The sequence below is a fragment of the Salinicoccus sp. Marseille-QA3875 genome (genome assembly GCF_054950095.1).
The window spans coordinates 458605-516275 of sequence record NZ_CM143103.1; the positions used below are offsets into that span (position 1 = coordinate 458605).

At 44.5% G+C, this 57671-nt stretch carries 60 protein-coding genes and 1 riboswitch (2 of these 61 only partly in view); of the genes, 13 read left to right on the top strand and 47 right to left on the bottom strand.

The window, feature by feature from the left end; translation table 11 throughout:
• The 4 genes from ACY8DT_RS02455 to ACY8DT_RS02470 all read right to left on the bottom strand — a co-directional run.
• Positions 1 to 928, bottom strand: the 5' portion of a protein-coding gene (locus tag ACY8DT_RS02455; RefSeq protein ID WP_462421361.1) for an MFS transporter. It extends 287 nt beyond the left edge of the window; only the first 928 of its 1215 coding nucleotides appear in the window; the start codon lies at positions 926 to 928; the stop codon falls past the left edge of the window.
• A 110-nt stretch (positions 929 to 1038) separates the two neighbouring features.
• The gene (locus tag ACY8DT_RS02460) at positions 1039 to 2424 is read right to left on the bottom strand and encodes an MFS transporter (protein ID WP_462421362.1); all 1386 of its coding nucleotides are present in this window, start codon (positions 2422 to 2424) and stop codon (positions 1039 to 1041) included.
• A gap of 141 nt (positions 2425 to 2565) precedes the next feature.
• On the bottom strand, positions 2566 to 3342 hold the full coding sequence (locus ACY8DT_RS02465) for a DUF429 domain-containing protein (protein WP_462421363.1): 777 nt from the start codon (positions 3340 to 3342) through the stop codon (positions 2566 to 2568).
• A gap of 13 nt (positions 3343 to 3355) precedes the next feature.
• The gene (locus ACY8DT_RS02470) at positions 3356 to 3592 is read right to left on the bottom strand and encodes a single-stranded DNA-binding protein (protein ID WP_462421364.1); all 237 of its coding nucleotides are present in this window, start codon (positions 3590 to 3592) and stop codon (positions 3356 to 3358) included.
• Positions 3593 to 4137: 545 nt separating this feature from the next.
• Between ACY8DT_RS02470 and ACY8DT_RS02475 the strand changes: the two genes are divergently transcribed.
• Entirely contained in the window at positions 4138 to 4557 is a 420-nt protein-coding gene (locus ACY8DT_RS02475; protein WP_462421365.1) for a hypothetical protein, read from the top strand.
• 60 nt (positions 4558 to 4617) lie between these two features.
• On the opposite strand, the gene ACY8DT_RS02480 is transcribed toward ACY8DT_RS02475, so the two are convergent.
• The 9 genes from ACY8DT_RS02480 to ACY8DT_RS02520 form a co-directional block, all read right to left on the bottom strand.
• Positions 4618 to 5409, bottom strand: a complete 792-nt coding sequence (locus ACY8DT_RS02480) for a VLRF1 family aeRF1-type release factor (RefSeq protein WP_462421366.1) — start codon at positions 5407 to 5409, stop codon at positions 4618 to 4620.
• A gap of 99 nt (positions 5410 to 5508) precedes the next feature.
• On the bottom strand, positions 5509 to 6399 hold the full coding sequence (locus ACY8DT_RS02485) for an AraC family transcriptional regulator (protein ID WP_462421367.1): 891 nt from the start codon (positions 6397 to 6399) through the stop codon (positions 5509 to 5511).
• Between the two features lie 88 nt (positions 6400 to 6487).
• Positions 6488 to 7159: a thiaminase II gene (gene tenA / locus ACY8DT_RS02490; protein WP_462421368.1), complete on the bottom strand. Its 672-nt coding sequence runs from the start codon at positions 7157 to 7159 to the stop codon at positions 6488 to 6490.
• A 79-nt stretch (positions 7160 to 7238) separates the two neighbouring features.
• A riboswitch (TPP riboswitch) is annotated at positions 7239 to 7330 on the bottom strand.
• A gap of 43 nt (positions 7331 to 7373) precedes the next feature.
• On the bottom strand, positions 7374 to 7520 hold the full coding sequence (locus ACY8DT_RS02495; RefSeq protein ID WP_462421369.1) for a hypothetical protein: 147 nt from the start codon (positions 7518 to 7520) through the stop codon (positions 7374 to 7376).
• A 102-nt stretch (positions 7521 to 7622) separates the two neighbouring features.
• Entirely contained in the window at positions 7623 to 8666 is a 1044-nt protein-coding gene (locus ACY8DT_RS02500) for a Fic family protein (RefSeq protein WP_462421370.1), read from the bottom strand.
• Positions 8667 to 8910: 244 nt separating this feature from the next.
• Complete coding sequence (rlmD, locus tag ACY8DT_RS02505) at positions 8911 to 10278, bottom strand: 23S rRNA (uracil(1939)-C(5))-methyltransferase RlmD (RefSeq protein WP_462421371.1); 1368 nt, start codon at positions 10276 to 10278, stop codon at positions 8911 to 8913.
• A gap of 11 nt (positions 10279 to 10289) precedes the next feature.
• Positions 10290 to 12056, bottom strand: coding sequence for a 5'-nucleotidase C-terminal domain-containing protein (locus tag ACY8DT_RS02510; protein ID WP_462421372.1), 1767 nt, complete (start codon positions 12054 to 12056; stop codon positions 10290 to 10292).
• A 63-nt stretch (positions 12057 to 12119) separates the two neighbouring features.
• Positions 12120 to 13031, bottom strand: coding sequence for a diacylglycerol kinase (locus tag ACY8DT_RS02515; protein ID WP_462421373.1), 912 nt, complete (start codon positions 13029 to 13031; stop codon positions 12120 to 12122).
• 153 nt (positions 13032 to 13184) lie between these two features.
• Entirely contained in the window at positions 13185 to 13682 is a 498-nt protein-coding gene (locus ACY8DT_RS02520) for a GrpB family protein (protein ID WP_462421374.1), read from the bottom strand.
• Positions 13683 to 13808: 126 nt separating this feature from the next.
• On the opposite strand from ACY8DT_RS02520, the gene ACY8DT_RS02525 reads away from it, so the two are divergent.
• Complete coding sequence (locus tag ACY8DT_RS02525) at positions 13809 to 14618, top strand: hypothetical protein (RefSeq protein WP_462421375.1); 810 nt, start codon at positions 13809 to 13811, stop codon at positions 14616 to 14618.
• 221 nt (positions 14619 to 14839) lie between these two features.
• Here ACY8DT_RS02525 and fdhA read toward each other — a convergent pair whose 3' ends face one another.
• From fdhA to gatC, 5 genes are all read right to left on the bottom strand, one after another.
• Complete coding sequence (gene fdhA, locus ACY8DT_RS02530) at positions 14840 to 16054, bottom strand: formaldehyde dehydrogenase, glutathione-independent (protein ID WP_462421376.1); 1215 nt, start codon at positions 16052 to 16054, stop codon at positions 14840 to 14842.
• Between the two features lie 131 nt (positions 16055 to 16185).
• A complete protein-coding gene (locus ACY8DT_RS02535; RefSeq protein WP_462421377.1) occupies positions 16186 to 16791 on the bottom strand; it encodes a class I SAM-dependent methyltransferase in 606 nt (201 codons plus the stop codon).
• Positions 16792 to 16861: 70 nt separating this feature from the next.
• The gene (gatB, locus tag ACY8DT_RS02540) at positions 16862 to 18292 is read right to left on the bottom strand and encodes an Asp-tRNA(Asn)/Glu-tRNA(Gln) amidotransferase subunit GatB (protein ID WP_462421378.1); all 1431 of its coding nucleotides are present in this window, start codon (positions 18290 to 18292) and stop codon (positions 16862 to 16864) included.
• Positions 18292 to 19767, bottom strand: a complete 1476-nt coding sequence (gene gatA / locus ACY8DT_RS02545) for an Asp-tRNA(Asn)/Glu-tRNA(Gln) amidotransferase subunit GatA (protein WP_462421379.1) — start codon at positions 19765 to 19767, stop codon at positions 18292 to 18294. The genes gatB and gatA overlap by 1 nt, the downstream gene beginning before the upstream one ends.
• A gap of 11 nt (positions 19768 to 19778) precedes the next feature.
• A complete protein-coding gene (gene gatC / locus ACY8DT_RS02550; protein ID WP_462421380.1) occupies positions 19779 to 20069 on the bottom strand; it encodes an Asp-tRNA(Asn)/Glu-tRNA(Gln) amidotransferase subunit GatC in 291 nt (96 codons plus the stop codon).
• Positions 20070 to 20359: 290 nt separating this feature from the next.
• Between gatC and putP the strand changes: the two genes are divergently transcribed.
• Positions 20360 to 21922 (top strand): sodium/proline symporter PutP, encoded by a 1563-nt coding sequence (gene putP / locus ACY8DT_RS02555; RefSeq protein WP_462421381.1) that lies wholly within the window; start codon positions 20360 to 20362, stop codon positions 21920 to 21922.
• A 238-nt stretch (positions 21923 to 22160) separates the two neighbouring features.
• Here the strand turns inward: putP and ACY8DT_RS02560 are convergent, their stop codons facing one another.
• The 10 genes from ACY8DT_RS02560 to ACY8DT_RS02605 form a co-directional block, all read right to left on the bottom strand.
• The gene (locus ACY8DT_RS02560) at positions 22161 to 23360 is read right to left on the bottom strand and encodes a CamS family sex pheromone protein (RefSeq protein ID WP_462421382.1); all 1200 of its coding nucleotides are present in this window, start codon (positions 23358 to 23360) and stop codon (positions 22161 to 22163) included.
• A gap of 5 nt (positions 23361 to 23365) precedes the next feature.
• The gene (gene ligA, locus ACY8DT_RS02565; protein WP_462421383.1) at positions 23366 to 25333 is read right to left on the bottom strand and encodes an NAD-dependent DNA ligase LigA; all 1968 of its coding nucleotides are present in this window, start codon (positions 25331 to 25333) and stop codon (positions 23366 to 23368) included.
• Positions 25334 to 25340: 7 nt separating this feature from the next.
• Positions 25341 to 27536 (bottom strand): DNA helicase PcrA, encoded by a 2196-nt coding sequence (pcrA, locus tag ACY8DT_RS02570; protein ID WP_462422210.1) that lies wholly within the window; start codon positions 27534 to 27536, stop codon positions 25341 to 25343.
• A gap of 1 nt (position 27537) precedes the next feature.
• Positions 27538 to 28206: a heptaprenylglyceryl phosphate synthase gene (pcrB, locus tag ACY8DT_RS02575; protein ID WP_462421384.1), complete on the bottom strand. Its 669-nt coding sequence runs from the start codon at positions 28204 to 28206 to the stop codon at positions 27538 to 27540.
• 130 nt (positions 28207 to 28336) lie between these two features.
• Positions 28337 to 29023 (bottom strand): M15 family metallopeptidase, encoded by a 687-nt coding sequence (locus ACY8DT_RS02580; RefSeq protein ID WP_462421385.1) that lies wholly within the window; start codon positions 29021 to 29023, stop codon positions 28337 to 28339.
• A gap of 19 nt (positions 29024 to 29042) precedes the next feature.
• Positions 29043 to 30338 carry an adenylosuccinate lyase gene (purB, locus tag ACY8DT_RS02585; RefSeq protein ID WP_462421386.1) on the bottom strand — a complete coding sequence of 432 codons (1296 nt, stop codon included), beginning with the start codon at positions 30336 to 30338 and terminating at the stop codon, positions 29043 to 29045.
• 121 nt (positions 30339 to 30459) lie between these two features.
• A complete protein-coding gene (locus ACY8DT_RS02590; RefSeq protein ID WP_462421387.1) occupies positions 30460 to 30654 on the bottom strand; it encodes an NETI motif-containing protein in 195 nt (64 codons plus the stop codon).
• Complete coding sequence (locus tag ACY8DT_RS02595; protein WP_462421388.1) at positions 30623 to 31270, bottom strand: DUF2179 domain-containing protein; 648 nt, start codon at positions 31268 to 31270, stop codon at positions 30623 to 30625. The genes ACY8DT_RS02590 and ACY8DT_RS02595 overlap by 32 nt, the downstream gene beginning before the upstream one ends.
• 25 nt (positions 31271 to 31295) lie before the next feature.
• Positions 31296 to 32123, bottom strand: a complete 828-nt coding sequence (gene nadE / locus ACY8DT_RS02600) for an NAD(+) synthase (protein WP_462421389.1) — start codon at positions 32121 to 32123, stop codon at positions 31296 to 31298.
• A 7-nt stretch (positions 32124 to 32130) separates the two neighbouring features.
• A complete protein-coding gene (locus tag ACY8DT_RS02605) occupies positions 32131 to 33582 on the bottom strand; it encodes a nicotinate phosphoribosyltransferase (protein WP_462421390.1) in 1452 nt (483 codons plus the stop codon).
• A 105-nt stretch (positions 33583 to 33687) separates the two neighbouring features.
• On the opposite strand from ACY8DT_RS02605, the gene ACY8DT_RS02610 reads away from it, so the two are divergent.
• The 3 genes from ACY8DT_RS02610 to ACY8DT_RS02620 are packed head-to-tail and all read left to right on the top strand — an operon-like array spanning position 33688 to position 36407.
• Entirely contained in the window at positions 33688 to 34872 is a 1185-nt protein-coding gene (locus ACY8DT_RS02610; protein ID WP_462421391.1) for an MFS transporter, read from the top strand.
• Positions 34873 to 34876: 4 nt separating this feature from the next.
• A complete protein-coding gene (locus ACY8DT_RS02615) occupies positions 34877 to 35428 on the top strand; it encodes a cysteine hydrolase family protein (RefSeq protein WP_462421392.1) in 552 nt (183 codons plus the stop codon).
• A 55-nt stretch (positions 35429 to 35483) separates the two neighbouring features.
• On the top strand, positions 35484 to 36407 hold the full coding sequence (locus tag ACY8DT_RS02620) for a manganese-dependent inorganic pyrophosphatase (protein WP_462422211.1): 924 nt from the start codon (positions 35484 to 35486) through the stop codon (positions 36405 to 36407).
• Positions 36408 to 37144: 737 nt separating this feature from the next.
• Here the strand turns inward: ACY8DT_RS02620 and ACY8DT_RS02625 are convergent.
• On the bottom strand, positions 37145 to 37429 hold the full coding sequence (locus ACY8DT_RS02625) for an alpha-amylase (protein ID WP_462421393.1): 285 nt from the start codon (positions 37427 to 37429) through the stop codon (positions 37145 to 37147).
• Between the two features lie 137 nt (positions 37430 to 37566).
• Between ACY8DT_RS02625 and ACY8DT_RS02630 the strand changes: the two genes are divergently transcribed.
• Positions 37567 to 37944: a YolD-like family protein gene (locus ACY8DT_RS02630; protein WP_462421394.1), complete on the top strand. Its 378-nt coding sequence runs from the start codon at positions 37567 to 37569 to the stop codon at positions 37942 to 37944.
• Here ACY8DT_RS02630 and ACY8DT_RS02635 read toward each other — a convergent pair.
• Both ACY8DT_RS02635 and rpmG read right to left on the bottom strand, forming a co-directional pair.
• On the bottom strand, positions 37939 to 38820 hold the full coding sequence (locus tag ACY8DT_RS02635) for a bifunctional 5,10-methylenetetrahydrofolate dehydrogenase/5,10-methenyltetrahydrofolate cyclohydrolase (protein ID WP_462421395.1): 882 nt from the start codon (positions 38818 to 38820) through the stop codon (positions 37939 to 37941). The two genes, ACY8DT_RS02630 and ACY8DT_RS02635, sit on opposite strands and share 6 nt — an antisense overlap.
• 166 nt (positions 38821 to 38986) lie before the next feature.
• The gene (gene rpmG / locus ACY8DT_RS02640) at positions 38987 to 39136 is read right to left on the bottom strand and encodes a 50S ribosomal protein L33 (RefSeq protein ID WP_072710665.1); all 150 of its coding nucleotides are present in this window, start codon (positions 39134 to 39136) and stop codon (positions 38987 to 38989) included.
• Between the two features lie 251 nt (positions 39137 to 39387).
• Between rpmG and ACY8DT_RS02645 the strand changes: the two genes are divergently transcribed.
• Positions 39388 to 40329, top strand: a complete 942-nt coding sequence (locus ACY8DT_RS02645; RefSeq protein ID WP_462421396.1) for a metal ABC transporter solute-binding protein, Zn/Mn family — start codon at positions 39388 to 39390, stop codon at positions 40327 to 40329.
• A gap of 47 nt (positions 40330 to 40376) precedes the next feature.
• Here the strand turns inward: ACY8DT_RS02645 and ACY8DT_RS02650 are convergent, their stop codons facing one another.
• Entirely contained in the window at positions 40377 to 40550 is a 174-nt protein-coding gene (locus ACY8DT_RS02650) for a hypothetical protein (protein WP_462421397.1), read from the bottom strand.
• Positions 40551 to 40714: 164 nt separating this feature from the next.
• Entirely contained in the window at positions 40715 to 41113 is a 399-nt protein-coding gene (locus ACY8DT_RS02655) for a secondary thiamine-phosphate synthase enzyme YjbQ (RefSeq protein WP_462421398.1), read from the bottom strand.
• A gap of 72 nt (positions 41114 to 41185) precedes the next feature.
• Between ACY8DT_RS02655 and ACY8DT_RS02660 the strand changes: the two genes are divergently transcribed.
• Positions 41186 to 41602, top strand: a complete 417-nt coding sequence (locus ACY8DT_RS02660; protein WP_462421399.1) for a DUF2188 domain-containing protein — start codon at positions 41186 to 41188, stop codon at positions 41600 to 41602.
• Between the two features lie 48 nt (positions 41603 to 41650).
• On the opposite strand, the gene ACY8DT_RS02665 is transcribed toward ACY8DT_RS02660, so the two are convergent.
• From ACY8DT_RS02665 to nagE, 4 genes are all read right to left on the bottom strand, one after another.
• The gene (locus ACY8DT_RS02665) at positions 41651 to 42715 is read right to left on the bottom strand and encodes an NAD/NADP octopine/nopaline dehydrogenase family protein (RefSeq protein ID WP_462421400.1); all 1065 of its coding nucleotides are present in this window, start codon (positions 42713 to 42715) and stop codon (positions 41651 to 41653) included.
• Complete coding sequence (locus ACY8DT_RS02670) at positions 42712 to 43128, bottom strand: (deoxy)nucleoside triphosphate pyrophosphohydrolase (RefSeq protein ID WP_462421401.1); 417 nt, start codon at positions 43126 to 43128, stop codon at positions 42712 to 42714. Before ACY8DT_RS02670 ends, ACY8DT_RS02665 begins: the two co-directional genes overlap by 4 nt.
• 40 nt (positions 43129 to 43168) lie before the next feature.
• On the bottom strand, positions 43169 to 44275 hold the full coding sequence (locus ACY8DT_RS02675) for an iron-containing alcohol dehydrogenase family protein (protein ID WP_462421402.1): 1107 nt from the start codon (positions 44273 to 44275) through the stop codon (positions 43169 to 43171).
• A 94-nt stretch (positions 44276 to 44369) separates the two neighbouring features.
• Entirely contained in the window at positions 44370 to 45848 is a 1479-nt protein-coding gene (nagE, locus tag ACY8DT_RS02680) for an N-acetylglucosamine-specific PTS transporter subunit IIBC (RefSeq protein WP_462421403.1), read from the bottom strand.
• A 147-nt stretch (positions 45849 to 45995) separates the two neighbouring features.
• On the opposite strand from nagE, the gene nagA reads away from it, so the two are divergent.
• On the top strand, positions 45996 to 47144 hold the full coding sequence (gene nagA, locus ACY8DT_RS02685; protein ID WP_462421404.1) for an N-acetylglucosamine-6-phosphate deacetylase: 1149 nt from the start codon (positions 45996 to 45998) through the stop codon (positions 47142 to 47144).
• A 15-nt stretch (positions 47145 to 47159) separates the two neighbouring features.
• On the opposite strand, the gene ACY8DT_RS02690 is transcribed toward nagA, so the two are convergent.
• Together ACY8DT_RS02690 and ACY8DT_RS02695 are read right to left on the bottom strand one after the other, a co-directional pair.
• The gene (locus ACY8DT_RS02690) at positions 47160 to 47477 is read right to left on the bottom strand and encodes a TIGR04104 family putative zinc finger protein (RefSeq protein WP_462421405.1); all 318 of its coding nucleotides are present in this window, start codon (positions 47475 to 47477) and stop codon (positions 47160 to 47162) included.
• A 31-nt stretch (positions 47478 to 47508) separates the two neighbouring features.
• Positions 47509 to 47814, bottom strand: a complete 306-nt coding sequence (locus ACY8DT_RS02695; protein WP_462421406.1) for a thiamine-binding protein — start codon at positions 47812 to 47814, stop codon at positions 47509 to 47511.
• Between the two features lie 105 nt (positions 47815 to 47919).
• Here ACY8DT_RS02695 and ACY8DT_RS02700 point away from each other — a divergent pair, with 105 nt between their 5' ends.
• The gene (locus ACY8DT_RS02700; RefSeq protein WP_462421407.1) at positions 47920 to 48141 is read left to right on the top strand and encodes a hypothetical protein; all 222 of its coding nucleotides are present in this window, start codon (positions 47920 to 47922) and stop codon (positions 48139 to 48141) included.
• A gap of 306 nt (positions 48142 to 48447) precedes the next feature.
• Here ACY8DT_RS02700 and ACY8DT_RS02705 read toward each other — a convergent pair whose 3' ends face one another.
• The 6 genes from ACY8DT_RS02705 to ACY8DT_RS02730 all read right to left on the bottom strand — a co-directional run bounded on the left by ACY8DT_RS02705 (position 48448) and on the right by ACY8DT_RS02730 (position 53968).
• Entirely contained in the window at positions 48448 to 49320 is an 873-nt protein-coding gene (locus ACY8DT_RS02705; RefSeq protein ID WP_462421408.1) for a DNA-3-methyladenine glycosylase family protein, read from the bottom strand.
• Positions 49317 to 50183: a M23 family metallopeptidase gene (locus tag ACY8DT_RS02710; protein ID WP_462421409.1), complete on the bottom strand. Its 867-nt coding sequence runs from the start codon at positions 50181 to 50183 to the stop codon at positions 49317 to 49319. The genes ACY8DT_RS02705 and ACY8DT_RS02710 overlap by 4 nt, the downstream gene beginning before the upstream one ends.
• Before the next feature lie 66 nt (positions 50184 to 50249).
• The gene (locus tag ACY8DT_RS02715) at positions 50250 to 51170 is read right to left on the bottom strand and encodes a TroA family protein (protein ID WP_462421410.1); all 921 of its coding nucleotides are present in this window, start codon (positions 51168 to 51170) and stop codon (positions 50250 to 50252) included.
• A gap of 66 nt (positions 51171 to 51236) precedes the next feature.
• Complete coding sequence (locus ACY8DT_RS02720) at positions 51237 to 51626, bottom strand: hypothetical protein (protein WP_462421411.1); 390 nt, start codon at positions 51624 to 51626, stop codon at positions 51237 to 51239.
• 21 nt (positions 51627 to 51647) lie between these two features.
• Entirely contained in the window at positions 51648 to 52211 is a 564-nt protein-coding gene (locus ACY8DT_RS02725) for a VanZ family protein (protein ID WP_462421412.1), read from the bottom strand.
• Positions 52212 to 52222: 11 nt separating this feature from the next.
• Positions 52223 to 53968, bottom strand: coding sequence for an ABC transporter ATP-binding protein (locus ACY8DT_RS02730; protein WP_462421413.1), 1746 nt, complete (start codon positions 53966 to 53968; stop codon positions 52223 to 52225).
• Between the two features lie 90 nt (positions 53969 to 54058).
• On the opposite strand from ACY8DT_RS02730, the gene ACY8DT_RS02735 reads away from it, so the two are divergent.
• Positions 54059 to 54958 (top strand): ABC transporter ATP-binding protein, encoded by a 900-nt coding sequence (locus ACY8DT_RS02735; protein ID WP_462421414.1) that lies wholly within the window; start codon positions 54059 to 54061, stop codon positions 54956 to 54958.
• Positions 54951 to 56162, top strand: a complete 1212-nt coding sequence (locus tag ACY8DT_RS02740; protein ID WP_462421415.1) for an ABC transporter permease — start codon at positions 54951 to 54953, stop codon at positions 56160 to 56162. The genes ACY8DT_RS02735 and ACY8DT_RS02740 overlap by 8 nt, the downstream gene beginning before the upstream one ends.
• Before the next feature lie 227 nt (positions 56163 to 56389).
• Here ACY8DT_RS02740 and nagB read toward each other — a convergent pair whose 3' ends face one another.
• The gene (gene nagB, locus ACY8DT_RS02745) at positions 56390 to 57112 is read right to left on the bottom strand and encodes a glucosamine-6-phosphate deaminase (RefSeq protein ID WP_462421416.1); all 723 of its coding nucleotides are present in this window, start codon (positions 57110 to 57112) and stop codon (positions 56390 to 56392) included.
• Positions 57113 to 57201: 89 nt separating this feature from the next.
• A protein-coding gene (locus ACY8DT_RS02750) for a glutathione ABC transporter substrate-binding protein (protein WP_462421417.1) crosses the window boundary here: on the bottom strand, positions 57202 to 57671 show its 3' end. Its footprint extends 1108 nt past the window's final position; only the last 470 of its 1578 coding nucleotides appear in the window; its start codon lies beyond the right edge, outside the window; it ends in the stop codon at positions 57202 to 57204.

Sequence of the window (57671 nt, forward strand, 5' to 3'; positions counted from 1 at the left end):
TCGTCAGACTTTCGACAAAGCTGAAAACAATGTAGATAAGCACTGTAATCAACAGGCCGTAAATCGCCGTCCGCCCTTTACGCTTAATGTAATAGCTGCCAAGGACGACCGTCCCGATCAGCATACCGAGGCTGAGACTCATTTCCATAATACTTAAGTTGATCGGCGTGCCGCCGTATAGATCCGTTAAAAATGGTACAGCAATATGCAGTGTTCCGAACACGAAGAAGTTCAATGTCACGAGCACGATGATACCGATAATCAGGAAGTTGGATTTTCTGACGTAGTTGAAACCTTCCGCAAAGTTCTGAAGCGGTGTCTGCTTCACCGTATTTTCAACCGGTCCTTCTTTAATGAGCGGTGGAAATACGAATACTGCCGACAGTGTCACCAATATGCATCCGACAAGAAAACTTATTGTGACCGAGCCGAATTCCATGATTACCCCGGCAAGCATGGGACCGAAAAGGAAGGAAATCTGATCCACTCCCTGGAAGTATGCGTTCGCTTTCTGCAGCTGCTGACGTTCCACAACTTTCGGGATGAGTGACGTACTCGCCGGTCCGAAAAAGGCGTCGAGCATACCGAACAGCCCGGCAAGTACCAGGAACCATCCGAGCGTCATGTTGTCGGTGAAAATGAAAGTTGTGATCAGTGCAAGAAGCAGTGCCTGGAAAATATTAGTTCCGAACATGATGGTCGACTTCTTATAGTTGTCGGCGAGGACTCCGCCGTAAATCATCATCAAAAGTCTTGGCACGGTAACCACAATCAATACCAGGCCGAGCATTTCAGGCATGTTAAGCGTTCTGATGATATACCAGGATGTTGTCGTTAAGAACATACTGAACCCTGTCACAGCAAAGATACCGGCTAAAAGCAGCAGCATGAATGTTTTATTTTTAAATATGGATGTCTGTTTTGTCATAATTTTTCCTCTTTCACTTTAGCTACCTACCGATAGGAAGTATACCATGGAGTGTTTATTTCCGGCAATAAAAAAATCCTCCGATCAAAGGAGGATTTTAATCTATATGGTTATTCCATTGCGCGGTCCGGTATGACAAACTTCGCACACAGGAAAGCAACGATTATGGCGATGACGTTCAGGCCGAACGCAATCATTGCCGCACCCCCGATTGACATCGGACCGTCAAGTGCTGTGTAAAGTGAGATAATGATCGCAAGGCCGAACGCTGCACCCAGTGTGGATGCCATTTTGAATATTGCAGATGCCACGCCGACTTTTTCAGGCGGTGTTGTGGAAACTGCGGTATCCAGTGCCGGTGTTGCGAATAAACCGATGCCGATGCCGAATAATGCGAAACCAATCAGACAGCTGATGATGTATGCTGTATCTCCGAGAAATGTCAGTGACAGCAGTACAACACCCACGGCAAGTATGATTGGTGAAACGACGATCGCAAGCTTCGCGCCGTACTTTTTAATACTCTTCTCACCGACACGGATTGTAAACAGTATCAAGACGACATACGGCAGCGTGATGAGACCCGCTTCGAACGGCGTCAACTCAAGCTCAGACTGTGTATAGATGTTGAACAGCGCAATAGAACCGACTGTCGTATTCATCAGGAAGTTTGCGATGACCGTTCCGATATATGCTTTATTGGAGAATATGGAAAAGTCGATGAACGGCTGTTCAGTACGGCCTTCAAAATAATAAAATGCAAATGCCGCAACGAGCGTGATTACAATAATCGCAATGGATATTGGACTGAACCATCCAAGTGCTTCACCCTGTGTGATATAAATGCTGAGACCGCTCATTACGATGATGAAGATGAAAAGTCCCAAATAGTCGAACCGTCCCGTATCCACTGCTTTTTCAGTACGGATTTCTTTCAAGTCTTTAAGTAAAAACAGTGCGATAACAGAAAGTGCGATGGAAATGATGAATATCCACTGCCAGTTTATGAAAGTCGCCACTGTTCCGGCAAACAACGAGGCAAGACCAGTACCCCCGAATGCACCGATCGACCAGTAGCTGAGTGCACTTCTTCTCTTGTCACCTGTAAATAAAGTATTGATGATTGAAATGGTCGCAGGCATCAATAGTGCTGCCGAGAACCCCTGCACAATACGCCCGATGATCAGAACTGCAGGACTTGCAGTAATAATGATCAGAAGCGAACCAATGATACTCAAAATGATACCGGCATAAGTAATTTTTACTTTACCAAGCTTATCGGAGAAATTACCTGCTGCCACCATGAAGATTCCGGTGATCAGTGACGTCAGACTGATTGATAAGTTAATGATCCCGGCACTGGCACCTGCGTAAGTTTCCTGTACATGCGGTCCGATATTTAAAAATGCCTGGGCAAAAAGCCAATAGGTAATGATGGATAGAACGATACCAAGAATGATCAGATTACCTGAACGCGGTGTTCGTTGTTCTTCCATATGAATACCCTCCATTTCATGAAATTTTCCAGTATTATTCATAATATTTTTTATTATATATTTCCAGTTTAACATGTTTCTTTTTTCACAGACATGACAAACTCATGACCATTTGGAATTTTTACAATTCTTTGTGCAAATCTAGTCTTTATGAATGACCGGTATGACAATAAAACCCTTGTCCACTGTGCCGAACATTTCCTTTAATGCATGCCCTTCGTAAATTGAATACATGCCGAATGCACATAGGAACGCATCAATTTGATCTTCCAGATGTTTATGTGCTTTTTTGCTTGTCACTTCATAATCGATTTTTGATATCAGCCCGGAAATGATTTTTTCCTCATGTTCAAGTTTACCAAATCTTGTGAGCAGTCGTCCCATTTCTGTCATTGTTTCATCGAATGTCGTTTTGGGCTTTCTTTTATATTTGACCGGCGCAATTTCAGTAAACAGTCCGTTGACGATTCCTGTCGGAAACGTTTCAACGATGCTGGATTTCATTTTGTCGAACCCGAGCTGTATGCCGGGGATTTCTTCTTGAATCATATGCATCAATGTTTCCCCGCGGATTTCACCAAATACTTTTGTGAAATAATTTCTGTTTGAATTGAAGGCGCTGATACGGTGGCCGTTAATCTTCGCACGCATCATTGCCCCTTCCGCTCCGCGTGAGCCACCTTCATTCGGTACGACAAGTGGCGCATCAATGGCGATTGTCAGAGGTTCAGTATGATGCTGTTTGATGACATCCAATATCTCTTCATTCGTGTACACTTTTGAATCCAGATATTCAACATGTCCGGATCGATCCAGCACGCATACACCCGTTTCATTTTTATAAGTCCATGCGAGATCAATCCCGATGAATCTCATTTCATCCCAACTTTCCGATAAGAAAAAAAGGAGTGTTTCCACCCCTTCATTCATTTTAACCTATTTTCTTATATTGTTGCTGGTTTGATGAAGATTTCTCTATCACTTCGACAGACTTCTTGCTGTTTGCTTTTTCCAAAAACATTCTGCCCAGCGCTGTTCTTTCCTCTGTCGGCATTCTGTTCCATTTATATCCTTTAAATAAATCTTTCACTAAGAAAACTTCGCCGTCATTCAGTGACTTCGTTTCCTGCCATGCTTTTTTCAATAACTTCTTTTCTTTTTTAGCCATGGTACTCATCCTCCATTCCTGATTATTGTTATATACCCAGTTTGTATGTAGTTGTAATCATTGAGGTGCGGAATCATTGGAGAGTCGCTTAGAATATGATCCATCTTTTTGCACGACCGCTTAAGATACAGCAACATAGTGCGATTTCAACACCCGGATTCGTAAGCTTTCAAAGATTTCCGCAATAGCTTACGATTTCAACACCCGGATTCGTAAGCTTTCAAAGATTTCCGCAATAGCTTACGATTTCAACACCCGGATTCGTAAGCTTTCAAAGATTTCTGCAATAACTTACGATTTCAGCACCCGATTTCGTAAGCTTTCAAGAATTTCGGCAATAGCTTACGATTTCAACACCCGATTCGTAAGCTTTCAAAGATTTCCGCAACAGCTTACGATTTCATCATCAGATTTTGACAAATATTGAGATATTCTGTCTTCTGTCGACCATTAAAAATTTCCAAAAATATGAAAATAAATGATTTCAATATGTTTATCAGGGGTAAAGAAATAACGAATGAATCTTATGAGATTGAGGTGATGTGATGGCTACGTTTATTTTACTTATAATTATCGGGGCGATATCGGGGTTTATTTTAGGCCTGGTGATGAAAATAGTCCGGTTAACGACAGGCAATGAAGGAGAGATTCTTCTTTATAATATGGATTATATCCCTGTTCTTAAGCGCTGGGCGGATAGAAGCATCACCGGTCTCACGTTTCATTACATGACCTGTATCGTCAGCGCAGTTGTCTTATTCTACCTGCTGGTTCCTTTTGGATTTGAAAGGGACGTATGGCCATATATATTCGTCTATACAGTAGGCGGCGGGATACTATATTTTTTGAGCATGCTGACTCCGACGCCTCCAAGCCATAAGGATACTGCTGCCTGGATCAACTGGACTGTGAGCCATGCGATTTTCGGCGTATCTGTCGGTGTCCTCATCTATTTGTGGATATGAAATAAGCACCCGGGATTTGCTCCCGAGTGCTCTTTAAATAGTGAGGTGCTGCAATTTATATCAAATTAAATCCTGATATATCTCGTTTACGATTTCATGGTTCGGTTTCATACCGATATTTTTGGTCAATACGCCAAGAAGGTGTCCTTGATGCATATGCTCCTCTAAATCTGGAACCAGCTCATTGCTGCCTACTAGGTATGCACCTTCCAGCCCGCGGTCTTTGATCTCTTTGCCGAGCCTTGGTGCCAGATTTTTATACCAACGGTTTTTATTTTCATCGAAACGGCGTTCGAAGTGATCCTGGTTGGAACCTCTTGAACCGACCGATGCACCGCTGCTGTAATCCAGCCAGTCTTCACGGTTCAAATCCCAGCTGAAAGTGACCTCATCTATTATGGATCCGAGTTCCGTTTCAATAAAACGCGCATCCATCTGCTGAAGAACGACTATCGCTGCTTTCGGGTACTTTTGAACCATCGCCTCAAGCTGCTGTGTGGCAGGTATTTTCTCCCAGTGGAGTGTCGTTGTCACAGGCACCTGAAGAATTTTTTCTTCCCACAATTCTTCATCGGCAGAAGCTGTAATCATCAGACCTTTCTGCAGTTCCATCTGCAGTTCACCTACACGATCCTCTACCTTTTTAAGCAGTTTCTTCAGTGCTTTCTTCTCGGGTTCAGCTGCCGTATTATCTGCGTAATTTTTCATCTCTTTAATCTCATTTTTCAAGTGGATTTTCCATTCGCCATTATTCAAATCCGGGTTGCTTGCATCTGTATTCAAATATAAAGTCAAAACACCGAGTTCGTCCTCTTTTTCGTTGATGCGTCTAATATCTTTTCTTACAGACATAAATTTTTCCCCCTATTCAAGTTGTATGCTCCGGGTGGGTTGAAAAACACTCATATACATCTTTAAACTTATTTACCCTTGATGCCAGTCAATAAAACACTAAAAAGCCGGACAAAGTTTATTTGCCCGGACGATGATATCCCTATTAATCTTTATCCTTGATTGTAATACAAATCTCGCTCTATCCTCTTTATCTGCCAATATTTCAGGTCCCGAGTCCAGCTCATAAGATGCAGACGGCAGCCATTCCGTATAAATCCGCATCCATGTTTTTTCAATTTGTTGCCAGTCCCCTTCCGCTTCAAAGACGATCCATTTATAAGATCCGATTTTCAAAGTGGAATACTCGTCTGTCTCATCATCTGAAAATGCACCGATATACTGATTGAAAGTCGCTTGAGCTGTATCATTCTCACTGTAATCTGCTGTGGCGTGAACTATTCCATATCCATTCTCTTCGGACATCGATGCCAAATCAGTCATTGTCGCTTCACTGATGGTTTCCATCATCTCTCCATACGACGGCGAAAGCACCTCGTCCGCCATTTCCACTTCATACTTGACTCCAACGATTTTGAACGGTTCTTTTTCCACAATACGGTATTTCATTTCGACTCCTCCTTGAATAGTGAGTTGAAAGGACATTTTAGGATATGTTTTTAAACTCTGTTCATTATCTCTTACTGCCGATGGCGTCACTCCGTGAAAACTCTGAAATGCCCGCGCGAACGCATCCGGTGACTGATAGCCGTATTTTACCGCTGCATCAATCACTTTGATATCCGACTTTTTCAATTCCGCCGCTGCAACAGTCAGACGCCGCCTTCTGATGTAATCAGAAATTGTGATGCCGGACAAAAGTGAAAACAGCCTTTTGAAATGATATTCGGAACTGTAGGCCCTCTTTGCCACTTCTTTTAAATCAATCCGATTTTCAAGATTATCTTCGATATAATCCAGCGCCTGATTGAATCCTCTTAACATATCCATTCAATTACCTCCACTCACTAACAAGTCTATCAACCGGTGTTTCCCGCCACCCGACAATTTCTGCCCGTTTCAATCGGGTAAAATAAATTCATTCCCGCTCGGACATCCACGTTTCAAATGTGTATGACATCTCCCAAAATGCCAGTTCGTATTCTTTCGCGATCACAAACTGATCAATGATCTTTTCCTTTTCATCCTCACTTGCTTTCGCTGCCAACTCATCAACCAGGTCGATCATTTCCTGAGTCGACTCCTGGAACCAGTCGCTCGCGTACATCCGGATCCAGTTGCGGTAGATTTCCTCATAAGGTTTCGCCTCTTTATATTTCATGCCGATATCCGCATACAGCCAGTAACACGGCAGAATCGCAGCGATGATCTGCACGAGACTGCCGGACAAGGAAACTCTGTACAAATGGGACGTATAGGCATAAGCCGTCGGTGCCGGTTTGAAGTTTGCAATGTCCTCGTCGGTAATATTTAAAATTTCAGCATGTTCTTTATGTACAGTCAGTTCCGCTTCAGCAGTATTTTTCGCCTTCCCGGCCAGGCTCGCAGATACATGAAAATCATCCGCATGCGCCGCTGCGAATGCATGGACTTTCCCGTAATGTTTCAAATAATAAATATCCTGCAAAATATAATTCTTGAATGTTTCGAGCGGCAGGTCACCTTCAACAATACCTTTAACGAAAGGATGATTCAGACTCTTATCCCAGCTGTCTTTCGTCCTTTCCCTCAACTGTTCTGAAAAACGCATAAAAAATTCCTCCTGTTAGTCGTTCCGACTGGAGGAGGAGGGATTGATGCTTTTATATATTGATTCGATCTTTATTCAATAATAAATTTATCCACTTCCCTCCGCTGGTATTAACCAGTTCAGGTTCAAAGGGTACTTCTCAAGCCTTTAAGACTGCCCCCAGTTGGAACGTATTTGGTTTATATGACCAACATACACGAGTTGCGGATATTTCTCAATACATCACTATTTGGTAAATAGATGAATCGTCGCCTTCAATCATATTGGATCTGATTGCATATAGTGCACCTCTAAACTCTTTCTGATTGTTAAATCTCACACCCATGATGGTTAATTGAGGTTTATTTACGTCCAGTTTCATTGAACCCGCCTCCATGTTTTCGACTGCGGAAATAGTTGATCTTGACAGGCTTTATTTTGAAATTTGAATCAGACAATCCGTTAATTCTAATAATTTCAATACTTATTTTCTAGTATAAAAAGTTGCTCTTCCTTTACCATGGCGCTCAATCTCGTTATCTTCAACAAGTTGTTTCAGCGCGTTTTCAATTGATGCCCTGCTGATACTCGGGACCAGATCCATGATTTCACTCTTAGTAAATTTCCCTAAATTTTGATTTATTGCTTGAATGACTAATTCCTTGGAAGGTAATTTATCATCCATTAAATCAACTCTCTCTTCAAAATCACGGTAAGCAGAAAGTATTATTCCTAAAATATATTTAATGAATGGAAAAGGATTATTCTCTTCCTCATGCCATTTGTGATTACTTTGTTCCAATACCTCATAATAACTTTCCTTGGTCTTTTCTATTTTGCTTTCAATACTGATATACTTTCCAACAACATAACCTTCTCTATATAACAATAGAGCTGTTAATAATCTCGACATCCGTCCATTACCATCGTTGAACGGGTGAACACATAAGAAGTCAAGGATAAAAATTGGAATCAACACAAGTGGATCAATTACATCGTCCTCGAGTGTCTGATTATAGCTTTCGCATATATTATCAATTGCAATAGGTGTTTCATAAGAATCAAGCGGTGTAAAAATCACACTTTGTCTTCCATCCGATCCGGTTTTGGTGATGATATTTTGTGTTGCTTTATATCTTCCGCCAAATGATTTCGCAGAATACTGATATAAATCTCGATGTAACTGTAAAATATACGTTGATTGGATAGGTATAAACTCAAAGCTTCCATGAATGGTATTTAACACATCCCGGTAACCCAGGATTTCTTCTTCATCCCCGTTTCTTGGAATTGTTTTATCCTGGTATAGATCACGTAGTCTCGAGTCGGTGGTCACAATTCCTTCAATTTCATTAGAAGCTTCTGTGCTGCGAATCTTCGCTATTTCAACTAACTTATCCAGAACAGCAGGTTTTTGTTTTAAATATAATTCTTGTCTGCCTTTGTACTCGTGTATTTGTGAAACCAATCCGAGAATCTCGCTATCCCAATGATAATATTTCAAATTATAGTAATTGAAAGCTCTCATTCGCTTAACCTCCTTTTTAATCGCCTAATTATATCATTTTTTAGGCGTATTTAAAATAGATTAGGCGTATTATCACCTAAAATTAATCTTTCTTAGGTGATTTTTGTGTCAAAGGTGGCTAAGTTAATTATAAAACCCACTTTCCCAACTCATTTGTCGTTGAACAAAAAATGGATCACGGGGCCAGGGATGATAAAAGTATTGAATAGATATTGAATCTGACATGAAAAAACAAAGGTTTATTTTAGTTAGACAACTTCTTCTCCAACAGCGTCACCGCTTCTATATGATTCGTCTGCGGGAACAGGTCCACCGGCGTTACCGGGCTGACTGAATAGCCGCCCTGTTCGCTCAGGATTTTCAAGTCTCTCTGCAGCGTGCTCGGGTTGCATGAAATATAAACTATCTTTTCCGGCGCGACTTCTACCAGACTGTCGAGAAAGTCTTCGTGGCACCCTTTTCTCGGCGGGTCGACGAATACCAGGTCCGGTTTTACACCTTCTGCAACCAGCTGTTTCATGACCACCTCCGATTTTCCGAGATGATATTCTGCATTATCAATGCCGTTCAGCTTCGCGTTTTCTCTCGCGTCTTCGACGGCAGAATCCACGACTTCGATACCGATGATTCTACCGACATGTTCTGCCGCGACCTGACCGATGGTGCCGATGCCGCAATACGTATCGATGATTGTTTCATCGCCTTTCAAGTCCGCAACTTTCAACGCTTCCGTATACAGTTTTTCCGTCTGTTCATGGTTCACCTGATAAAATGACCGTGCACGGATCTTGAACTTTTTGCCAAGCAGTTCGTCGGTAATATACTCTGCACCGTGCAGCACTTTCGTCTCACTGCCGTAAATTACATTCGTCTTATCAATGTTGATATTCTGCACGACACTCGTAATCGCCGGGAATTTCTCAACCAGTATCCTTATAATATCGCCAAATGGATTTTTATGACCATTGGTAATAAAGCCCACCTGGACTTCAGAATCATCATGGTTCGAGCGGATGATCAGATGACGCAGCAGCCCTTTATGCTTATGCTCGTCATAGATGGATATGTTGAACGTTTTAAGCAGCTCACGGACTTCATTCATAATGTCGTTATGAATGTCCTTTTGAATCATGCAGTGTTTAATATCAATGATGTCGTGACTTCTCGGTCTGTACAGCCCGAGCTTCAGTTCACCATCCACTTTCTGCACAGGAATCTGCGATTTGTTGCGGTAATAGCTTGGTGCTTCCATGCCTATAGTTTCATGCACATCCACACCGAGCTTCGCCTGGCGGTTGATGTTCGCTTCAACAGTGCCTTTTTTGAATGCCTGCTGTTCACTGTAACTGAGCGGCTGGATCTGGCAGCCGCCGCACTCGTAGTAATATACACACGGCGGGACTATGCGCTCGTTCGCCGGTTCGATAAGTTTGGTCATCTTACCGTACCCGAATTTTTTATTCGCTTTGATCACTTTGAATTCTATTTCTTCATCTTTCAGTACATCCTGGACAAAGATCGGGTAGCCGTCGATCTTTACCACACCGAGTCCCTGGTGAGTATAATCCAGAACTGTACTTGTATAATATTCATTTTTAACAGGTAGTGTCATTTATATCCCTCTTACATTTCAATTTCGTACCAGCTGTAACCATCATCTATCGTTCGGATATGCCTGATCGGTTCGTCTTTAATATAGTTTTGTGCCTTTGTCGCGGAAATAAAGTAATATTTGCCGGCAGGTATGACCGTTATCGGATTTTTCAGTTCAAACTCTGGTCCGTTTTTCATGTAATCGATGACGAGGTCACGTATCGATTGATCTGATTCATGCAGTATCTCCTGGTCTCTGAGAAACGGTGTATACGCCACGCGGTAGTTGTGTGCCGGGACGATGAACTCATCTTGCAGGCTGATTTCTTCATCTTTATAAGTAATCGAAACGATTCTTTCAGAATCGCTGATCTTTTTGGCAGAACTTGAATATCTCGGCGGCTGTGAAATATCAATCGTATATTCAAGATCGATGAACACATCAAAGTTATATCCCGGGAAGCCCTGACGTGAGCGGTTCGGGAACAGTATGTTTTCATCCTTATCCGATGTAAACTGTGAAGCACTCCACTCGAGCCATTCCTTCAGTATATCGCCGGTCACTTTAATGATCATAAAGTTGTTCTGATGCTTATAAATGTCAATGGCATCGCTCAAAGTGAATGTGCCGGCATCTATGACCGTAAAGTCATCCGCCCCGTCCCGTCCGGATTTGACTGCCGAGGAAAACGCCAGCACCGGCAGGTCCGGCAGTTCAATATCGTCCTTGATTTTAAATGTATAATTCTTAGCCGCTTCAGCAACGGCCTGCACGGAGTAGGACGGTGCCACCCTTGAAAAATATGAGTGCCACGGGGTTTTTATCTCACCGAATGCTGTACTCAGGAAATTAAGCACCTTATTATGCTGTCCTTCATATTGTAATAAGTATTCCGGTGCCAGCTCAATTGTTTCAGCATCAATCAGCTGCGCTTTGGAGTCCGTAATCCGGAGGCCGTCTGTCATATCGATTTCAAAAGTCAGCTTCCCGAGATGGCTCGCCTGTACACCCGGCTGCACCATCGGTACACCGTTCACTGTGCCTTTGACGATATCCAATGTACTGACATCTATCTCATATCCGTCGTGCGGAAACAGCTCGTGTGTGTGACCGAAGACGATGCCGTCAATATCTTTTAAAAACGTCATCAGAAATGCCTGGTTTTCACCGAAACGCTCCATATCCTCTTTCGCCCGGCTCATGCCCGAATGGGACAATAAAATAACGAGGTCGGCACCATTTTCTTTCAGCACCTGCACTTCAGCATCAATCGATTCTTTCATCGAAGACACTTCCACATTGCCTTCCAGATTATATTTATCCCACTTCATGATCTGAGTCGGGACGGCACTGACAAAACCGACGGTCAGCTTACCATGAGGCGTATCAAAAGACATCATTGCATGTTTCCTTATTTTATCCTTTAAAGGGTCATCCAAAAAATCAATATTCGAATTGACGATTGGTATATTCACTTTATTGAAAATATCGTTTAAATAATCCAGCCCAAAATTAAATTCATGGTTGCCGAGGCAGATCACATCATACATATCGTTCAAGTGACTGGCAATCAGCGGTGCGTCCCTGTGCTCCACGTCATAATCACTCCACACGTCCCCCTGGAGAAGGTCCCCGTTATCCACTGTAATCACAATCTCATCAGGATGGTCTTTTTTATACTGTTCTATATATGATTTTAAAATGATCAGTCCGTGATTCACGGGTTTTCGATCAAAATAGTTATATGGATAAATTGCGCCGTGGACATCTGTCGTTGCGAAAATGGTGAGCTTCATATTAACCTCCTGTAGATTAAATACTAAACAACACAGTGAAAAATCACTGTGTTGTCCATGTTATCAGTTATGCATTTGTTCTTTATAAAATTTATCAGGCACACGAAAAGCGATGTGCTGCTGATAGTTGACGAAACGTGCCGGCAGTACGCCGCCGAACTCGCCGTCGAGGTTAAGCTGTACATCATCATACGATGATACCCTGATATCACTCGCTTTTGCGTAATGTACTTTATCATGATTCAGGTGTTCTCCTCTTGAAGCCATTGTCATGATACGGCCAAGCTCAAGAATGCTCACCTTTTCAACAAAAAGTAATGAAAACTCGCCGTCATTGAATCTCGCTTCCGGTACAAGCTTGTCAAAGCCGCCGATTGAATTTGTCAGGCCGATTAAAAACAGCATGACTTCGCCTTCAAACACATTGTCATCATACTCGATCCTGATGTTCGTGCTTGTTATTTGCGGCAGCAGCTCAACCCCTTTGACGTAATAAGCAAGTGTCCCGATGACCGCCTTCAGTTTACTCGGCGCTTCATAAGATACGGCAGTAATCTTCCCGCCGCCCGCTATATTCATAAAATACTTGCTGTTCATCTTACCGATGTCAATAAACATCGTCTGTCCGTTGACAATCGTGTCCACAGCCGATTCAATATCATTGTCGATATAGAGCGCAGAAGCAAAATCATTCACTGTGCCCATGGGTATGATGCCGAGAGCCGGACGCTCGTCAAAATCAGCCATGCCGTTCAGCACTTCATTGACCGTGCCGTCACCGCCGACAGCAATGATGAGGTCAAAACCGATTTCACATGCTTTATATGCTGCATCCGTTGCATCGCCTGCTTTAGTTGTTGCATGTGCACTTGCTATATATCCACTTTTTTCCAGCTGGATCAGAACATCCGCCAGTCCGTTTTTAAATGTTTCGCGTCCTGATGTAGGGTTGTAAATAATTCTCGCAGTCTTCATTTCTTTCTCCTGCTCTTTTTAGAATAAGTAAATAATAAATAGACACTTAACATGAAAACCATAAGCTGAACACCTTTCATCAACGAAGTGTATTCCGTTGCTGAAAGGACCAGCATTATAAATATCAATATCAGATTTACTGCGGCCAGAAATTTAAACAATGTTCAAATCCTTCGCTTCTTTCAATAATGATGTGAAAAATTCTGTTTTTCTATGTTGGTACTCATCTTCATCGATGATCGAATCATTATGTAATCGTCTCAATTCCTGAAAGTCCTGAAGATATTCATCATTGTCCAAAAGCAGTTCTTTGCAGAGAAGAATTTCAGATTTTTTATCTCTGTCGGACATGAAAATGAAATTCACGTCACAATCACCAAATTTCCCGTGAAAAACAGACTCCTCTTCAAAGAAGCGGTTGAATTCCTGAGTCACTTCATAACCTTCCGCAATCAAAATATCCTCTAACTCGGAAACTTCTGTAACCGTCTTAAGTATAACAAGGACATCGATATCTTTGGAACTGTTAAGCTCTTTAATACTCGTGGAACCTATATGATGAAGCTCAATGACGTTCTTTTTAAAATGCTCAAGCATCTGCATGGAGGCTTCCATATAATGCGATTTTGCGATTTTATAATATTCATTCATAATTAATCATTCCTATATATTATCAAACCAAAAAATTAGTGTATAATATAGAATGATATCTTCTATATTTGTCATATTATAACATAGAATGTTATGAATAATATACATGATTTTTTGGAGGCCCTTATGAAAAAGGTATTATTAATTGTAGCTTTAATCTTATTTGCAGGTGGGTTATATGTCAACTTTGCAATGAGCCCATCAACAGAACAAGCTTCTCTGACGAATGAAACAGATACTTCCGATGAGACGGCAGACAACCCAGACACAGAAGCCACAAACGATGCAGAAGATGATACAGCTGAAAATGCAAATGAAGACAATGAAGATGAAACAGCTGAATCTGATGATGACAGCTCCGAACTGTCAGACGATGAAAATCAGATTTCGTTCAATCAGGAAAGTTTGGATGAATTGTACAACCAAGCCGTCGAAAACAATGAAACATTGATCATTGATGTTTTATTGCCGAGCTATTACACAGAAGATTTCATGACAAATATGGAAGCTCAATTCGACACAGACGCAATTCAATTCAACAGACTCGACTTGACAAACAACACCACCACTTTAAATGAATTAAGCGTCAATGACAACAGCGATGCCGTTATCATCGATGCACTGCAGATTATGGACTACAACGACGAAGTATTACCTGAACGTGACGAGGATGCACTGACAACAGCCTATATGAACCTGTATAACAGCGATAAAGTAGTCATGCTCCTAGGTAACGCAAACGTTCATGAACATGAAAACCTGGCAAATGTTTTAGATGAAGATGCATCCTACTTCACTGACAATGATTACTATTATATCGACAACCAGGATGTCAGTGTCGAAGACGAATATTACGATTACGACAATGATGTGATGGCAGGCGAGGTTGAAAATGAAGTCATCAGCAATATCCACAGCTTCATGATAGACGAATAGACCATTTTAGAGACTTGCCGGGCTGATGCCCGGCATTTTTTGATTGCGGTGACCTTTACGGCCGCCCGTGCCGGCTCTACCCCGACATGGTGTGAAAACGATGTCGGGACAGAGGCGTTATCCCGACATGGCACAAAAACGATGTCGGGAGAGAGGCGAATAATCCTCAAAAAAATAAACCCCGCATCCTCATAGGGAGGCAGGGTTTCGGTCATGAGTCTTTATTTCAATGAGCCGTGCGGATCGATGACAAATTTTTTGGATGCACCTTTGTCAAAGTCGCTGTAACCTTTTGGTGCGTCGTCCAGTCCGATGACTGTGGCGTTCACCGCTTTGGCGATATTGGCTCTGCCTGATAATATTGCTTTCATCAGGTCACGGTTATACTGCATCGCCGGGGTCTGGCCGGTGACGAATGTATGAGCTTTCGCCCAGCCCTGGCCGAACCTCACTTTAAGTGATCCGGTCTTTGCATCTTCATCGGATGCACCCGGGTCTTCTGTAACGTACAAACCGGGTATACCGAGGCTTCCACCTGCTTTAGTGACATCCATGATCGTATTCAGGACGACTGCCGGCTGTTCTTCTGCGCCTTCTCCGTGTCCGGTAGCTTCAAATCCGACAGCATCGATTGAGCAGTCGACGATCGGTTCACCTAAAATCTGTTCAATCTGTTCGCCGAGATCATCATGTTTAGCAAGATTGACCGTTTCACAGCCGAAACTTTCCGCCTGTTTCAGACGTTCTTCCTGCATATCTCCGACAATGACTACGGATGCACCGAGTAACTGCGCTGAGTGTGCAGCTGCGAGTCCTACAGGGCCTGCACCGGCAACATATACAGTTGATCCTGTTTTAACGCCTGCAGAAACTGCCCCGTGATAACCTGTCGGGAAAATATCCGATAACATCGTGAGATCCAAAATTTTCTCCATCGCCTGGTCACGGTCAGGGAATACAAGCAGTTGGAAATCTGCATATGGCACCATGACATATTCAGACTGGCCGCCTACCCAGCCGCCCATATCTACATAGCCGTAAGCGCCTCCCGGTCTTTCAGGGTTTACATTCAGGCAGATATGCGTCTTTTGTTCCTGACACATGACACAGCGTCCGCATGCGATGTTGAAAGGCACAGAAGCGATGTCCCCCTTTTTGACGAATTCGACATCTCTCCCCACTTCAACGACTTCCCCCGTAATTTCGTGTCCTAAAACCAAGCCTTCCGGAGCCGTTGTTCTGCCGCGGACCATATGCTGGTCACTGCCGCAAATATTCGTTGTAATGACTTTTAATACCACTCCGTGTTCACATTTACGTCCGACGTTCGATTTTGGAACACCAGGTCCTTCGCGCAACACTAAATCCGGATAATCTATGTCCTTGACTTCTACAATACCCTTACCTTGATAAACAACTCCACGGTTTCCAGCCATGTTAAACCTCCTAATGGTCAATTGTTCGTTTTTGGCAAATGAATATAGTTATCAATATCGTTGTATACGCTTACAATATGTGTCAAATATATTCTAGATGAATCTAAATTTTCTGTCAACTTATATTTCTTTCATTTTACCGGTTTTGCCTTGATTATATAAATCGCTCCCGCCACATGCCTTTGAACCTTGATCATTTCAAGGTTGGAACTCGATGCAAGCTTTTCAATATCTCTGTTCTGATGACATCCGATCATTCTCATGGTCAATGGATCGACCGCTTGTTGAAGCATCTGCAGAAACTTGAACTTGACCAGACCATGTTCAAGCAATAATATTTGCCCCTCTTTCCGGCACCACGTATTGAATTTGTTTAATAATTCCACAGGATTTTCATAAGAACAAAAACTTAATGAGGAAACAATCGTGTCAAATGAGTTTTCTTCGAATTCCATCACCTCCGCATCACTGCAGATGAACTCGGCAGGAAACGGATATCTGCCTGCTTCTTTTTTTGCTTCGGCAATCATCGGTTCGCTGAAATCCACTGCAGTGAGTTTTTCCACTGCATTATAATAAGGAAAATTCAATCCGGTCCCCACACCGACTTCCAGCACGTCTCCCCGGGCCTCGTGAAATAGCTTCCTGCGGTACTTTGCAAATTTATCGTTATTCCTCATCCGCACATAGACATCCACCTGCTTATCGAACTTTTTAATATGTCTTTCGGTCTTCATCCCGTCACCCCTTAAAAGTATATTTCATAAAATAAAAGGCAGACTCAAATTAAGTCTGCCTTTTAAAATATTATCTTTTCCCAATCTCTTCAATTAAAATCTTGTTGACCATTTTAGGATTGGCCTGGCCTTTGGATTTTTTCATGATCTGTCCGACTAAAAATCCGATTGCGCGGTCTTTACCGTTTTTATAGTCATCAATGGACTGCGGGTTGTCATCAAGAACTTCAGTCACCATTTCAGTCAGAACCGCAGGGTCGGAAATCTGTTCCATGCCAAGTTCTTTCACTGTTGCTTTGGCTTCTCCACCTTTTTCAATCAGCACAGTGAACACTTTTTTAGCCTGTTTGCTCGAGATTGTTCCATCTTCGATCAAGGCGATCATGTCTGTCAGATTTTTAGGAGTCAGTGCGACATCAGCAAGTTCAACCTGGTTTTTATTCAGATACTCATTGACACTGCCCATCACCCAGTTCGATGCAAGTTTCGCATCCGCACCGTGATTTTCGATCATTTCATTGAAGAAGTCTGAAGTTTCTTTTCGTAATGTGAGGATTTCTGCATCGTATTCAGGCAGTTTATAATCTTCGACATATCTTTTCTTCAATTCATCCGGCAATAAAGGAATCGTTGCTCTGATACTCTCTTTCCACTCTTCATCGATATGAATGTCGACAAGATCCGGTTCAGGGAAATACCTGTAGTCGTCTGAACCTTCTTTGACACGCATTAGGAGTGTTTCACCGGTTTTTTCATCGTAACGGCGTGTTTCCTGTTCGATTTCTCCGCCCTGCAGCAGGATTTTTTCCTGACGGATCTGTTCGTGTTCAAGACCGCGTCTTACAAAGTTGAAGGAGTTTAAGTTTTTCAGCTCTGCTTTAGTACCAAACTCTTCCTGGCCGTAAGGGCGAAGTGAAATGTTCGCATCACATCTGAGTGAACCTTCTTCCATCTTCACGTCGGATACACCAGTGTACTGGATGATTGCTTTCAGTTTCTCCAAATACTTGTATGCCTCTTCAGGCGTACGGATATCAGGTTCAGATACGATTTCAACAAGCGGTGTTCCCTGTCTGTTCAGGTCCACTAGTGAATAATCATCTTTATGTGTCGATTTTCCGGCATCTTCCTCCAGATGGAGTCGTGTAATGCCGATCCTTCTTGTTTCACCGTCCACCTCTATGTCGATGTAACCGTTTTGACCGATCGGATCATCCATCTGTGAAATCTGGTAAGCTGTCGGGTTGTCCGGGTAGAAATAGTTTTTACGGTCGAAGTTTGTAACATCTGCGATATCCATGTTAAGTGCCATCGCAGCTTTCATTGCATAATTGATTGCTTCTTTGTTTGGTACGGGTAATGTTCCAGGGTAACCCAAGTCAACGACGCTGAGGCTTGAGTTCGGTGCTTGGCCATAATGAGCCGGTGCATCTGAAAACATTTTGCTTGCCGTCTTTAATTCAACGTGGACTTCAAGTCCGATAACTGTCTCAAAATGCATTATCTCAGCTCCTTTTGTACTTCTTTTAATTCTTCATGAAGATTATATTTCTCTTCGAATTTATATGCTGCATTGTAAACTTTGGACTCTTCGAAGTGGTTGCCGATGATCTGCAGGCCGATCGGTCTCTTCTTCGAGCTCAATCCGCAAGGGACTGAGATTGACGGCATACCTGTCAGGTTTGCCGGAATCGTTAAAATATCATCTTTGTACATTCTTAATTTATCATCGATCTTTTCACCGATATCGTATGCAGCACTGGTCGTTGTCGGTCCGATGATCAGATCATAGTCTTCAAATGTCTTCAACATGTCCGCTTCAAGTTTGCTGCGTAATTTCTGTGCACGGATATAATACTGATCATAGTGACCCGCACTCAGCACGAAAGTTCCAAGCAGGATACGGCGTTTAACTTCCGCCCCGAAACCTTCTGCGCGTGTTTTTCTGTAAAGTTCTTCAAGCGTTTCTGTACCTTCCGCCCTGTAGCCGTAACGGATACCGTCAAAACGTGCCAGGTTTGAGCTCGCTTCACTTGATGCGATCAGATAATATGCAGAAACTACATATTTAATATGAGGGAACGACACCCGCTCTACAGTTGCACCCATCTCTTCAAATGTTTTAATTGCTTTCTCAACAGCATCAGTCACTTCCTGATCGATGCCTTCACCAAGAAATTCTTCCGGTACTGCAATTTTTTTGCCTGAAAGATCTTCATCGATGCCCTCTAAGAAGTCCTGGTCCACATTCGGCATGCTTGTTGCATCCTTTCTATGTGTACCTGAAATCAAGTTCAAAATCTTCGCGTTGTCACGGACATTTTTTGTAATCGGTCCAATCTGATCCAGACTGGATGCGAATGCCACCAGGCCGTAACGTGATACACGGCCGTAGGTCGGCTTCATGCCGACGACGCCGCAGAATGACGCCGGCTGTCTGACAGATCCGCCCGTATCGGACCCAAGAGAATACGGAACGAGGCCAGCAGCGACAGCAGCGGCTGAACCGCCCGATGATCCGCCTGGTACAGCGTCAGTATCCCAAGGGTTGCGCACATTTTTGAAGTACGATGTTTCATTCGAACCACCCATGGCAAATTCATCCATGTTGTTTTTACCCATCAATACTGATGATTCTCCATTCAGCTTCTCCATTACAGTTGCATCGTATATCGGGTGGAAATCTTCCAGCATGCGGCTCGCACATGTTGTCAGTATATCTTTAGTGATGATGTTGTCTTTGATGCCCACCGGCACTCCGAATAATGCGCCTTCCATTTTATCCTGTGCCTGAAGCTCATCCAGATGCTCCGCCTGCTTCAGTGCATTTTCTTTATTTACAAACAGGAAAGACCCTAAAGTTTCGTCAATTTTTTCAATATCTTCAAATAAAGCGCCGACTACTTCCGAAGGTTTCAATTCCTTTTGTGCGATTTTTTCATACAGCTCTTCTACTGTCAGTTCATAAATATTCACGGTCTGCCTCCTTACAGCATTTTAGGGACTTTAAACTGTCCGTCTTCTGTGGATTTTGAATTGCTTAAAGCCTCATCTTGTGTAAGCGGCTCATTTGCTTCATCTTCACGCATCACATTCTTAAGGTCTAATGCATGGAACATCGGCTCAGTTTCAGATAATTGTAATTCATCAAGCTGTTTTGCATAATCCACTATCATATCCAGTTCATTAGTGAATTCCTGTGCTTTCTCTTCACTCTGAATATCGATTCTTGCAAGGTTTGCAACGTGTTTTACGACATCTGTAGTAATTTCAGACATATTAACCCTCCAGTTTTTATAACAACATTTAAATTTTATCAAATATCGTAGTAAAAATCTAATCTATGAGGATATAATCCACTTTCGACATTAATATTCTCATTATTCATGAAATTCGAAAAATAGCTTGTATATTATAGACAAATATTGTAAACTTATTTGTGTATCTTTACACGCACTGAAAGCCCTATCTTATCAGGGATTGGCACAATTTGCTTTGTCTGTACCGTAAAATCGTTTGTTGCATTACTTAATTCGTTTATGTATTGTACTTAACAGGAGGCGAGGAAATGATTCTAAATTCAATGAATGGTTTTAGTTTTACTGCAGGATGGATCGAGATGGTAATGATCGCGCTCTATTTTGCACTTTTAATTGGAATAGGTATTTATGCCTATAAGAAATCCACATCCAGTTTAGATGAATATACACTGGGTGGCAGAAACATCGGACCGTGGGTCACTGCGTTATCCGCAGGGGCATCGGATATGTCCGGTTGGATGTTGATGGGACTGCCGGGAGATATGTATAGTGTTGGTTTATCCAGTGCCTGGATAGGTATAGGTTTAACGCTGGGTGCTTACGTCAACTACATAGTACTTGCACCAAGACTACGCGTATACTCCGAAGTATCAGAAAACTCGATTACGATACCGGACTTTTTGGAAAATCGTTTTAAAGATAAAAATCACATACTGAAAATTGTTGCGGGTATTGTCATCGTCATATTCTTCGCAGTCTATACTGCTAGTGGCATGGTGTCCGGTGGTAAATTGGCAGAGAACGCATTTAACATGCCATACCATTGGGGACTGATCATCACAGCCGCTATCGTCATATTCTACACTTTTGTCGGCGGATATCTGGCAGTCAGTCTGACTGACCTTTTCCAGGGTACGATCATGATCATCGCAATAGTGCTGATTCCGATCGTTTCATGGTTCTACCTGACAGGTAACGGTGTTGAACCGTTTATCAGAATAGAAGAGATCGGTGCGTTGAATGACATCGATTACTTATCACTCATCAGCGGGGTCGGATTCGTGACCATCATAAGTAACCTGGCCTGGTTCTTCGGTTACTTCGGTCAGCCGCATATCATCGTTCGTTTTATGTCGATCAAAACACATAAATTGCTGCCGAAAGCACGTCGCATCGGTATCACTTGGATGGCGCTCGGCCTGATCGGTGTATCTCTGACAGGGTTGCTCGGTATCGCATTCATCGATCAGACACAGCATGCTATCGAAGACCCTGAAACAATCCTGATCTTGATGAGTCAGGTACTCTTCCACCCGATCATCGGTGGTTTCTTCCTGGCAGCGATCCTTTCTGCCATCATGAGTACCATTTCATCCCAGTTACTTGTAACTTCAAGTTCACTGGTTCAGGACTTTTATAAACTGATAAGAAAGAAAATGATTTCTAAAGAAACGAAATCCAATGAACAGCTGGATAAGATGTACGTCATGGCAAGCCGTATTTCAGTTATACTAGTTTCAATCGTTGCAATCATCATCGCATGGGACGACGAATCAGTAATTCTGAATATCGTTGCCAACGCATGGGCAGGTTTCGGTGCTGCATTCGGACCGGTATTGGTTTTGGCACTGCACTGGAAAGGCATGAACAGAAACGGTGCAGTCGCAGCAATCGTTACAGGTGCTGCAACAGTCATCATCTGGATTGCAGCAGACGCATTTGGTACAGGCTTGTACGAAATGATCCCTGGTGTCATCCTTTCAACTATTGCCGGTATCGTAGTGAGTAAGATCTCTACTCCATCAGCAGAAGTTGCAGAAGCAATGGCTACAGAGTTTGAAGAAACAGAACGCATTCTTAAAACAAAATAAAATCTTAAGGATTTTGTGTGAGGGCCCGCTCGGTTGAGCGGGTATTTTTTTGCGGTTGAAGCTGGAGGCGGGATAATCTCTCTCCCCCGACATCGTTTTCCTGCCATGTCGGAATAACACCTCTCCCCCGACATCGTTTTTCCGCCATGTCGGGGCGGCATAGCTCCGGCTGCGAAAAACAGCCTCAAACAGCGAAAATACCCGCCGGTCGTGTGACCAGCGGGCGTCTGTAAGCTGTTTATTCATAAATATGGGTGTTGATATTGTCGTTCTCGTCTTTTGTGATGAGGGAATAGGTTTCGTTTTTGTCCTCGATTGAAACTTCGACTCTGGAGCCGGAGAAGTGTTCTCCCATCAGGCTTTCCACATATTGTGTGAGCCCGATGATTTCTCCCTGGCTTGTATACTGTACGGGAATTTCGATTGTCAAGGATTCCATTGAGCCGTCGATGAATCTGCCGTAGCCGATGGATGTGGTGAAATTATCGAAGTATGATGCCAGGTTTCTATTGAACAGCTGGTAATCACTGTTGACCTGTTCACTGACGTCGCTCCCTTCGGACGACGGGAACATGACATATTCTTCATCCACTTCCGTAAACGAGGATAATTCGTTCTCCCCGCTTTCTACAACAGCATATGATGTAAAGTTGCCCGGCGTAATCGACGTATCCGTGGACTGGACAAAGATTGCGAATGTAATCGTCTGATCACTGTACTGTTCGTTCGCTCTCAGCCTTTCGAGTATCTCATTCGCCATCTGCTGTCCCTGTCTTTCAACTTCGTCCGGATCGAGTGTTTTCGAATATGTCGTCCCGTATTCTTCACGCTGATAGTAATGCGTACTGTTCATCGCAAGCCCGATCGTGATGCCGTCGAGCGATGTATTACCTTCTTCGTCACGTGTCAGGTAGTTCTGCTCTAAAATATGCGACAGATATAAAGGTGCCTCTTCTGCAATCGTTTCCGGATCTGTCTCCCCTTCAGTTGAAGGATTCAATCCCAAATTACTGAACGCATTGCTTTCTGCAAGCTCATCTTCTGACATCTCTTCAATTTCTTCACGCGTGTATTCTCTGCCAAGAAACCCTCTGACCATATCTTGAGTGAAGATCTGCCCTTCACGGAAAATATATTCATCTGTCGGAAATACACTTTTGCTGATATCAAAAAGCCCCTTCTCAAATGCTTCGATATTATAGCTTGAAACCATATTGCTGCTCGTCAATCCTCTGGATGGTGAAATTTCATATGGTATCACAGTCTGATAGTAGTCATTCCCGTTATCGCTCCTGGTCACTGTCTCTTCGCGTTCGGCAGTAGGAACCCGCGTAATGTTCTCTTCTTCATCTGTCGTCTGATCACTCATCTCCTGCCCTTCGGATCCACAGGCAGCGAGCACAAAAACCATGAATATCAATAGTGATTTAAATTTCATAATGATTACTCCATATTTTCAATAAATTCATTCTCATTCCATATTGTAACATCTAAGGATTGCGCTTTTTCCAATTTGCTGCCCGCATCCTCGCCGGCAACAACGACATCTGTATTTTTAGATACACTGCCCGTCACTTTGCCTCCGGCATTTTCTATCATGGTTTTCGCTTCGTTGCGTGTCAGCTGCTCAAGCTTCCCGGTCAGAACGAACGTCATTCCTTCAAACGTCGTCGTTTCAGGAACGGCCGCTTCTTCGGTCATGTCCACGCCATAACCTTTAAGCTTCACGATCAATTCCTGGAAATCAGGATTATGTGTATAAGTCACAATCGATTTCGCAATCTTTTCACCGATTTCAGGTATTTGAATAAAGTCCGCTTCCTCTTTTGAAATGATCGTATCGATGTCCTTGAATTCCTCAGCAATCAGCGTCGATGCTTTCGCTCCGAGGAAACGGATGCCGAGACCGATCAGCACTTTACTCAGGCCGTTTCCTTTCGATGCTTCTATCGCATTCAGCAGATTCGTCACTTTTTTATCTCCCATACGTTCAAGTTCAATCAGATCATCATATTTAAGACCATACAGATCACTGATATCATGAATCAATTCCGCATCATAAAGCTGTCTGACGACTTTTTCCCCGAGGCCGTCGATATTCATTGCGCCGCGGGAGACGAAGTAGATGATGCCCTCGACGAGCTGCGCCGGGCACCCCGGGTTGATGCAGCGTATAGCGACTTCTTCTTCCAGCTTGACCGTTTCGTGGCCGCAGCTCGGACATGTCGTCGGTGCTTTGTAGATTTCCTGGTCGGTCCTCGCATCCGTAATGACGCGGACGACTTCCGGAATGATGTCCCCCGCTTTCCTGATGACGACTTTGTCGTTGATACGGATGTCTTTCTCTTCAATCATTTCATGATTATGAAGGGAGGCTCTTGCGACTGTCGTGCCGTCCACTTTTACCGGTGTGAGCAACGCAGTGGGTGTGATGACGCCTGTGCGTCCGACCGTCAGTTCGATGCCTTCGATTTCAGTGACGACTTCTTCAGCCGGAAATTTGTAGGCAACCGCCCATCTCGGTGAACGGACCGTATAGCCGAGCTGTTCCTGCGTTTCCAGGTCATTGACTTTGATGACGATGCCGTCGATATCATAATCGAGTTCTGCACGGTGCGTCGTCCAGTGGTCGACATACTCTATCACTTCATCGATACTGCCGACTTTCCTGCGCTCTTTATTCGTTTTGAACCCTAAATCATCCAAAGCCCGGAGCGCCTCATCCTGGGTGCCGGCATCAATGCCTGTAAGGTCGTTCACACTGTAGAGGAAGATTGACAGGTGACGTTCTGCAGCAAGCCTTGAATCAAGCTGTCTGAGTGACCCTGCAGCTGCGTTGCGTGGGTTTTGGAACAATGCCTCCCCTTTTTCCTCGCGTACCTCGTTCAGACGCTGGAATGAGCGCTTCGGCATATATGCTTCACCGCGCACTTCGAAAGACATCGGTTTTTCAAGCGTCAGCGGCACTGCTCTGATCGTCCGGAGATTGGATGTGATGTTCTCTCCCACCGTGCCGTCTCCGCGGGTTGCGCCCTGGACGAACACGCCGTCCACATATTTAAGAGATACCGCAAGGCCGTCAATCTTCAGCTCACAGACATATTCCACTTCACCGACATTATCTCTCACACGTTTATCAAACGCACGGAGTTCCTCTTCGTTGAATGCATTGCCGAGACTCAGCATCGGTGTATCGTGGGCGACTTTGACGAAACGGTCCAGTATTTCTCCGCCGACTCTGACCGTCGGCGATGTATCTGTTTTATATTCCGGATATTCTGTTTCAAGGTCGATCAATTCACGGAGCAATTTATCAAATTCACTGTCCGGAACAGTCGGCGCATCCAGCACATGGTATTCATAATTATAGCGATTCAGCCGCTCCTGCAACGATTTTATTTTTTCTTGCATGAATCATCTACTCCTTTTTTTCAAGCGGTGCAAAGTTGGCAAGCAGACGCTTGGGCCCTTCAGCAGTGAATATGATGTCGAGTTCCTTGGAATCGCCCTCACCCTTGATATTGGAAATGATGCCGTCACCGAATTTCTTGTGGGCAACTTTGTCTCCGACTTTGAAAGTTACACCGCTGTTATCCGTAAGGACCGCCGGTGTTCTGCGGTGCGCCCGGCCACTCTTTTTCGCAAACGGATCCGATGCTTTCCGTGAATCGATTTCAACCACTTCTCCGTCAATCAGTTCAGACGGAATCTCTTTTAAGAACCGGCTTTCGACATTGCTTTCGATTTTACCGTAGATCATACGGGAATCCGCTCTGGAAAGGATCAGCTGATCTTCGGCACGTGTCAGTGCCACGTACATCAGACGGCGTTCCTCCTCCAGTTCATCTTCATCGAACATCACTCTCTGGGAAGGGAAGATGCCTTCTTCCAGACCGACAACAAATATCACTTTGAATTCCAGACCTTTTGAAGCGTGCATCGTCATCAAAGTGACGCCGGAGTCCGCCTCTACACTGTCAGCATCGGAAACGAGCGCCATATCACTCAGGAAGTTGAATAAAAGTTCATCTGACACATCGTTATCATTATCGAATTCTCTCGTTACCGTCTTGAACTCTTCCAGGTTTTCAATACGGCTCGTCGATTCCAGTGTATCCTCTTTTTCAAGCACACTGATATAGCCGGTATCCTCAAGCACTTCATCCACCAGTTCAGTAATCGAAAGATACTTGGATTTTTCCCGCAGGTTTTCAATCATGTCTTCTAGCTTCATCAGAGTGAGTATTGCCCCCTTGGGGATGCCGATGAAATCTGCTTCCTTGATGGAGTCATACATGCTCAGCTCATTGATTCTGCCGTAGTTGAGCAGCTTTTCAACCGTCTTCTGGCCGATTCCGCGCTTCGGTGTATTGATGATTCTCTCGAAACTGATATCGTCATGCGGGTTTTGGATGACTTTCAAATAGCTCATCAAGTCTTTTATCTCCATACGGCTGTAGAATTTCATGCCGCCGATCATCTTATACGGAACACTCCCTTTGACGAAAGCATCCTCGACTGCACGTGACTGCGAGTTTGCGCGGTACAGAACAGCCATGTCACTGTACGAATACTCACTTGAGAGTTCCATGACATGCCTTAGTATTTCCTGGCCTTCTGCACGTTCGGAATCGGCCAGTATCGTCTTTATCTTTTTGCCGCCCTGGCGGACAGTGCGCAGATCTTTCGGCTTTCTTGATGTGTTGTTGCCGATGACCGCATTCGCTGCATCCAGAATCATCTTAGTCGAGCGGTAGTTCTGTTCAAGGAAGATCACCTTCGCATCTGTATAGTCATCCTCGAAATTCAGGATATTTTCAATGTTCGCACCGCGGAATTTATAGATGGACTGGTCGGAGTCACCCACGACACAGATGTTGCGGTATTTTTGAGACAGCAGGTTGACCAGTTCATACTGCGCCTCGTTCGTATCCTGATACTCGTCCACATGGATATACTGGAAACGGTTCTGGTAGTATTCGAGCACCTGAGGCTCCTTTTTGAACAGTTCGATCGTGAGCATGATGAGATCGTCAAAATCGAGTGAGCTGTTGCGGTAAAGGATTTCCTGGTAATCTTTGTATATTTGACTGTACAGGTCGTCGGAAAAACCGACAGATTCCGCGATGGCTTCAGTTGCGTCAATCAGCTGGTTCTTCTTATCCGATATGTAGGACAGTATCTTTCTCGGATGGTGCTGTTTCGTATCCAGGTTCCTGTTTTTTAAAATCCCTTTGACGACCGAGTTCTGGTCCGTCGGATCCAATATGGAAAAACTTCTTTCATATCCCAAATAGTTGATATCACGGCGCAGTATTCTGACGCACATCGAGTGGAAAGTCGAAATCCATATTTTATGGGCATCTTCTGCGTTCGGAATCAGTGCATGCACTCTGTCCTTCATTTCCCGTGCCGCTTTATTTGTAAAAGTGATTGCCAGCACGTTGTATGGCGGCACGCCTTTTTCTGAAAGCAGATAGGCGATGCGGTGTGTCAGTACGCGCGTCTTGCCGCTGCCCGCACCCGCCATGATTAAGAGCGGCCCTTCCGTATGCTGAATTGCTTCTTTTTGTTCTTTATTCATCAATGATAAATCCATTTTTAAAAACTCCATTTTATTTAATGATTGTACGAAGCGCCTTTTTGACATCCTCGTGAATGATGTTGCCGACGACAATCGTATCGGCATACTGTGACATTTCCCGTGCCTGTTCTTTTGATGAGATGCCGCCGCCGTATATGACATGTGTGCTGCCGGCATGTTCCCTCACGATGTCCATCGTCCCCGGGTCACCGTAAATTCCACTGTACTCTATATACAGATACTCCGCTTTGTACAGCTTGTCTATCATATCGATATAGTGTGGCAGCATCTCAAGACTCACCGGCTCTGCCTCCGACTTTTTAAACGCTTTGCAGTCTTCGTTCAAAATGATGTATGGCAGCATTGAAATGTCTTCATAGTCAATCAGATGGCTGTACTCTTTGAGAGCTTCCAGCATCAATCCATGCTGCCATTTGATATTTGAAGTGTTGAATACACTCGGAATAAAGTAATGGTCGAACCCGGGCATGACGGCGTCCTTGCTGGTCACTTCGAGAGCGACGGACTTCGAGAACCTTCTGACCCTGGAGAGTGCATTCAATACATTATCCTCAGTCACACCATCCGTGCCGCCGACCAGGATCAGATCCGTATCGGATTCTGCCAACTTTTCCAAATCATCATCCGATATTTCCTTGGCGGGATCCAACTTGAATATATGCTTTGCATTTTTTAACATATTAAAAACTCCCAATAAATTTACGTAAAAATATTATATCATTTTCACGGGCATCTTTTTATTAATTATATGTGAAATGGTGAAAATATATAAAAACGTCATGATAAGAGAGACTTATCATGACGTTGGTTCAATCTATGCCCAAATACTCTTCAAGCACCACATCTTGTTCATATATTTCGGTTGCCGCTTCGACGCCGACGTATCTGATATGCCACGGTTCGTAATTCAGGCCGGTGATGTCTTCCTTCCCTTCCTGATAACGGACGATGAAGCCGTACTCATGCGCCACATCTTTCATCCAGGCATAGTCCGGCGTATCACCGAACTCGGTTGCGGCAATGGTCGCACTCTCCGCCGAACCGATATCGACAGCAAGGCCAGATTGATGTTCGGAATGGCCGGGCGGGAGCGTCAGTAGTTCCGCCTCTTCTCTGCCGAGGCGGCTGACGAAGTCATCATAGACGGCTTCCTGGTCCTGATACGAACGGAAACCGCTGACGATGACGAGGTCAAAGCCTTCTGCCGCCGCATCATCGATCAATTCGGTATACGCCTCGATGACTTCCGGTTCAACTCCCGGATTGTAGTCAGGCGGAAGGCCGTAATCGTGGTTGACGATTAAAATGTCATTGATATAAGTGACGCCGTCCACTTCTCTCCAGGTCGGTACGGCTAGCTCACTCACATCATATTCTTCGACCTTCTTATTAAAAGTATCAAACGGCTGTTCAGACGGTGCCTCCCCCGCTCTCCCGCATCCGGCCATCACTGAGAGCAATCCGATAATTAAAATTATACGGGTTGTAAAATTCACATCCACACCTCTTTTTATTTTACTCGAGGCCCGCACGTCTGAAGATGACATCGACACGCTGCAGGTGATGGTTTTCATCGAACAGTCCGTCGATTTCTTCCTGGGTGAGCACTTCAGTAATCCGTTCATCTGCTGAAATCAATTCTCTGAACGGCCGGCGCGTTTCCCATGACTCCATCGCTTTCGGCTGGACGAGGTCATATGCTTCTTCACGTGCGAGACCTTTATCGATCATTGTCAGCATGACGCGCTGGGAATACACGAGACCGAACGTCTTATCGATATTATTTTTCATGTTATCTTCAAACACCGTCAAGTTTGAGATGAGATTTGTAAATCTGTTCAACATATAGTTGAGAGCAATCGTCACGTCCGGCAGCATGACACGTTCAGCCGATGAATGGGAAATATCCCTTTCATGCCAGAGCGGCACATTTTCATAAGCCGTTGAAACATAGCCGCGTATCACGCGGGCAAGACCGGTCACATTTTCGCTGCCGATCGGATTACGTTTGTGCGGCATCGCACTGGAACCTTTCTGGCCTTTGCCGAACGCCTCTTCCACTTCCCGTGTTTCAGTTTTCTGAAGTCCGCGGATTTCCACTGCGAATTTTTCGATTGACGTCGCGATCAGCGCAAGCACGCTGATATAATGCGCATGACGGTCACGCTGCAGTGTCTGCGTGGACACTTCTGCAAACCCGAGGCCGAGATGTTCACATACGTACTCTTCAACTTCAGGCGGTATATTTGCGAATGTGCCGACGGCACCGCTCATTTTGCCCACTTCAATCTCTTCCCGTACGGCTTTAAAACGTTTCAGGTTACGCTTCATCTCCATATACCATAAGGCGAGCTTGATGCCGAACGTCGTCGGTTCCGCATGCACACCGTGCGTACGCCCCATCATCAAAGTGGTCTTATGCTCTTTCGCACGCCTGCCGAGCACTTCGATGAAACGCTCAAGGTCCTGCTCGATCACTTCATTCGCCTGCTTGATTATGTAGCTCTGCGCCGTGTCCACAACATCCGTAGAAGTCAGTCCGTAGTGCACCCATTTCTTCTCCGGCCCCAGTGTTTCCGACACCTGTCTTGTAAATGCCACAACATCATGACGGGTCTCCGCTTCTATTTCAAGTATGCGGTCCACATCAATCTTCGCATTCGGCCGGATATTCTTCACTTCATCTTTCGGGATGATGCCGAGTTCCGCCCATGCCTCCGCCGCCAGAATTTCAACTTCCAGCCAGGCTTTGTACTTATTTTCATCTGTCCAGACCGCTGCCATTTCATCTCTCGTATAACGTGAAATCATAAACGTTCGCTCCTTAAATTTTTATGCCCTTTCATTATAGCAGAAAATAAACTGCTTCTTTCCTTCATCCGGGCCATTTCTGTAAATTGCCGTGAAAAAACCGGAAGTTCCCTTCCGGCTTCTAATCTTCCATCCGTCTGCCTTCGAATTCTATCTGCTGATGGCTGACGACGCGTGTGCCATTCTCTTCTTTGAATACAGGCACTTCCGACCGTCTGACCGGCGAATAACCTTCAGCTTTCATCCTTTCCAGGCAGTCTATGATGGTTTCATTCTCTTCCACTTTAAATTTTTTCTTCTTTTTTTTGTTCGCCATTTGTTTCAGCCATTTCCTCTTCATATATTTCTTCTAAAACTTCTTCGACATTTTCCGGTTCATAATTTGCGACTTTGCGGCTGCTGACACCTTTCGTCCAGAAACCGCCGCTGATCGTCTTCGTTTCATAAGCGACGATGAATGCTTTGTCGTCGAGCTCCCTCACGGTTTCAATCAGTTTATTCTGATAGCGTCTCGGTGTTAAGATCTGCATCGTCGTCCGTTCGCCGTCACGGCCGTAGGCTGTGCCGTGTGTGACGCCGTAACCCAAAGCTCTCAATTGATTTGGGAGGTCCCGGTCGCGGTGCGCGGTTGTCACATTGACGACCATGTAGCCGAGCGCAAGTTTTTCTTCAATCTTCAACCCGCTCAGTATCCCGACTCCAAATCCGAGTGCATATGCAATGATGTTCACCGGCTGGTCTAAATTATCCAGCACCAGCCCAAGACCGATGATGTAGACCAGCGTTTCCAGAATACTGACTGAGGCTGCCATGTACCGGTAGCCTTTCGTCAGGGCGACGGTGCGTAAGGTCATGAAGCTCACGTAAAATATATTGATGACAAATATGACGATGACCATTAATATGGCACTTTGTGAAATCGTTTCAAACATCTTTCATTTTCCTTCCGGTTATAATTTAATCTTTATATGTGTGATACCGGTTGTAGGGCAGAACACGTTTATGCTCGGTTTTATCATACCAGTTGATAATCGTTTCATAATCGTGATCACTGATCTCCTGGCCTTCCAAAAAGTCATCGATTGCATCATATTTGACGCCGAGCGCCTCTTCGTCGCTCAGCATCGGACGGTCACTTTCGAGGTCCGCCGTCGGTATTTTCTTATACAGATGCTCAGGCGCACCGAGATGTTTTAAGATCGCCTGGCCCTGGCGTTTGTTCAAACCGACGAGCGGCGCGATGTCACATGCACCGTCACCGTGTTTCGTATAAAAGCCGGTCAGCGCTTCCGCTGCATGGTCGGCACCGAGCACGATGCCTTCCATCGCTGCTGCGACGGCATACTGCGCCTTCATTCTTTCACGTGCCTTCTCATTGCCTTTGATGAAATCGGATAATTCATAGCCCGCTTCCTTCAAAGCATCGACACTCGCATCCACCGATGCTTTGATGTTTATTTTCTGGACTGATGTCGGGCTGATGAACTCGACCGCATCCAGGGCGTCCTGCTTGTCCGACTGCTCGCCGTACGGCAGATTCAGTGCGTGGAATGAATACTTCTCTTCACTTTGTTCCGCATTTAACTCATCCACCGCCATCTGGGCAAGTTTGCCGAGCAGAGTGGAATCCTGACCTCCGGATATACCGAGCACCATTGATTTTAAGAACAAGTGTCCCTTCATATAATCTTTGATGAAATCGATGATTTCCCTCGCTTCCTCTTCAGGTGAAATTTCGCTCTTTGCATGCAGTGCATTTATAATCTCCTGCTGACGTGGTCTCATAACTCAATCACTCCAATTTTTTATTGCTTGCATCTTCTATCAGATCCTGTTTGATCTGCCACAACTTTTTCGACAGGTCGACAGGATACTCTTCCGGGTTCAAGAAACGCTTATACTCTTCCCATAAAATGGCAAGGTTGCTGTCAAGCCTTTCCTTTATCTCTTCCACCGTATTGGATTTATAAACCAATTTCCCCTCTGTAAAAATATCTTTTAACAATTCCACTTTTTCATAGGAATGGATCAGCTTGCGCTTGATCGTATGCACAGGGTGGAACATGAGAAGCGGTTCATCCGTATTCAGCACTTCATCATACTGCGTGATGTATTCCCCTTCACTCATGCCGGTCTGCTTATTGATGATGCGGTAGACATTTTTCTTCGCCGGCGTCGTCATCTTTTCCACATTGCCGGAAATCTTTATCCGGTCTTCAAATTTGCCGTCTTTGTTTTCAACTGCAACAAGCTTGTACACTGCGCCGAGCGCCGGCTGATCATAGGCGGTGATCAGTTTTGTGCCGATGCCCCAGCTGTCCACTTTCGCACCCTGGGATTGGAGCGACAAGATCGTCACTTCATCCAGGTCGTTCGATACGATGATCTTCGCTTCAGTGAAGCCTGCCTCATCCAGCATTTCACGCGCTTTTTTGGACAGGTATGCGATATCGCCGGAATCGAGGCGGATACCGATGAAGTTTATCTTATCACCCATCTCTCGCGCCACTTTGATCGCATTGGGTACGCCTGATTTTAATGTATCAAAAGTATCGACTAAAAAGACGCAGTCTTCATGGGTTGCTGCGTAAGCTTTGAATGCCTCATAATCATCGCCATATGTCTGAATCATCGAATGTGCATGTGTACCGCTCGGCGGCAGGTCGAAGAGCTTTGCAGCGCGGACATTACTCGTACCGTTGAAGCCGCCGATGATTGCCGCCCTCGCACCCCAGATGGCTGCATCAAATTCATGTGCACGTCTGGAGCCGAACTCCATCAGCTGGTCATGCGGTGTAACCTGGCGGATCCGGCTCGCTTTTGTCGCGATCAGCGTCTGATAGTTGACGATGTTGAGCAGTGCCGTTTCAACCAGCTGTGCTTCTGTCAGCGGCGCTTCCACCTGCACGAGCGGCATATTATTGAAGACCACCTGCCCCTCTTCCACTGCACGCAGATTCCCTGAGAACTTCAGACCTTTCAAATAGCCCAGAAACTCTTCGCTGTAGTCCTGCGACCGCAGGTATTCTATGTCCGAATCCGTAAATTTCAGGTTTGATATATAATCGATGATTCTTTCCAGTCCGGCAAAAACTGCGTATCCGTTTTCAAAAGGCATCTGTCTGAAATAAAGGTCGAAAATCGCAGTGCGGTTATGGATGTTCTGATTATAATAGACTTCTGCCATATTAATCTGGTATAAATCTGTATGAAGCATAAAACTGTCGTCCTCGTATTGATACATTGTTGGTCCACCCTTTCTATTACTTGCATATATCAGTTATAATTCAATCATAATCATTTTATCACAGGATAATCAGATTGGAACATTCTAACATCGGAGGTTTGCATGGATACAAACGGTTTCAGAAGAAAATTCATTATCCTATCTATCATAGTATGTATTTCCGGCTTTTCCCAAGGACTGCTTCTGCCTTTGATTTCATTCATATTTGAAAACCGTGGCATCTCTCCGACATTAAGCGGTCTGCATGCTTCCGGACTTTACATCGGAGTGTTCGTATCTGCACTGTTCATCGAGGCACCGCTTAGAAAATACGGGTACCTTCCAATGATCATTGCAGGCGGTGCCACTGTCGGCATATCACTGTTCTTATTCCCTTTTTTGGAAAATATATGGATCTGGTTTGTGCTGAGGCTGATTATCGGGGTGGCGGATAATGTGCTCCATTTCAGTACGCAGACCTGGCTGATCCAATCGACGCCGCCTGAACAGATGGGCAAAATCATTGCTTTTTACGGCCTGTTCTTCTCATTCGGCTTTATGGTCGGCCCGAAAGTCAGTGAGCTTGTCGTCATCAACGAGGCACTGCCGTTCATTGTCTCAGCGGTGCTGACCATGATTGCCTGGCCGCTCATATTCCTTCTGCCGGGGGCACGGGAGGAACGGCCGGTCGATGCCGGTGTGCCGAGCAGTTTCTTCAATACTTTGAAAAACTTCAAAGCGGTGATCATCACAAGCTGGGCATGTTTCCTGCTGCCGATGCTGTTCGGTATTTTCGAAGGCTCTTTGAACACGAACTTTCCGGTTTTCGCTCTCAGGAATGATTTTTTAGTTTCTGAAGTGACGTGGATTCTGCCGATGTTTTCTTTCGGCGCGATACTGCTCCAGGTGCCGATCGGCATTTTCGGTGACAGGGTCGGCCGCGGCAGGCTGATCAGCATATTGCTGGTGCTCGGCCTCGGTACTTTTTCACTTATGGAAGTCTATGACGATTCGTTTACCATGCTGATGGTTTTATTTGCTTTAGCGGGCATTTTTGTCGGTTCGATGTATTCTCTCGGCATCAGCTATATGGCGGATATGACGCCGGATTATAACCTGCCGGCGGGCAATTTGATTGCCGGCATGTCCTTCAGCATCGGCAGCATACTCGGTCCTGTGATCGGCGGTGCGGTCATTACGGGAACAGACGGCGCAATGTACTTTTTCTTCTTCGTCATTGCGATTTTGGCGGTTTTTATTTTGAATATTGTTTTTATGATCTCAAAAAGAAATTATGTAAAGGAATGATGATATGAAAAAAGCACTTTTGGTCATCGACTACTCTTACGACTTTGTGGCGCCGAACGGAAAATTGACTGCAGGAGAACCTGCGATTGCGCTGGAAGAGAGTATTGCCGATAGAATTGATGCGGCTGATAAAAATGACGAGGATATATTTTTCATGATGGATCTTCATTTTGAGAATGATACACATCACCCGGAACACAAGCTGTTCCCGCCGCACAACATTGCGGGGACTCCCGGCCGTGAGCTGTACGGCGAAGTTTTGGAAAAATATAAAGAAATCGAAGGTCAGAATAATGTGTTTTACCTGGATAAGACACGCTACAGCGCGTTCAGCGGCACACCGCTCCACCATCTTCTGCAGGAGCGCGGTATCGATACTGTCGTGCTGACGGGTGTCGTGACGGACATCTGCATTATGCACACGGCAGTCGAGGCATACAATCTTGGGTATAACATCATCGTGCCGGAATCATGTGTCGCTTCGTTCAATCCCGACGGACACAGAGTCAGCATGGAGCACTTTAAAAATACCCTGGGTGCAACAGTTGAACCATAGCAAGTACAGATTTCTAATGTTAAAATAAAATTATCATATTTTGAAAAGGAGTTTCATAATGGCAGTTAAAATTTTTGGACATCAAAACCCGGATACGGATACCATCACTTCTGCAATCGTACTTGCAGATATTGAAACTAAATTAGGAAATGATGTGGTGGCTGCGCGTCTTGGCGAAGTCAGCGCAGAAACACAATATGCACTCGATCACTTCAAAGTCGGCGCACCTGAACTGATTGAAAGTGTCGGCGAAGGCGATGATGTAATCCTGGTCGATCATAATGAATTCCAGCAGTCCGCTCAGAATATTGGACAGGCAAACATTTTAAAAGTTGTGGACCACCACCGTATTGCGAACTTCCAGACAGAATCACCACTCTACTACAGAGCAGAACCTGTCGGATGCACAGCTACCATCCTCCACAAAATGTATAAGGAAAATGATCTTGAGATCAGCCGGGAAATGGCCGGGCTCATGTTATCTGCAATCATTTCCGACACGCTGCTTTATAAATCACCGACAACGACTGATGAAGATTTGGCAGCAGGCGCGGCCTTGCAAAAAATCGCTGAAGTGGACCCGGAGGAATATGGTATTGAAATGCTGAAAGCAGGCGCTTCAACCAAAGACAAATCAGCTGAAGCACTGGTTACCGGCGATGCGAAATCATTCGAGATGGGACCTAAAACTACACGCATTGCACAGATAAACGTTGTCGATGTGGACGAGGTGCTGGCCCGCAAAGCAGAATTGACCGAAGCGGTGGAAAAAGAAATAGAAGCTGAAGGCTATGACCTGTTCGTACTCGTCATCACAAACATTTTGGAATCAGATTCAACAGTCATCGCACTCGGAGCAGATGCCAGCGTCGTCGAAAAAGCATTCGACGTATCACTCGATGAAGATACAGCATTATTAGAAGGCGTTGTTTCCCGTAAAAAACAAGTTGTACCGAATATTACGAAAGCACTGGGATAAGAGAGTTTTGGAGTTTGGAAGTTTGGGACCGGACAGAAATCGCGATTATAGCGGTTCTGTCCGGTTTTTATTTATCGAACCGGATGGAAATGACCGCGTGCCCGATTCTGTCCGGATTTCTGAGTGGATTACGGATGGGATACTGGATCGGAGCACTTCCATCCATTTTTCCACTCTTTTTCCGGACAGAATATTGCTTAGTGGGCTGACTGTCCCTTTTTGTTCAAGTATATTCGTAAGCTTTGAATGAATACATCAACATCGTGCGATTCCGACATCCCATTTCTCACGACACACTCCAAAATCGGCATCATCGTGCGATTCCAGCATCCCATTTCGCACGACACACTCCAAAACTGGCAGCATCGTGCGATTCCAGCATCCCATTTCGCACGACACACTCCAAAACCGGCATCATCGTGCGATTCCGGCATCCCATTTCGCACGACACACTCCAAAACTGGCAGCATCATGCGATTCCGACATCCCATTTCGCACGACACACTCCAAAATCGGCATCATCGTGCGATTCCGACACTGCAGATCTGCCACAGACATACCTGCAATGGCCTCACCAGTGTGAATCTCCCCTGAAAACACAAAAAAGAAGCCGATGCTCGGCTTCTTCTTTACATTGGAAGGCTATTTCCAAATAATAGTTGAAAGAATGAAAAAATGGTATGTCAATAATATAACATCAATTATCAGAAAAAACAATCTATTTTAAAAGTTTTTTATTATTCCGTAATCTTGCTTAAAATACTCGTTCTTCCCTCTTGCAGCTTTTCCTCTGAACATTCTCCTGAGATTTCATATCCGTAGTTGCCAATCGCATTGCTGAAGGATACTTCATCTATGTAATTTGTCAGCCCGGCCTCTTCAAAACAGGCTGGGTGCACAGTGACTTTCAATGTGTGATCGACGATGACTCTTTCTGTGTCGCTCGTCTCGGGCGCGACCGGTAAAACGAGTATTAAAACCACTGCTGCCAATAATATGATTAATACGATTAACTTCTTCATACTGTCACCTTTTTCTGATTGCTACGTTCATTTTAACATGATTTTTCAATAGGTAAATAAAACCCCGCCCTTGATTAATCGAACATACGTTCGTATAATGTAGGTAATTGGAAAATACAAAAGAGAGAGGGATTGTCATGGATTATCGTGATATGCCGAGAGAATCGCTGAATTCAAATATTCCAGAGGGCCGTGGCATGATCAAATGGGCGCCGTTTGCCACGATGCCGGAGCAATTTGAAAATGTCCGGAAACTGCAGGAAGATCAGGTGAAAATCCAGCGTCCCGAGTTGTCTGACGACCGTCTTGATGAAATCGACCGTACATTAAAAAAAGCACTTGCCTTAAAAAGACAAGTGCAGATCGAATATTATTATGACGGTCACCGTTTTTCCGTACGTTTGAAAATCATCTCTGTTGATGTCTGGAGTATGCTTGTCGTCGGTGAGAGAAATGATGACGGAGAGATGGTATTCATCTCTTTCATAGATATTTTAAATATTATTATGCTATGACAGCTGCTTGTCCAGGAAAAGCACAGGTTCTTTCTGGTAATCTGTTGCCAGCATCAGGTGATATGCAAGTACTGTCGTCGTGATTGCACCAATTCCTCCTGGAACCGGTGTGATATATGATGCTTTATCCTTGACTGCTTCATAGTTGACGTCTCCGACGAGCTTGCCTTCATCATTGAAGTTGATACCTACATCGACAACGATGGCACCCTCTTTTACGTGCGGTTCATCGATCAGGTTCACTGCTCCGGCCGCACTGATGATGATATCTGCGTTTTCACATTTTGCTTTCAGATCATCCGTATACAGGTTGCATGTCGTCACTGTCGCCTCCTGGTTCATGAGCAGGATGGACAGCGGCTTGCCCACAACGGCACTTGCACCCACAACAGTCACATTTTTACCTTTTAGGTCGATATCGTAAAACTTCAGCATTTCCATGACCGCAGCTGGTGTCGCAGGCTCAAGACGATCTTTTTCTTTAGTGATGAGTTTACCCATATTATCCGGTGTCATACCATCGATATCTTTGACCGGGTTCATGATTTCAACTACACGCTTCATATCGATATGCTCTGGAATCGGCTGAAGCAGTAAAATACCGTTAATATCATAATCTTCATTGATTTCTCTGAAACGGCTCAGGAAAGCTCTTGCCGAAACGTCTTCAGGAAAAGAGAAACGCTCTGTTTCAATACCTAATTTTTCAAAGCGTTTAACAGCCGCGTTTTCATAAGAAACCGAATCGGACAGGTTGCCTACTCTGACAAAAGCAATTTTAGGTGTAATACCCAGACTGTGTGATTTGTCAACGACCTCTTTGATCTCTTGTGATAATTGGGCGGCTACTTTCTTACCATCCATTATTGTAGTCATTTTTTGTACTCCTTTTCCAATCGTTATTTTAAGTCAATTGTATCATATATATACAGCATTCCTATTAAAAACATGCAACTGGGACACATCCCGGCTCGCCCGGGTTTTATTCCATAAAAAAAGGATACAGCATCTCTTTAATAAGATTTTGTACCCCTTCAAAATACTATTTTGTTTCACGGTGTAACGTGTATTTGTTTAATCTTGGGCAATATTTGTTCATTTCAATACGCTCAGGATTGTTTCTTTTGTTTTTAGTTGTAATGTAGTTGCGGTCACCACATTCAGTGCAGGCTAAAGTAACATTTACTCTCATCAATATTCCCTCCTATATAAGTTATTTAACGTGAGGTCTATCTCCTAATCAACTGGCCAGTTGATCACCTAAATCAATAGATGATTGGTATATTTTAAGACCCTCATTTTAGTCACCAATCTATTCTACATTCTTTACAATATTTTTTCAACTGATATTATTAATAAATTCATTAAATAATGATTGATTAATCGTAACTGTTACGATATAATTTTAAAACGTAATGATTCTCATTTAAAGGAGCCTGCATATTGAACAACTTTTTAAAAGTTATGACAACACTTATGTTATTGATATTCCTTGCTGCATGCAGTGATGAAGAAGGCAGCACCGAGGAGTCCGCTGAAAACATTGAAATTTATACGACAGTTTTTCCATTGAAAAGTTTTGCAGAACAGATCGGCGGTGACAGCGTCGAGGCACATACCATCTATCCGAAAGGTGTCGACGTCCATACTTATGAACCCACCCAGAAGGATATGATAGATTTTGCCGAAGGCGACCTCTTCATCTATACATCAGATGAATTCGACCCCGTAGCCGGCAGCATTAAAAATGCCGTGGGTGAACACAGCGCATTTCTGGCAGCAGCGGATAACATTGAAGATGAGAATCTGATGGAGCATGAGCATGATCATGAACACGATGATCACGCCGAACATGACCACGGTTCCACCGACCCCCACGTCTGGCTGGATCCGGTCCTCGCAAAGTCCATGGCTGAACAGATTAAAGATAAGCTGATTGAACTGAACCCTGACGCAGCATCAATTTATGAAGAAAACTATGAAACTTTGACTGCGGACCTCAGTGATCTCGATGAAGAGTTCGCACATGTGACCGAAGACACCATCCGTGACAGTGTCTATATTTCACATGAGTCCATCGGCTATCTCGCTGACAGATACCATTTTGAACAGGTGGCGATCAACGGCCTGAATAATGATGAACCCAGCCAGCAGGACCTGACCAGGATCGTTGACAGCATCGAGGAACAGAACATCAAATATATTCTGTATGAACAGAATGTCACTTCAAGCATTACGGATACCATACAGAATTCCACTGATACAGAGCCGCTTGAATTCCATAACCTTTCAGTGCTGACCGATGAAGATGATGAAGATTCGACTTATCAGTCCATCATGCGTGAAAATATTTCAATTCTCGATCAGGCGCTCAACGACGAATAAAAATACCGTACACATGAGTCTGCACCACTCACGTGTACGGTTATTTTTTATTGATTGAATTTAAGCCCTTCCCTTTTCAGCTGTTCCGTGAATTCCTTGATTTCATCCACATCTTTTTTCAGAAGGAAAACGATGATTGCAATTCCTGCTGCCAAAACCGCCAGTCCAATAATAAATAACTTGAACACCAGACCAATCAATCCTTTAATAAAATCCCACATCTTCAAAAACCTCCATTATAAATATTAATTTTGTAAATAAAAGGTAAAGAAACTATAGACAACCATTCGAAATAGGGTTAAAATGTAAATAGTTACATAAGTGATATTTCCTAATATATCCCCTGCATTCTTCTCCTAAGAGATTGCAGGCTTTTTTATTTTCATCAGCCTTCTATCACTTTGAAATGGACTTTTCTCGTCCTTGGACCATCAAACTCCGCAAAATACAGGCTCTGCCATGTACCGTAAATGATTTCACCGTTATGCACAATCAAAGTCTCACTTGCACCGACAAGAGAAGATTTCATATGCGAGTCCGAATTCCCTTCTGCATGCTGATATTCCTTTTTATTGTCAAAAGTCTTTTCCATCCCGTAAACCAGATCTTTTGTGACATCCGGATCTGCATTCTCATTGATCGTGATTCCAGCTGTCGTATGCGGCGTAAAAATCGTGATGATGCCATTACTGATCCCGCTTTTCTGCAGCACTTCCGACGCCAGGTGGTCAATATTGACGAATATATTCCGTGCAGATGTTTCAACATTGAAAGTAAAAAACATTTCGGCCTCCTCAATTAGAAATAATCTATTTGGGTATAATAATACTAGAATATTTAAAAGGAGTGTACTAACTTGGCTTATACTATGAATGATTATCCGGATTCCCTCAAAAATCTGGAACGTCTGGAACGCAGAAAAGCGATCGACATCATCAATGCGATGCTTGAAGACGGCTACGATGAGAACCGCGCGATTCCAATCGGTACTGAGCAGGCACAGGAATGGTACAAAAATGCATCAGACGAAGATCTGAAGAAGTTGGAGAATAAAAGTCTCCAAAAGCATGATGACGATGACGACAGCCGCGGACCGGAACTGATTGATAATGACGTCGAGGTGTACTTCGAGGATGACGAATGGAAAGTGAAAACAGTCGGTGCCAAGCAGGCGAGCGCGACTTTTGATAAAAAGAAAGATGCGGAAAAGAGAGCGAAAGAAATTGCCGACAACCGCGGTACGGACGTCAAAGTCCACAATAAAAATGAATGATAAAAAGCACTCAGAAAATCTGAGTGCTTTTTTGGCGGATAACAATATTTAAACCTGCCCGTTCAAATCCTTGCCTGCATCAAGGCCGAGTCTTTCGAGCGTGAGCGGATTTTTGAAATACTCATCTTCCAGCATCAGGCGTGTCAGGTGGATGATTGAATCGATGGTCGGTGTCTTCACATCGACCGCTTCTGCGATGCTCTGCCAAAGCATCAGGCCGTTCGTCACATCTTCTACGATATAGCGGTTTTCAAGATGTGTCGGCCCGAGCAGATCTTTTAAGATCGGGCTCGTATTATACTGCTCCTGCAGTGACGCACCCTCTTTGAAATACTTGCTCCGGATCGAGCGTTCAGATTTATCCACCGCATCGAAGTCCAGCGCTTTACAAATCTCCTGGCGTTCCACGTCGATTTCTTCAATCACTTTTATCGTATGCTCTGTCACACCGTCTTTATACAAATAAAATTCATCGCCATGGTTGTCGATAAATCCTGTATTTAAAATGGCAGGCGCCGGATGGCTTTCCGGGTTGCCGTTATTGAGTGCGGGCTCCATGATATTTTTCGCCGGCACGAAGCAGTCATAGAGTGTATCCAGCTTTTCAAGCATGATTTCTGTGTTTGCAGCAGGATACGCACTGAACAGATTGTGTTCACTGTAAAGAATGACTTCCGCTTCGTTTGCCGTGTAGTCATATCTTGCCGCGTACGTCAGTGACATCGATTCACCGATATATACTTCAAGCTCCGGTCTTGTTTCTTTTAAATAATGATGGATCAGAATGCTGAACATGGAGCTCGCACCGTTGATGTAAATCATCTGTCCATCTTTTAGATGCGGTCCGATTTCTTTGAATATCTCAAGCAGAATATTTGTCGGCAGACATGTCATGATGACATCCGCATCTGCTACAGCAAGTTTAGGGTCCTGTGTATATTGATGAAAGTTTACCAGCTTGCCTTTAAAACTTACATTTCCGTCTATGATGTTGGGATGTGGATCTTTCAGTGCACTTTTTGAATGGTATAAAGTGACTTCATGCCCTTTCTCCGTTAAATCTGCTGCGGCGACAATGCCGCCATTGCCTGCGCCTATAATTGCGACCTTCATTTATTTATAGCTCCCTTGTAGTTTTGGATCAATTCGATGGCAGGTATATCTGCCGGCGCCCAGTCGAGCACACCGATATTTTCCCGGCTCATCCATTTCATATCAACATGTTCCAGCAATTTGATGTCACCGGAAAGTATTTTTGCGTAATAAGTCGTGAGTTCCACGATGCCGAAATCATATTCGTAAACTGTCGTCGTAATTTTATCCAGGACGTCTATCTGGCACTCCATCTCTTCATCCAGTTCGCGCACAAGCGCCTCGGTTTCAGTCTCGTCCTCCTCTACCTTCCCTCCCGGGAATTCCCATTTCAATGCCAGGTTCTTACCTTCAGGCCGCTGGGCGCACAATATTTCATCATCAGAATTCAAGATGACCGCACCGACGACTCTAATGTACTTTTTGTCCGTCATTTTTCAAACCCTTTTCTATTTTTCGACCATTATACCAAACTTACTTTCCACTTAAAAATTGTACGACTTCCTCTTTGCTCAGCTGGGCGATGTTGTTCTTCATGTTCGGCGCTTCAAAGCTCCGTTCTGCAATCGTCTCTATATCCGCACGGCCAATACCCAGCTCTTTGAACGTCATCGCAAGCCCCATCTCACTTTTCAAGCCGTTAAACCGTTCGCTTAAAGCTTCGGCATCAGAAAAACCGATCATTTTCGCATGCTCATTCAATCTTGGATCCACGTCCGCATTGATGACGAACCATTCATCCATCGTAAATGCACAGGCTTCCCCGTGCGGCACATCGTAATTCGAAGTCAAGTAGTAGCTGAGTGCATGGGCGGCAGAAGTTCCTGTCTGTGAAATTGCGACACCTGCCATCATGCTTGCGAGCGACATGTTTTCACGTGCTTCAATGTTCATCGGTTCATGGAATGCAGCCGTCAGATTTTCAAATGCAAGTTTCGCTGCGGAAACGGCCAGAGCATCCGATAATGGATTGCTGTTGACTGAACCGAGACAATCCAGTGCGTGGCACAGCACATCGATTCCGGAAGTTGCAGTAATCCCCGAAGAGCAGGTCAGTGTCAGTTCAGGATCGACAATCGCCACTTCAGGGTACAGCCCCGCCCCGATCAGCGGGACTTTTAAGCCATTCGTCTTATCACTGATGATACTTGCAGCGGTCACTTCTGAACCAGAACCACTCGTTGTCGGAATCGCAATCAGCGGCAGACCACGGGTGAAATCCGTGTGTTCGAGCAGGTGATTGATATCAATGCTCTCTAAATAAACGACACCCGCTGCCTTTGCAGCGTCCATCGTCGAACCGCCGCCGATCGCAATGAGACAATCCGCTTCGTGTTCTTCCATGACATTGACGATTCTCTGCACGTTGTCGAGCGTCGGATTCTGCTCGATATCCGTCACGACGTCTTTGACTTTATCCCCCAATTGAGATTTGACCAGCCGGTCCAGTCCGTTATCAATCTGTGAATTCGACATCACAATGATGTAAGATGAATAATCATTATATGATAGAATATCATTCAATTCTGAAAAAATCCCCTGTCCAAAATGAATCTGGACCGGGTGCTGAAATGAAAACATACACGCCCTCCCCCTTTTCTTAAGTCTTATACTATCACTTTTAATCTCATTATATTTAAAAAAGCACCTCAGGAAGAGGTGCTTGAAATTCAATCTATACCATTTTCTTCATCTCTTCGGCGACATGTTCCACTTCAGTGCCGACGACAACCTGGATATTGTTTTTGCCCGGTCTGACGACACCGTGGATGCCTGCTGACTTCAATTGCCCTTCATCAACTTTTGACTCATCATTGACGTTGATGCGGAGACGCGTTGTACAGTAGTCAATCGTATCGATGTTCTCTTTACCTCCAAGGCCGATCAAAAGCTTGTCCGCCTTCTGAGTGTATTTATCATCGGCACTTGATTCTTTTACTGTTACATCCGAATCATTGTCTGAATCCACAGTTTCCCCTTCGGTGCTTACAATGGAATCATCACGGCCAGGCGTTTTCAAATCCAGAATAGGAATCAACGCTCTGAAAATGACATAGTAAATTACAAAGAATACGACGCCCTGCACAAGCAGCATCCATGGCTGATTGGCAATCGGGTTATTCAGACTGAGCAGCATATCGACAAGCCCCGCACTGAAACCGAAGCCTGCAGTCCATTCAAATGTCGCGGCGATGAACATAGATACACCTGTCAAGAGTGCATGGATGACATATAGTATCGGTGCCAAAAACATGAATGAAAATTCCATCGGCTCCGTCACACCCGTCAGGAATGACGTGAGTGCGAGTGTCAGAAGCATTGACGCCGCCACTTTTTTATACTGTGATTTCGCGGTATGGTACATCGCAAGCGCCGCACCCGGCAGACCGAACATCATGACCGGGAAGAATCCTGCCTGGTAACGGCCTGTAATCCCCTGCTCTCCGGAACCGGACAGGAAGTTTGGAATATCATTGATGCCGACCGTTTCCCACCAGAATATGGAGTTCAAAGCGTGATGCAGACCTGTCGGTATTAGAAGTCTGTTTGCAAAACCGTAGATCCCTGCACCTAAAGCACCCATATTCAAGATCCATTCACCGAATGATACAAGCGCGCCGTACATGAACGGCCAGACGAAAAATAAAACCAGACTGACAAAGATCATCACAAATGACGCAATGATCGGAACTGCACGGCGTCCGCTGAAGAATGCAAGGTACTCCGGCAGTTTCACATCACTGAACTTGTTGTACAATGCTGCTGCAATCAGCCCTGTGACTATACCGATCAGCACATTGTTCTCAATTACTCCGAATGCTGCATTGACCGCGTCCGGCGACGTTCCGGTATACATTGCGACCGCTTCCTGGCTGAGTAAAGTGATCACGACTAAAAATGATACAAGTCCTGACAGCGCTGCAGCACCGCTTTTATCTTTCGACATTCCGAATGCAAGACCCACTGCAAAGATCAGTGCAAGGTAATCCAGGATGGCATTACCTGCATTGATCAGAATTGCAGCAGCCAGATTGTTTTCCCCCCAGCCGTCCGGATCAATCGCATACCCGATGCCGAGTAAGATCGCCGCTGCCGGCAATACCGCCACCGGCAGCATGAATGAACGGCCCATGTTTTGAATATAACGTAACATTGTTTTCCCCCTAAATGATTTAATGATAAAATACTATGTAATACGGTGATTCTTACATAAATATACCACATAGAATAAAATGTATAAATACACATATTTCATTTCCTAAAATTTATTTTGTGAATTTTATTTCAAAAGGAGTCTGTAATGTCTTTACTGATAGAAAATGTGACACTCGTTACACATGAGGCCGAGTTTAAAAACAGCTGGCTGCTGATCGAGGGGGAAAAGATTTCTTCTGTCGGATATATGTCTGAAATTCCGGCAGCGGATAAAGTCATCAACGGCGGCGGTCAACTCCTTCTCCCCGGGGCCTTTGAAATTCATATTCACGGCGCAAACGGCGTGGACGCAATGGATGCGGATGAAAATTTCATAGAAAACATCAGCAGTCACCTGCCGTCAACCGGAACGACGTCTTTCCTCGCGACGACGATGACATCCACATTTGAAAATATAAGGGCTTCCCTTGAAAATTTACACGATTATGAATACCGCGGCGGCGCAGAAATGCTCGGCATTCATCAGGAAGGACCTTTTATTTCTAAAAAACATCCGGGCGCCCAGGACCCGGAATTCATCCTGCCGCCGGATACGGACGAAGTCCGTCAGCTTCAGGAGTTATCGAATCACCGGATCCGTCTGATCACCTATGCACCGGAAGAAGACACCAATCAAGAATTTCTTTCTGCGCTGAATGATTTGAATATCATCCCGTCCGCCGGGCATACCGATGCGACCTATCAGCAGCTGGAGGAGGCTTACAGCCATGGCCTCAAACACGTCACCCATCTGTATAACGGAATGCGCGGGCTGCATCACAGGGAACCCGGCGTCGTCGGCTACAGTTTTTTAGGTGATTCTTACGTAGAAATCATCGCTGACGGGGTGCATTCCAAACCTGAAATGGTACGGTTGGCATATGATAATATCACTTCTTCAAGAATGATCATGATCACCGACGCCATGCGCGCCCAGGGACTCCCGGACGGCGAATATGACCTCGGCGGCCAGATCGTCCATGTCACAGGCAACGAGGCCCGGCTCAAGAGCGGTGCTTTGGCAGGCAGTGTGCTGACGATGGAACAGGCTGTTAAAAACATGTTTGAATTTACGGATTGCGGCTGGACGGATATTGTGAAAATGACTTCCTATAATGCATTCAAATCACTCGGTATGCTTGATACCAGAGGATTGATCAAAGAAGGCCATCCTGCAGATCTGGTTATATATGATGAAGACAAATCACTCACGATGACGATAGTCAAAGGCGAAGTTTATTACAAAAATCTTTAAAAATAAAAACACCCGTCACCCGGGTGTTTTCATATTATAATCATATTTTTTAAATTTGATCGTCAGTGGTATAAACAGGAATATATATAAAACGATCAGTATACCAGTGATGAGCACCGAAGTATTCACCGGTAAATGCATGAACGGGACGACGATGAAGACGAGCGCCGCCAGCACGATGACCGCCAAATAATCGAAGATGATCGAGGTGGTGGCAGGTTCTATATATTCCTTACAGTCCGGACACTTTATCCGCGTCCTCGGCTTTAAAGCATATCCCAGCAATTTTTGTTTATACGTCCACTGATGAGCACACATCGGACATTTTGCCACACTTCCACCCCGCTACATGTTCATATAGGTTTTATTCCTCTTCGTCAAACTCATAATAGTCTTTTAGAATATCTTTGATTGCGACTTTTTCATTTGATTGAACCAATTTGATGTTGGTGATGACGCTGTCACAGCCCTCTTCATTAAGATGACTGTTCAGTTTTTTCACCAGGTTCAACAATTCATCAATATTACCTTCAATTGTCGTTTCCATCGGACCGACGAAATGGGTCAAACCGCTGTTTTCAATAATATCGATCGAGCTGTCAATATATGAGTAAGATTTACTTTGACTTGGATGCTGGGGAAGCAATTGAACGCTCATAATATAATTCATGATAAATCCTCCTAATTGATAATTAAATGACTTACTTTTATGATAACATTATTAAAAATAGATGACTAATAATCATAGTGGATAAAAATTATATTGGAGGACTTTATGGACACCAAAGCTTATAAATGGCTCAATTTCCTACTCACATTCATCGCAGCAGTCGCAATTTATTATTTCCTGCACGACAGTATCCCCGAACAATTCAGAATCCCGTTGATGATCGGACTCGTCATCATCGTCGTCGTCAGTCTGATCGTCGCTTTCAGACGGGAAATACCACAAGGCGGGAAAGGTAAAGATGGTGATAAGGATGATCAGGGGAAATAAAAACCATCGGAATGGCGGGGATCTGCGACTCTTCCCGCGCCCCGGGACGACTCATTAAACGTCTTGCGGCGCATCCCGCTTCCCGGGATGACGCATTAAACATCTTGTGCTGCATCCCGCGCCTCGGGACGACGCATTAAACGTCTTGTGACGCATCCCGTCTCCCGGGATGACGCATTAAACATCTTGTGCTGCATCCCGCGCCTCGGGACGACGCATTAAACGTCTTGTGACGCATCCCGTCTCCCGGGATGACGCATTAAACGCCTTGTGACGCATCCCGCGCCCCGGGACGACTCATTAACCTCAAAGCCCGCCCCACATATACAGCGTGCCGTACATGCCGAACCGGCCCCACTGGTCAGTAATTTCATTGATATATTCTTTTGACGGGGCCGCATCCATCCCGTCGACGATTCTGATTGCATTTTTTATGCCGGCGTCTCCGATGGGTACGGCGTTTCTGAATTTCAACGCACGCATCAAGACGGTGTTGGCGCTCCACGGTCCGATTCCGCGGAACGACGTCAGGTGCCTGAAGACTTCATCGTAATCATCAAATGTCTCTAAATATGTTTTCGACAACTCGCCGGATTCGACACTTCCGAGTACGCCTTTGATGTATTCGGTCTTTCGTGTGGAAATCTGCATTCCCCTCAACACTTCACTGTCAATCGCAGCAATTTCTCCCGCCTCCGGCATCAGATAAAACTTCTCACCCTTGTATTCAATAAAATGCCCGCAATATTCAATCACTCTTCTTTTCAAAACGTATGCAAAGCTCATCGTAATCTGCTGGCCGAGTATCGACCACAGGAAAGCGTCGGCAATATCGACTTTTCCGACCATTCGATATCCATAATGACGATTAATGAGGCCGCTCAGGCGTTTATCACCTTTCGCAAATTGATAGAATCCATTCAAGTCATAATCAAGATCCAGCCACTCTTCACAGTAGTGCTTAATCTCATCCGAACTCACACCGTCATTTACAAGTGTTTCGACATTCACTCCGCCGCCGGCAGACGCACTCAGCTTCATCAGCACTTTATTACCACGGAACCACTCTGCTTTATAGATTTCATCATCTATAATTTTATATAGACAGTCGTCCTGCTTCTTCATATAATCAAGTGTCTCATCAAAACGATATGGCCCGTTGGCTTTTATTTCCATCATTTTCTGCCTCTCACGGTATCTCCCTGCACCGGTTCGCGGCCGGATGCGAATTGAATTCTGACGGAGTCAGCTTCATGCGGTTCTATATCATTCATCACATGAAAATGCAGATGCGGCATATCAGAAGCGCCGCTGTTGCCGCACTGGGCAATCATTTCACCTGTGTCCACCGTATCCCCCACTTCAACCAGGATGGAATTGTTTCTGAGGTGGGCAAGCAGTGAGTACTCATTGTTATCATGTTCGATGATGATTGCATTGCCTTCCGGCGCATCAAGATTCATCTGAAGCGGTTCATTGTCCGGGATGCCGTCCAATATTCTGACCACTGTTCCGGCACGTGGTGCTGCGACAGGACTGCTGAAAGCATAATATGATTTTAATGATTCCGGTTCCCCGTCGTGCGCCTTACCGGCTATTTTCCGGATGAAATCATACGCATAACGCTGATGTCTATGCGGATAATGATAATTCACAAAATTGTTCGTGCCGCCCCACAGAACGAACCATTCATCCGTAAACGGCAGTTGATATCTGTTGATCGTCAGCTCCCTGTCCGTCTTGAATTTCTCATAAATATCAAATTGGACACCGATGATTTCACCTTCATTGTTAAATGCAGTCACAATCATCCGCCCGGTCTTATCATCCACCCAGCAATACCGCTTCACTCCGGGCTCCAGCTGCGACTGATGCTTTAAATTGAACTTTTCAGTACCCTCTTCAAAATCCGCAGCTGCCTCTACGAAATCATCCATACTCATCTGCTTTTTAAATGCAGAAATCGTCTGCCTGTAAATCTCGTCAAAGTTTTTAAATGAGAAATGGTATCCGAATTCTTCAGGATATATATTCTGTTTCATTATCATATCACCGTCCTTAATAGTTTTATCATACATAAAAAAAGCGGACCCGTCACGGCATCCACTTTACTCAAGCTGTTCCAATATGATGTTTGTCTGCCCTTCAAGCGAGATCAGATCATTCGTTATGAAATCATCTGCAGGAACGACCAATATACGCTCACTCTCCACATTCAAAGTCTCGGACAACTCCGCGCGCAGCTCGTCCGCATCAGTGTCCGGCTGTTTATTCACCAGAACATAATCCGTCCCGATGCCTTCAAGCTCAGCCACCTCAAACTGTTTGAAAGGCACTTCGCCTATGGCATCCAGCACATCTTCAGCCATGTTGAAATTCAACACATCGTACATCACTTCTGTGCCGTAGGCGGAATACTCATTATATAAATAAAAACCATCTTCTCCTTCAACAAGCACTGCCGCTTCAAAAGCGGCAGGATCGAATGAAAGTTCCCGCCGGTGCTCTGTCATCCTTTCCATCCAGGCATCGGCAAGTGCAGCCGCTTTTTCCTGTTCTCCCAAAATGACACCCATCTTGTTCAGCTGTATGAGATAGATCCGGTCACCGTATGTACTCAGCAGCTCGCCGCTGTAGTTCAACGGCAGTGTCGGGGCTAATTCCTGATATGCTGTGCTGTAAGGATCCTGGCTGCTTGTGACGATAACATCAGGTTCTGCATTTCTGACCCCTTCAAAATCTTCGTATTCTATGAATTCCACGTCCTCGAGATGTTCATTTACAAAAGTGTTTCCTTCCACCCTGTCTGTTACGGCAGAAACATTGCCGTCCAGCAGATGGGCGTTCAGGACGTCCACCGGTCTGAGCAGAACCAGACGTTCAGGGTTTGCGGGAATTTCTACTTCGCCGGTATTATCAATTTTTATACGCCGGTCTTCTCCATCTTCAGACACGCTGATTTCCCTGAAATTGCTGCAGCCGGTCAAAAACATTACAAGGACAAGCATCAGTAAACCTTTAATTTTCATATCCATTACTCCTAAAAAATATCTCCTCCATTATACAATAAAAAGACCGGTTGATAACCGGTCTTTTTATATTTGATATGTTTTTTCAAAACGCATCTTATCAAACTTTAAAGCGCGTGCCCTGTGTTTTCTATAGAACTCCAAAAACTTTTTCAAATCTTTTTCTGAAGTTACATTCATGGAAACTTCAATTCTGTTGTTGATCCAAAGATTTAAAACCTTGCCTGATATCGCTCTCCGCTCTACAGTGACGATGCTTACATCTGTATAATCTATCACGTGACGCGTGATTTCTCTGTCACTTCTCTCCAGGTTTACAAATAATCTTTCTGTCGTCGGTACCAGTGCCCCCTGGAAAATATACTGACCGTCGCTTTCAAATTCAACCGCCCCGATCAAGGCCGGTCCGATCCACTCATTTTCTAAGAGTGCAACATCTTTTAAACTTTTATACATATTGCACAACCCCTTTTTGTTTTACTTATTTGTTCTGCCTTTTCCCGTTGTGAGAATATTATAAACAATCTGTAACTTTAAAACAAGTACTCCTGCCAACATTCCTATAATTCCGCCGACAGTGTTTAAAATGACGTCATCGATATTGGATATCCGCCCGATCGGCAGCACATACTGCAAAACCTCGATCGATATTGACATCAGTGTGACGAGAGCTGTCGTCAATAAAGGTCTGCGGGTCAATATATAGACAAAGAAACCGAAAGGTATGAATAAAATGATATTCATGACCAGAGAATTAACAATGGCTCTCGGCGTCGCATACTGCATGGTTTCAACAATACTTGCAAAAGGGACGAGCTGGGTCAGTTGGTTTGGGTAGTCGGTCGGCATCAATGTCACGAGGATCATACCGACAATCGTTACTGTAAAACCGATATATATCATCAAAGTCATTTTACGTTTAAAATTGCGCGCCTCATTGTTTCCCAATTTATTCAGGAATAAAAACACGATGACAATGAGGACCATCAAGAGTATGAAAATCGGTATGACCGGTGCGAATGCATGATAAAGTTCTATCAAAATAATTACCTCTAATCCTGAGTGAATTGCTGATCTGTAAATGTTTTATACATTGAATGGGTGTCCATCAGATCTGTGTGGGTGCCGCTGCCGGTCAAATGTCCATTTTCAATGAAGAATATATTGTCTGAATTGATGATTGTGCTGAGACGGTGGGCAATGACCAGAACCGTACGCCCTTCCATCAGTTCATCCAGCGCTTCCTGCACGAACCGTTCAGAGCGGGAATCGAGGCTCGCGGTCGCTTCGTCCAGCATCAGTATTTCAGGGTCTTTTAGAAATGCCCTCGCAATGCCGATTCTCTGACGCTGACCGCCGGACAGCTTGATGCCTCTCTCACCGACCTGTGTGTCCAGCCCCGAGTCCAGCTCATCTATGAACTCTGATGCATAGGAACTTTCGATGGCACGCTTGATGCTCTCTTCTGTATACTCGCCTTCGTTCAGACCGTAGGTGATATTATCCCGGATCGTCCCGGACACGATCGCACTTTCCTGGGCCACATAGCCGATATTTTTCCGTAAGCTGTACAACGGGATATCGGTTATATCGTGGCCGTCAATCAATATCCTGCCCGCATCGATTTCATAATATCTTTCAATCAGTGAAAATATTGTCGACTTGCCGCTGCCGCTCGGCCCTACAAAGGCGACCTTCTGATTCGGTTTTGCCATGAATGAAATATTCTGCAGAACCGGCGTATCTTCAATATAGCCAAAACTTACATTTTCAAACTCGAGGCTGTTGAAGTTCACACCATCTTCACTTAACGTGCCCGCGTCCGGTTCATCCTCCATATCCAGAATTGTAATGATCCTTTCAGTGGCACCGAGCGCTTTATTCAGCTCGGTAAAGAACATCGCAAACATCGTCATCGGCATGATGATCTGGAACAGATACAGTAAAAATGCGACCATCGTACCGATCGTCATCGTGCCGTCCGCTACACGCAGTCCGCCGTAAGCGATGATCAGAATGATGACAAACATCATCACAGTGGACATGACCGGTGAAAGAAGCGCATTGATGACCGCTTCTTTCATGCCGTATCCATACAGCACATTGATGCCTTTTTGTCCGGTCTTCCGTTCATACTCCTCACCGTTGAACGATTTCATCAGACGTATTTCACTCAATGTTTCCTGGGATGTCCCCGTAAACGCAGCAGTCTCATCCTGCAGCTTTTTAGAAATTTTGCCCATGCGGCGGCCCAGCGGCAGAATGATGACGATCGAAATCGGTACCGCGACGAACATGATGAGTGACATTCTCCAGTCCAGTATGAATAAGATGATGACCGCACCGACAATCGACAGAGTGCCGTTGATCACCTGAGGGAAATGTGATGTAATCAGATTTTTGATGATTGCCGTGTCATTGACCAGACGGCTGACGGACTCTCCGCTCTTCGTAGCATCGTAATACTTCACCGGCAGCTTTAAAAACTTATCCCATACGAGTTCACGGAGACGCATGATGATCGTCTGCCCGACTTTGGCCAGTATATAATATGCGAAGCCATCCAGAACCGCACTGACGAGAAACAGTGCGATGATGGCGACTGCGATACCTGCGGTGAACATCTCCGTATTGAAACCGTCGATAAAGGATTGTGTCAAAAGCGGCACGATCAGAGAGCCGATCATGCCGAAAAATGACAGCACGATGCCGGCAATGAACATGCCTTTATTTACTTTTGTCTGATTCAGCAGCTCCATAAAATCTTTGAAAGAAGCCGTGTTTTCTTTATTTTCCATAATAAATTCCTCTATCATCTATATTTTCGTTATGACTGTTTAGAGCATACCCTAATATGATAAACTAATTTCTACCAAGGGGGAATAAAAATGAGTCTCGTACTGTCAAATCTAACAAAAAAGTTTAATGAATTCACAGCTGTAGATGACATAAATATTGAAGTACCAAGCAGCAGCATGTACGGTTTTCTCGGCGGCAACGGCGCCGGAAAGACGACGACTTTCAGAATGCTTCTGGGTCTGCTCGCACCGACTGCCGGAGATATTACATATAATGATAAAAAAATTGATTATTCTATGACCGATAAGATCGGCTATCTGCCGGAAGAACGTGGTCTGCACCCGAAACTGCAGGTCGATGAGCAGATTCAATATTTGGCAAAGCTCAAAGGCATGAAAAAGGCGGACATCGACAAGCAGCTGGATTTCTGGCTGGAAGAATTTGAAGTGCCCGAAAACAAACAGAAGAAAATCGAAAAATTATCCAAAGGTAATCAGCAGAAAATTCAGCTGATCGCCTCCATCATCCACGAACCGGAGCTCATCATCCTTGATGAACCGTTCAGCGGCCTCGACCCCGTCAATGTGGAAATATTGAAAAAAGCCGTTAAAAATTTGAATCAGAACGGTGCCACCATCCTGTTCAGTACGCACCGCATGGATCATGTTGAAGAGCTGTGCGAAGAATTATGCATTTTAAACAAAGGCCAGCAGGTCGTCAGCGGCAACATTGATGATATCAAATCCGACTTCGGCCAGAAAGAACTGATCATCGAGGGCAGACATGACATTTCATTTTTAAATGATTTTCCGGGTGTTCTGGAGATGACCAGGAAGAGAAATAAAAACGTCATTAAAATTGCAGAAGAGAAATATGCCGAAGATATTTATAATGAAATCATCAAGATCGGCTACTTCAAACGTTTCCAGGTGAATGAACCTTCACTGAACGATATCTTCATTGCGAAGGTGGGTCGCCAATATGAATAAATTCATGACTACTTTTTGGCATACTTATTTATCAAAAGTCAGAGCGAAATCATTTATCATCACGACAATCATCGTCATGCTGCTGATCGTGCTTGCAGGAAATTTCGACAGGATAATGAGTTTATTCGACTCATCAGAAGAAATCAGTACAGTCGAACTCGAAGCATCCGAAGAATTTACCGAACAGTTTACGGCAGTCATGACTGGAATCAGTGAGGATATCAGCGTCACAGACAGTGACGGCGATATTTTACTGACAGTGGAAGATACTGTCCCGATCGTTGCAACGGTTGAAAGTGACAGTGAAATCAGCACTTCGCAGCAGGCGGAAATTGAGACGGCACTCGATTCAGTCAACCGGTCCATGGTTGTCAACTCACTGAATCTGACTGAAGAAGAAGCCGATTTGATGGCTGCCGAAATCGATGTTGATTTCCAGACTGCAGAAACGGCTGCCGAAGAGGCCTCAGGCGGAGCGATGGAAATGGAAGAACCGAATTACTTGAACATCGTCATTTTCTATATCACTGTTTTTGTAATGTTTTTCGTCGTCATCAACTACGCCAGCCAGATCGGAACAGAAATTGCAATGGAGAAATCATCGCGGGTGATTGAGATGATCGTTTCAAGCGTATCGCCGGTCAATCATCTGTTTGCGAAAATACTGGCGATTATATGCGTCAGTCTGACCCAGTTATTTTTCTTCATCGTAACGATTATTGCGGTCATTTATCTTGTGGATATCGGCGCAATCATTTCAGAATTCGGCCTGGAGGCAAACGACCGCACCCTGCCGATGATCATTTACAGCCTGGTCTTTTTATTACTCGGACTGGTCTTGTATTTATCAGTATCTGCTTTGCTCGGTTCATTCGTCAGCCGGATGGAAGACCTGCAGCAGGCACTCCTGCCGATTACATTGATGTCAATCGGCGGCATGTATCTTGGGATGTTCAACTTATTCAATCCTGAAAGCCTACTCGTCCGAATTACAAGTTACTTCCCATTCTTCACACCATTTGTCATGCCGCTCAGAGTGCTGGATTCGGAAACATCACATATGACTGTAATTATCGGCATAATAATCATTATTGTGACCATCATCATTTCCGTCTACTTTGCCGCAAGAATTTATAAAGGCAGTATATTATCAACGGATAAAGGAATAATAAAAAATATCAAGAAATTCAATAAAGGCGAATAGCTTTTGATCAGGGCAGAACCCGCATTTTAGGTTTTGCCCTTTTTGTTTGACTGGATTCCCAGCCGCATCGGACTCTCGGTCCATGGCAAGATAAAGAAGGCACGGCAGACAGGCGATATTCCGACATGGCGCTAAAACGATGTCGGGAGAGAGGCGATACACCTCCACAAACAGAAAAAAGAACGCAGTCTCATATTGAGTCTGCGTTCTTCATAAGTAATTGATCTTTATTCGCCCAGAACGTCTTTGTCGAGCATCACTGTAAGATCTGGATGCTTCTGCAAAATTGTTACCGGGATTTCTTCTGTGATTTCGCCGTCAATCAGTGCGTTCACCGCATCCCGTTTCACTTCGCCTGAAGCGAGGAAGAGGATGGATTTGGCATCCATGATCGTCTCAAGCCCCATGGACAGCGCCCGTGTCGGCACATCTTCAATCTTTTCGAAGAACCTTGAGTTGTCTTTGATTGTCACATCAGTGAGTTCGACGACCTGGGTTCTGCTGTCGAATGGAGTACCTGGCTCATTAAAGCCGATATGCCCGTTGCGGCCGACGCCGAGCAACTGGAGATCGATGCCGCCGAGGTCTTCGATTATCTTCTCGTAATTTTCCACTTCCGCTTCCAGATCTTCACTCTTTCCATCCGGTATATGTGTATTCTCCAAAGGTATATCCACTTTATTGAAAAATTCCTCAAGCATGAAATAGTGATAACTCTGACTGTTGTCTTCATCGAGTCCAACATATTCATCCAGATTCACTGTATGCACTTTCGATAGATCTATATTATTTTCATTCAGCATTTCCGCCAAGTATCGATACATTTTTTGTGGTGTTGAACCTGTTGCCAGACCGAGAGTGATGTCTGGTTTTTTTTCAATTGCTTCATAAATAAATTCTGCTGCTTTTTTGCTCATACCATCATAATCTTCAGCTTTAACGACTTCCATGGTAAACCTCCATTCAATCTTTTTCTATATTATTACTATACCAATAAGTTGAATAGACAACCATAAAAATTTTCATGTTTTGAATCTTTTTATTCTCTGGTCAAATCTTTCAAGTAAGGAAAGCTGCTCGGATACTGATAATAGCCTGTCAAATCTTCCTGAAGACCTGCCAGCAGCACAGAATGATAAATGGGTACGAGCGGTGCTTCGTCTACAATAATCTGCTGGGCATCTTCATACAGCTGCTTTCTTGCTTCTTCGTCGGTTTCTGTACGTGCATCGTCCAGCAGCGTATCCACTTCTTCGTTCACATAGCGTGTTCTGTTACCCGGGGCACCGATATTCTCAGAATGGAACATCGGATATAGACCGTAGTCTGCATCCAGCGTTACAGTTCCCCAGGCGCCCATGAATATATCGTGGTTGCCGTCCGCAGTATATTCCTGATAAGCGCCGGACTCCATCTGATTGATTTCCAGCTCGATGTTCAATTCTTCAAGCTCACCCTGGATAAACGTCGCAATATCAGCAGTCGTCCTGTCCCTGACAAGAATTTCAG

Coding starts and splice junctions, on each gene's coding strand:
- ACY8DT_RS02460 (WP_462421362.1), bottom strand. CDS start 2,424: ATGGAAGAACAACGAACACCGCGTTCAGGTAATCTGATCATTCTTGGT.
- ACY8DT_RS02470 (WP_462421364.1), bottom strand. CDS start 3,592: ATGGCTAAAAAAGAAAAGAAGTTATTGAAAAAAGCATGGCAGGAAACG.
- ACY8DT_RS02475 (WP_462421365.1), top strand. CDS start 4,138: ATGGCTACGTTTATTTTACTTATAATTATCGGGGCGATATCGGGGTTT.
- ACY8DT_RS02480 (WP_462421366.1), bottom strand. CDS start 5,409: ATGTCTGTAAGAAAAGATATTAGACGCATCAACGAAAAAGAGGACGAA.
- ACY8DT_RS02485 (WP_462421367.1), bottom strand. CDS start 6,399: ATGGATATGTTAAGAGGATTCAATCAGGCGCTGGATTATATCGAAGAT.
- tenA (WP_462421368.1), bottom strand. CDS start 7,159: ATGCGTTTTTCAGAACAGTTGAGGGAAAGGACGAAAGACAGCTGGGAT.
- ACY8DT_RS02495 (WP_462421369.1), bottom strand. CDS start 7,520: ATGAAACTGGACGTAAATAAACCTCAATTAACCATCATGGGTGTGAGA.
- ACY8DT_RS02500 (WP_462421370.1), bottom strand. CDS start 8,666: ATGAGAGCTTTCAATTACTATAATTTGAAATATTATCATTGGGATAGC.
- rlmD (WP_462421371.1), bottom strand. CDS start 10,278: ATGACACTACCTGTTAAAAATGAATATTATACAAGTACAGTTCTGGAT.
- ACY8DT_RS02510 (WP_462421372.1), bottom strand. CDS start 12,056: ATGAAGCTCACCATTTTCGCAACGACAGATGTCCACGGCGCAATTTAT.
- ACY8DT_RS02515 (WP_462421373.1), bottom strand. CDS start 13,031: ATGAAGACTGCGAGAATTATTTACAACCCTACATCAGGACGCGAAACA.
- ACY8DT_RS02520 (WP_462421374.1), bottom strand. CDS start 13,682: ATGAATGAATATTATAAAATCGCAAAATCGCATTATATGGAAGCCTCC.
- ACY8DT_RS02525 (WP_462421375.1), top strand. CDS start 13,809: ATGAAAAAGGTATTATTAATTGTAGCTTTAATCTTATTTGCAGGTGGG.
- fdhA (WP_462421376.1), bottom strand. CDS start 16,054: ATGGCTGGAAACCGTGGAGTTGTTTATCAAGGTAAGGGTATTGTAGAA.
- ACY8DT_RS02535 (WP_462421377.1), bottom strand. CDS start 16,791: ATGAAGACCGAAAGACATATTAAAAAGTTCGATAAGCAGGTGGATGTC.
- gatB (WP_462421378.1), bottom strand. CDS start 18,292: ATGCATTTTGAGACAGTTATCGGACTTGAAGTCCACGTTGAATTAAAG.
- gatC (WP_462421380.1), bottom strand. CDS start 20,069: ATGTCTGAAATTACTACAGATGTCGTAAAACACGTTGCAAACCTTGCA.
- putP (WP_462421381.1), top strand. CDS start 20,360: ATGATTCTAAATTCAATGAATGGTTTTAGTTTTACTGCAGGATGGATC.
- ACY8DT_RS02560 (WP_462421382.1), bottom strand. CDS start 23,360: ATGAAATTTAAATCACTATTGATATTCATGGTTTTTGTGCTCGCTGCC.
- ligA (WP_462421383.1), bottom strand. CDS start 25,333: ATGCAAGAAAAAATAAAATCGTTGCAGGAGCGGCTGAATCGCTATAAT.
- pcrA (WP_462422210.1), bottom strand. CDS start 27,536: ATGGAGTTTTTAAAAATGGATTTATCATTGATGAATAAAGAACAAAAA.
- pcrB (WP_462421384.1), bottom strand. CDS start 28,206: ATGTTAAAAAATGCAAAGCATATATTCAAGTTGGATCCCGCCAAGGAA.
- purB (WP_462421386.1), bottom strand. CDS start 30,338: ATGATTTCACGTTATACGAGAGATGAAATGGCAGCGGTCTGGACAGAT.
- ACY8DT_RS02590 (WP_462421387.1), bottom strand. CDS start 30,654: ATGGCGAACAAAAAAAAGAAGAAAAAATTTAAAGTGGAAGAGAATGAA.
- ACY8DT_RS02595 (WP_462421388.1), bottom strand. CDS start 31,270: ATGTTTGAAACGATTTCACAAAGTGCCATATTAATGGTCATCGTCATA.
- nadE (WP_462421389.1), bottom strand. CDS start 32,123: ATGAGACCACGTCAGCAGGAGATTATAAATGCACTGCATGCAAAGAGC.
- ACY8DT_RS02605 (WP_462421390.1), bottom strand. CDS start 33,582: ATGTATCAATACGAGGACGACAGTTTTATGCTTCATACAGATTTATAC.
- ACY8DT_RS02610 (WP_462421391.1), top strand. CDS start 33,688: ATGGATACAAACGGTTTCAGAAGAAAATTCATTATCCTATCTATCATA.
- ACY8DT_RS02615 (WP_462421392.1), top strand. CDS start 34,877: ATGAAAAAAGCACTTTTGGTCATCGACTACTCTTACGACTTTGTGGCG.
- ACY8DT_RS02625 (WP_462421393.1), bottom strand. CDS start 37,429: ATGAAGAAGTTAATCGTATTAATCATATTATTGGCAGCAGTGGTTTTA.
- ACY8DT_RS02630 (WP_462421394.1), top strand. CDS start 37,567: ATGGATTATCGTGATATGCCGAGAGAATCGCTGAATTCAAATATTCCA.
- ACY8DT_RS02635 (WP_462421395.1), bottom strand. CDS start 38,820: ATGACTACAATAATGGATGGTAAGAAAGTAGCCGCCCAATTATCACAA.
- rpmG (WP_072710665.1), bottom strand. CDS start 39,136: ATGAGAGTAAATGTTACTTTAGCCTGCACTGAATGTGGTGACCGCAAC.
- ACY8DT_RS02650 (WP_462421397.1), bottom strand. CDS start 40,550: ATGTGGGATTTTATTAAAGGATTGATTGGTCTGGTGTTCAAGTTATTT.
- ACY8DT_RS02655 (WP_462421398.1), bottom strand. CDS start 41,113: ATGTTTTTTACTTTCAATGTTGAAACATCTGCACGGAATATATTCGTC.
- ACY8DT_RS02665 (WP_462421400.1), bottom strand. CDS start 42,715: ATGAAGGTCGCAATTATAGGCGCAGGCAATGGCGGCATTGTCGCCGCA.
- ACY8DT_RS02670 (WP_462421401.1), bottom strand. CDS start 43,128: ATGACGGACAAAAAGTACATTAGAGTCGTCGGTGCGGTCATCTTGAAT.
- ACY8DT_RS02675 (WP_462421402.1), bottom strand. CDS start 44,275: ATGTTTTCATTTCAGCACCCGGTCCAGATTCATTTTGGACAGGGGATT.
- nagE (WP_462421403.1), bottom strand. CDS start 45,848: ATGTTACGTTATATTCAAAACATGGGCCGTTCATTCATGCTGCCGGTG.
- nagA (WP_462421404.1), top strand. CDS start 45,996: ATGTCTTTACTGATAGAAAATGTGACACTCGTTACACATGAGGCCGAG.
- ACY8DT_RS02695 (WP_462421406.1), bottom strand. CDS start 47,814: ATGAATTATATTATGAGCGTTCAATTGCTTCCCCAGCATCCAAGTCAA.
- ACY8DT_RS02700 (WP_462421407.1), top strand. CDS start 47,920: ATGGACACCAAAGCTTATAAATGGCTCAATTTCCTACTCACATTCATC.
- ACY8DT_RS02705 (WP_462421408.1), bottom strand. CDS start 49,320: ATGATGGAAATAAAAGCCAACGGGCCATATCGTTTTGATGAGACACTT.
- ACY8DT_RS02710 (WP_462421409.1), bottom strand. CDS start 50,183: ATGAAACAGAATATATATCCTGAAGAATTCGGATACCATTTCTCATTT.
- ACY8DT_RS02715 (WP_462421410.1), bottom strand. CDS start 51,170: ATGAAAATTAAAGGTTTACTGATGCTTGTCCTTGTAATGTTTTTGACC.
- ACY8DT_RS02720 (WP_462421411.1), bottom strand. CDS start 51,626: ATGTATAAAAGTTTAAAAGATGTTGCACTCTTAGAAAATGAGTGGATC.
- ACY8DT_RS02730 (WP_462421413.1), bottom strand. CDS start 53,968: ATGGAAAATAAAGAAAACACGGCTTCTTTCAAAGATTTTATGGAGCTG.
- ACY8DT_RS02735 (WP_462421414.1), top strand. CDS start 54,059: ATGAGTCTCGTACTGTCAAATCTAACAAAAAAGTTTAATGAATTCACA.
- ACY8DT_RS02740 (WP_462421415.1), top strand. CDS start 54,951: ATGAATAAATTCATGACTACTTTTTGGCATACTTATTTATCAAAAGTC.
- nagB (WP_462421416.1), bottom strand. CDS start 57,112: ATGGAAGTCGTTAAAGCTGAAGATTATGATGGTATGAGCAAAAAAGCA.